Annotated in this window: 50 protein-coding genes (1 of these 50 running past the window's edge); 21 read left to right on the forward strand and 29 right to left on the reverse strand. The window is 34.3% G+C overall.

Annotated elements, in window-relative coordinates:
- Window positions 1–900 precede the first annotated feature (900 nt).
- Complete coding sequence (locus DG508_RS14360) at window positions 901–1,869, forward strand: hypothetical protein (protein ID WP_108868813.1); 969 nt, start codon at window positions 901–903, stop codon at window positions 1,867–1,869.
- A 121-nt stretch (window positions 1,870–1,990) separates the two neighbouring features.
- Here DG508_RS14360 and DG508_RS14365 read toward each other — a convergent pair whose 3' ends face one another.
- The 19 genes from DG508_RS14365 to DG508_RS14455 all read right to left on the reverse strand — a co-directional run bounded on the left by DG508_RS14365 (window position 1,991) and on the right by DG508_RS14455 (window position 23,467).
- Entirely contained in the window at window positions 1,991–4,555 is a 2,565-nt protein-coding gene (locus DG508_RS14365) for a leucine-rich repeat domain-containing protein (RefSeq protein ID WP_159090846.1), read from the reverse strand.
- A gap of 408 nt (window positions 4,556–4,963) precedes the next feature.
- A complete protein-coding gene (locus tag DG508_RS14370; protein ID WP_108868815.1) occupies window positions 4,964–5,464 on the reverse strand; it encodes a CAP domain-containing protein in 501 nt (166 codons plus the stop codon).
- A gap of 364 nt (window positions 5,465–5,828) precedes the next feature.
- The gene (locus DG508_RS14375; protein WP_108868816.1) at window positions 5,829–7,892 is read right to left on the reverse strand and encodes an alpha-ketoacid dehydrogenase subunit alpha/beta; all 2,064 of its coding nucleotides are present in this window, start codon (window positions 7,890–7,892) and stop codon (window positions 5,829–5,831) included.
- Between the two features lie 68 nt (window positions 7,893–7,960).
- Complete coding sequence (locus DG508_RS14380) at window positions 7,961–9,034, reverse strand: branched-chain amino acid aminotransferase (RefSeq protein ID WP_103863489.1); 1,074 nt, start codon at window positions 9,032–9,034, stop codon at window positions 7,961–7,963.
- Window positions 9,035–9,147: 113 nt separating this feature from the next.
- Entirely contained in the window at window positions 9,148–10,464 is a 1,317-nt protein-coding gene (locus DG508_RS14385) for a dihydrolipoamide acetyltransferase family protein (protein ID WP_108868817.1), read from the reverse strand.
- A gap of 75 nt (window positions 10,465–10,539) precedes the next feature.
- Entirely contained in the window at window positions 10,540–11,136 is a 597-nt protein-coding gene (locus DG508_RS14390) for an acyltransferase (RefSeq protein ID WP_108868818.1), read from the reverse strand.
- 87 nt (window positions 11,137–11,223) lie between these two features.
- Window positions 11,224–11,976, reverse strand: a complete 753-nt coding sequence (locus DG508_RS14395) for an enoyl-CoA hydratase/isomerase family protein (RefSeq protein WP_108868925.1) — start codon at window positions 11,974–11,976, stop codon at window positions 11,224–11,226.
- 61 nt (window positions 11,977–12,037) lie between these two features.
- Entirely contained in the window at window positions 12,038–12,331 is a 294-nt protein-coding gene (locus tag DG508_RS14400) for a GIY-YIG nuclease family protein (protein ID WP_108868819.1), read from the reverse strand.
- A 57-nt stretch (window positions 12,332–12,388) separates the two neighbouring features.
- A complete protein-coding gene (gene paaZ / locus DG508_RS14405) occupies window positions 12,389–14,896 on the reverse strand; it encodes a phenylacetic acid degradation bifunctional protein PaaZ (RefSeq protein ID WP_108868820.1) in 2,508 nt (835 codons plus the stop codon).
- 114 nt (window positions 14,897–15,010) lie between these two features.
- Window positions 15,011–16,222 carry a 3-oxoadipyl-CoA thiolase gene (locus DG508_RS14410; RefSeq protein WP_108868821.1) on the reverse strand — a complete coding sequence of 404 codons (1,212 nt, stop codon included), beginning with the start codon at window positions 16,220–16,222 and terminating at the stop codon, window positions 15,011–15,013.
- A 91-nt stretch (window positions 16,223–16,313) separates the two neighbouring features.
- Window positions 16,314–16,739: a PaaI family thioesterase gene (locus DG508_RS14415; protein ID WP_103863483.1), complete on the reverse strand. Its 426-nt coding sequence runs from the start codon at window positions 16,737–16,739 to the stop codon at window positions 16,314–16,316.
- Window positions 16,740–16,788: 49 nt separating this feature from the next.
- On the reverse strand, window positions 16,789–17,958 hold the full coding sequence (locus DG508_RS14420; RefSeq protein ID WP_108868822.1) for a 3-hydroxyacyl-CoA dehydrogenase NAD-binding domain-containing protein: 1,170 nt from the start codon (window positions 17,956–17,958) through the stop codon (window positions 16,789–16,791).
- A 117-nt stretch (window positions 17,959–18,075) separates the two neighbouring features.
- Window positions 18,076–18,855 carry an enoyl-CoA hydratase-related protein gene (locus DG508_RS14425; RefSeq protein ID WP_103863481.1) on the reverse strand — a complete coding sequence of 260 codons (780 nt, stop codon included), beginning with the start codon at window positions 18,853–18,855 and terminating at the stop codon, window positions 18,076–18,078.
- A gap of 79 nt (window positions 18,856–18,934) precedes the next feature.
- A complete protein-coding gene (paaD, locus tag DG508_RS14430) occupies window positions 18,935–19,438 on the reverse strand; it encodes a 1,2-phenylacetyl-CoA epoxidase subunit PaaD (protein WP_108868823.1) in 504 nt (167 codons plus the stop codon).
- A gap of 89 nt (window positions 19,439–19,527) precedes the next feature.
- On the reverse strand, window positions 19,528–20,283 hold the full coding sequence (paaC, locus tag DG508_RS14435) for a 1,2-phenylacetyl-CoA epoxidase subunit PaaC (protein WP_103863478.1): 756 nt from the start codon (window positions 20,281–20,283) through the stop codon (window positions 19,528–19,530).
- Window positions 20,284–20,381: 98 nt separating this feature from the next.
- Window positions 20,382–20,666: a 1,2-phenylacetyl-CoA epoxidase subunit PaaB gene (gene paaB / locus DG508_RS14440; RefSeq protein ID WP_103863477.1), complete on the reverse strand. Its 285-nt coding sequence runs from the start codon at window positions 20,664–20,666 to the stop codon at window positions 20,382–20,384.
- Window positions 20,667–20,699: 33 nt separating this feature from the next.
- Window positions 20,700–21,656 (reverse strand): 1,2-phenylacetyl-CoA epoxidase subunit PaaA, encoded by a 957-nt coding sequence (gene paaA / locus DG508_RS14445; protein WP_108868824.1) that lies wholly within the window; start codon window positions 21,654–21,656, stop codon window positions 20,700–20,702.
- 59 nt (window positions 21,657–21,715) lie between these two features.
- A complete protein-coding gene (gene paaE, locus DG508_RS14450) occupies window positions 21,716–22,789 on the reverse strand; it encodes a 1,2-phenylacetyl-CoA epoxidase subunit PaaE (RefSeq protein ID WP_108868825.1) in 1,074 nt (357 codons plus the stop codon).
- A 108-nt stretch (window positions 22,790–22,897) separates the two neighbouring features.
- Window positions 22,898–23,467, reverse strand: coding sequence for a TetR/AcrR family transcriptional regulator (locus tag DG508_RS14455; RefSeq protein ID WP_108868826.1), 570 nt, complete (start codon window positions 23,465–23,467; stop codon window positions 22,898–22,900).
- Between the two features lie 254 nt (window positions 23,468–23,721).
- On the opposite strand from DG508_RS14455, the gene DG508_RS14460 reads away from it, so the two are divergent.
- Window positions 23,722–24,159 carry an META domain-containing protein gene (locus DG508_RS14460; RefSeq protein WP_108868827.1) on the forward strand — a complete coding sequence of 146 codons (438 nt, stop codon included), beginning with the start codon at window positions 23,722–23,724 and terminating at the stop codon, window positions 24,157–24,159.
- 4 nt (window positions 24,160–24,163) lie between these two features.
- Here the strand turns inward: DG508_RS14460 and DG508_RS14465 are convergent, their stop codons facing one another.
- Window positions 24,164–25,816, reverse strand: a complete 1,653-nt coding sequence (locus tag DG508_RS14465) for a T9SS type A sorting domain-containing protein (RefSeq protein WP_159090847.1) — start codon at window positions 25,814–25,816, stop codon at window positions 24,164–24,166.
- A gap of 115 nt (window positions 25,817–25,931) precedes the next feature.
- On the opposite strand from DG508_RS14465, the gene DG508_RS14470 reads away from it, so the two are divergent.
- From DG508_RS14470 to DG508_RS14480, 3 genes are all read left to right on the forward strand, one after another.
- Complete coding sequence (locus DG508_RS14470; RefSeq protein WP_108868829.1) at window positions 25,932–27,683, forward strand: aromatic amino acid hydroxylase; 1,752 nt, start codon at window positions 25,932–25,934, stop codon at window positions 27,681–27,683.
- Window positions 27,684–27,817: 134 nt separating this feature from the next.
- Window positions 27,818–28,267 carry a hypothetical protein gene (locus DG508_RS14475; RefSeq protein WP_108868830.1) on the forward strand — a complete coding sequence of 150 codons (450 nt, stop codon included), beginning with the start codon at window positions 27,818–27,820 and terminating at the stop codon, window positions 28,265–28,267.
- A 6-nt stretch (window positions 28,268–28,273) separates the two neighbouring features.
- On the forward strand, window positions 28,274–29,158 hold the full coding sequence (locus tag DG508_RS14480) for a hypothetical protein (protein ID WP_108868831.1): 885 nt from the start codon (window positions 28,274–28,276) through the stop codon (window positions 29,156–29,158).
- Window positions 29,159–29,347: 189 nt separating this feature from the next.
- On the opposite strand, the gene DG508_RS14485 is transcribed toward DG508_RS14480, so the two are convergent.
- Together DG508_RS14485 and alaS are read right to left on the reverse strand one after the other, a co-directional pair.
- On the reverse strand, window positions 29,348–30,295 hold the full coding sequence (locus DG508_RS14485; RefSeq protein WP_108868832.1) for a GSCFA domain-containing protein: 948 nt from the start codon (window positions 30,293–30,295) through the stop codon (window positions 29,348–29,350).
- A 55-nt stretch (window positions 30,296–30,350) separates the two neighbouring features.
- A complete protein-coding gene (alaS, locus tag DG508_RS14490) occupies window positions 30,351–32,984 on the reverse strand; it encodes an alanine--tRNA ligase (protein ID WP_108868833.1) in 2,634 nt (877 codons plus the stop codon).
- Between the two features lie 206 nt (window positions 32,985–33,190).
- Between alaS and DG508_RS14495 the strand changes: the two genes are divergently transcribed.
- From DG508_RS14495 to DG508_RS14525, 7 genes are read left to right on the forward strand one after another with little or no spacing between them, the layout of a single operon-like run.
- A complete protein-coding gene (locus DG508_RS14495; RefSeq protein WP_108868834.1) occupies window positions 33,191–34,168 on the forward strand; it encodes a M23 family metallopeptidase in 978 nt (325 codons plus the stop codon).
- Between the two features lie 6 nt (window positions 34,169–34,174).
- A complete protein-coding gene (locus DG508_RS14500; RefSeq protein WP_108868835.1) occupies window positions 34,175–35,281 on the forward strand; it encodes a CapA family protein in 1,107 nt (368 codons plus the stop codon).
- Between the two features lie 2 nt (window positions 35,282–35,283).
- Complete coding sequence (locus DG508_RS14505; protein ID WP_108868836.1) at window positions 35,284–35,613, forward strand: MerR family transcriptional regulator; 330 nt, start codon at window positions 35,284–35,286, stop codon at window positions 35,611–35,613.
- Between the two features lie 22 nt (window positions 35,614–35,635).
- Complete coding sequence (locus tag DG508_RS14510; RefSeq protein WP_108868837.1) at window positions 35,636–36,259, forward strand: LemA family protein; 624 nt, start codon at window positions 35,636–35,638, stop codon at window positions 36,257–36,259.
- The gene (locus DG508_RS14515) at window positions 36,259–36,696 is read left to right on the forward strand and encodes a TPM domain-containing protein (protein WP_108868838.1); all 438 of its coding nucleotides are present in this window, start codon (window positions 36,259–36,261) and stop codon (window positions 36,694–36,696) included. Before DG508_RS14510 ends, DG508_RS14515 begins: the two co-directional genes overlap by 1 nt.
- The gene (locus tag DG508_RS14520; RefSeq protein ID WP_108868839.1) at window positions 36,697–37,500 is read left to right on the forward strand and encodes a TPM domain-containing protein; all 804 of its coding nucleotides are present in this window, start codon (window positions 36,697–36,699) and stop codon (window positions 37,498–37,500) included.
- 39 nt (window positions 37,501–37,539) lie between these two features.
- The gene (locus DG508_RS14525; RefSeq protein ID WP_108868840.1) at window positions 37,540–37,806 is read left to right on the forward strand and encodes a hypothetical protein; all 267 of its coding nucleotides are present in this window, start codon (window positions 37,540–37,542) and stop codon (window positions 37,804–37,806) included.
- Window positions 37,807–37,819: 13 nt separating this feature from the next.
- Here the strand turns inward: DG508_RS14525 and DG508_RS14530 are convergent, their stop codons facing one another.
- The 4 genes from DG508_RS14530 to era all read right to left on the reverse strand — a co-directional run bounded on the left by DG508_RS14530 (window position 37,820) and on the right by era (window position 44,527).
- Window positions 37,820–39,880 carry a T9SS type B sorting domain-containing protein gene (locus DG508_RS14530; protein WP_159090848.1) on the reverse strand — a complete coding sequence of 687 codons (2,061 nt, stop codon included), beginning with the start codon at window positions 39,878–39,880 and terminating at the stop codon, window positions 37,820–37,822.
- A 132-nt stretch (window positions 39,881–40,012) separates the two neighbouring features.
- Entirely contained in the window at window positions 40,013–41,320 is a 1,308-nt protein-coding gene (gene der, locus DG508_RS14535; protein WP_108868842.1) for a ribosome biogenesis GTPase Der, read from the reverse strand.
- A gap of 351 nt (window positions 41,321–41,671) precedes the next feature.
- Entirely contained in the window at window positions 41,672–43,204 is a 1,533-nt protein-coding gene (locus DG508_RS14540; RefSeq protein WP_108868843.1) for a choice-of-anchor I family protein, read from the reverse strand.
- Window positions 43,205–43,645: 441 nt separating this feature from the next.
- Window positions 43,646–44,527 carry a GTPase Era gene (gene era, locus DG508_RS14545; protein ID WP_103863460.1) on the reverse strand — a complete coding sequence of 294 codons (882 nt, stop codon included), beginning with the start codon at window positions 44,525–44,527 and terminating at the stop codon, window positions 43,646–43,648.
- A gap of 223 nt (window positions 44,528–44,750) precedes the next feature.
- Between era and DG508_RS14550 the strand changes: the two genes are divergently transcribed.
- Window positions 44,751–46,763 (forward strand): OmpA family protein, encoded by a 2,013-nt coding sequence (locus DG508_RS14550; RefSeq protein WP_234418238.1) that lies wholly within the window; start codon window positions 44,751–44,753, stop codon window positions 46,761–46,763.
- Window positions 46,764–46,798: 35 nt separating this feature from the next.
- On the opposite strand, the gene DG508_RS14555 is transcribed toward DG508_RS14550, so the two are convergent.
- Together DG508_RS14555 and DG508_RS14560 are read right to left on the reverse strand one after the other, a co-directional pair.
- Window positions 46,799–48,151 (reverse strand): alanine/glycine:cation symporter family protein, encoded by a 1,353-nt coding sequence (locus tag DG508_RS14555; protein ID WP_108868845.1) that lies wholly within the window; start codon window positions 48,149–48,151, stop codon window positions 46,799–46,801.
- 60 nt (window positions 48,152–48,211) lie between these two features.
- Entirely contained in the window at window positions 48,212–48,673 is a 462-nt protein-coding gene (locus DG508_RS14560; RefSeq protein WP_108868846.1) for an RNA methyltransferase, read from the reverse strand.
- A 262-nt stretch (window positions 48,674–48,935) separates the two neighbouring features.
- On the opposite strand from DG508_RS14560, the gene DG508_RS14565 reads away from it, so the two are divergent.
- The 6 genes from DG508_RS14565 (at window position 48,936) to DG508_RS14590 (ending at window position 54,600) form a co-directional block, all read left to right on the forward strand.
- Window positions 48,936–49,916, forward strand: coding sequence for a hypothetical protein (locus tag DG508_RS14565; protein WP_108868847.1), 981 nt, complete (start codon window positions 48,936–48,938; stop codon window positions 49,914–49,916).
- Window positions 49,906–50,889, forward strand: a complete 984-nt coding sequence (locus DG508_RS14570) for a toxin-antitoxin system YwqK family antitoxin (protein WP_159090849.1) — start codon at window positions 49,906–49,908, stop codon at window positions 50,887–50,889. The genes DG508_RS14565 and DG508_RS14570 overlap by 11 nt, the downstream gene beginning before the upstream one ends.
- Before the next feature lie 86 nt (window positions 50,890–50,975).
- A complete protein-coding gene (locus DG508_RS14575) occupies window positions 50,976–51,677 on the forward strand; it encodes a hypothetical protein (RefSeq protein ID WP_108868849.1) in 702 nt (233 codons plus the stop codon).
- Entirely contained in the window at window positions 51,664–52,410 is a 747-nt protein-coding gene (locus tag DG508_RS14580; protein WP_108868850.1) for a hypothetical protein, read from the forward strand. Before DG508_RS14575 ends, DG508_RS14580 begins: the two co-directional genes overlap by 14 nt.
- Window positions 52,411–52,422: 12 nt before the next feature.
- Entirely contained in the window at window positions 52,423–53,802 is a 1,380-nt protein-coding gene (locus DG508_RS14585; RefSeq protein ID WP_108868851.1) for a hypothetical protein, read from the forward strand.
- Window positions 53,803–54,093: 291 nt separating this feature from the next.
- Entirely contained in the window at window positions 54,094–54,600 is a 507-nt protein-coding gene (locus DG508_RS14590; RefSeq protein ID WP_108868852.1) for a hypothetical protein, read from the forward strand.
- A gap of 82 nt (window positions 54,601–54,682) precedes the next feature.
- Here the strand turns inward: DG508_RS14590 and DG508_RS14595 are convergent, their stop codons facing one another.
- Window positions 54,683–55,525, reverse strand: coding sequence for an N-acetylmuramidase domain-containing protein (locus DG508_RS14595; RefSeq protein WP_108868853.1), 843 nt, complete (start codon window positions 55,523–55,525; stop codon window positions 54,683–54,685).
- Between the two features lie 408 nt (window positions 55,526–55,933).
- Here DG508_RS14595 and DG508_RS14600 point away from each other — a divergent pair, with 408 nt between their 5' ends.
- Window positions 55,934–56,518 carry a hypothetical protein gene (locus DG508_RS14600; protein WP_108868854.1) on the forward strand — a complete coding sequence of 195 codons (585 nt, stop codon included), beginning with the start codon at window positions 55,934–55,936 and terminating at the stop codon, window positions 56,516–56,518.
- Between the two features lie 263 nt (window positions 56,519–56,781).
- Window positions 56,782–57,671, forward strand: partial view of a sensor histidine kinase gene (locus tag DG508_RS14605; RefSeq protein ID WP_159090850.1) — the 5' end (the start) only. 2,170 nt of this gene lie beyond the right edge of the window; 890 of the gene's 3,060 nt are visible here — the first part of the coding sequence; it begins with the start codon at window positions 56,782–56,784; its stop codon lies off the right edge, out of view.

The raw sequence follows: 57,671 nt of genomic DNA on the forward strand, positions 1-57,671 counted from the left end.
AACTAACCATAGCTATAGCTATGCTAACTTTTTCTTCTTTGCATAAACAAAAAAATAGCTGATTTTCTTTTTACAGTAAATTCAAAGTATAACTGGTATAACAAATACATTTTAGCTAAAAGTTTGATATCTCATCCACTCTAAAATGTATATAAGCTTCGATAAAGGGTGAAACACCATCCTTTTACGAAGCCTATATAGCCGTCATCACTCGGGTATTTTAATACTATTAACAAAATCAATAGAGTTTTTCAACTCTGTTACTTTTATTCTTTACATATACTTTATAAGTAAAAAATTCACTATTCTCTTGGTTCAAGTATATATTTTAAATTCAGGCAAAAGCATAGATTAATCTTTCTAAAAAAAACAGCCTAATTATTTTTATTTTGCATTACATATTTGTGTTCGTTTCACCTTTGTTATTTATTTTCAAAGGTAAATTCTATATTAAAGGTAGCATTTGATTTAAATCAAATTCGTGTTTGTAATTTTAACATTGTTTTAGTAGCAACTCTGTTTGTTAACCTTTCATAATCGTGATACTCATCTGATAACACTGAATATCGATCTTTTTTATTCTTAGCATTTCTAATAAAAACTACCATTCGCTTACGAATAACCAATATCAAATGTTGAATAGTAAATAATCCTCGGGGCAAGCCCACGAAGTACTCGTTTGAAACGAACCTTTAATTTTGAAGCAAACTTCGGAGGATTAAAACCTCACTTAATAAGTAAAAAGTATGACCAAAACTACTCTATCTTAGCTATATAATTATTGTAAATCTCTCTCTTAAAAAAAGTTTATCTTACGGTTTTTTAAAAGAAGGGGTTCCTTACTTTTATACTTTTAGTAAGTGCAAATTGCTTATTCGTCAAGATTAAAACAGTACCTAAATGAACTACAAGTCAAAAACCTTAATTACTTGCTTACTTCTTTTTATCTCAACACTTGGAATTGCTCAGGTAAGAGTTGGCGATTTTTCATATTCAAGTGATAAATTCAAGAAGTTAAAAGACAAAGACCTAAAAAGATTTACAAATATCGAAACAGTATTTGTGTTACCAACTGTTTTCCCTAAATCACTATATGAGCATATTCTGGGTCAAGTTTGGGATATAACACCTTATAAAGTAGTTTATAAAGATGACTTTACAGCAAATGACTTAAAAGTTGATGATGCTTTGGCTAGATTTGAATTTATAGAAATTGAAGAAACTACACAGTTAGGGATGGAGAAATCATATTCTTTTATCTTTTTAGATTTTAGTATTATTGATAAAGTAAAAAAGAAAAAGAAAGAAAACGTCTGGTGGTCATCAAGAGTAGGGGCGATCTATTTTACACCAGATATTAAAATGAGACAACAAGTAGTAGTGCCCTCTACTGAAGAAGAAGTTATTGTTGGAAATTTAATCAATTTCAAATTAGGATATTTAAAGAACTACCTACAACTAGTCAATAAAAGCCTAAAAAACAAAAAGTCTATTGATATTTATTATGACTATGTTTTTCCTGAGCTAAAAAACTTAAAAGATCATACTTTATATATAGATTCCAACCTATTATATGGATATAATGCCCTTTTTGGATTGGAAAAAAAGAATCCTGAATTGGAAAAATTAATGAAAGACTATCCTTTTAAGTATGAAATACTTGAATACAGTACCCTCGAAGAAAAAATCCTTAACCAAAAAGAAGATTTCTATTACCTAATGTGGAATCAGGTAAACTATAATAAAATAATAAACATTGTAAATGGCAAAAGTGGAAATGTAATTTATCAAGAACATACCAAGATGTCATTTAATATAAAACCAAAAGATTTTAAAAAAATTAGTTCTAAAATAAATAAATTGAATTAATCCCCTTAAGAAACATTAGGACTCAACACTATATAAATATAAAACCGAAAAATAGTAACTACTGATTACTCAATTCTAACTATTAAATCCCCAACCTCTTGTTTATCATTTACAAATAATACTATTTACAACCCCCAGAATCTAAACCATTCATATGAATGTTATTTATAAATTTGCATAAAGAGGGAGATAAAGCTTCAAATTGATTGCCTTCTAAAGATACACCTGAAAGCTGGGAAAGATTGATAAAACTGTCTGGTAAGTTTTTTAATTGATTATAACCTACATCTAAATACCCAAGCGAAGAAAGATTACCAAAACTGTCTGGTAAGCTAGATAATTGATTTATTGACAAACCTAAATTTGTAAGCGAAGATAGATTGCTAAAACTATCGGGCAAACTCTTTAATTTATTCCTTTCTAAATTCAACTTTTTAAGCGAAGAAAGCTTACCAAAACTATTTGGTAAATTTGTTAATTGGTTATCTTTCAAATAAAAAGTCTCAAGTGCAGAAAGGTTACCTATGCTTTCGGGTAAACTCTTTAACTTATTTACCATTATATTAAAATAAGTAAGAGAACTAAGATTTCCTATACTGTTTGGCAAACTGCTTAATGGGTTTAGTTCTACACGAAAAGAAGCAAGCGAAGAAAGATTGCCAAAACTGCTAGGTAAACTGCTTAATTGGTTTGACGCTAAATCTAATTTTTTGAGTGTAGAAAGATCTCCAAAACTATCTGGCAAGCCCTTTAATTGATTACCTCTCAACACTAAATGAGTAAGTGCAGAAAGATTGCCAAAACTAGCTAAAAGATTAGTTAGTTTATTGTCTCGTAAATTTAATTCTTGAAGTGTAGAAAGGTTACCAAAACTGTCTGGTAGACTAATAATATCATTCTTTCCTATACTTAAACCTGTAAGTGAAGAAAGATTGCCAAAACTATCTGGGAGATTTGTTAATTGATTATTATATAAATTGAGCTCTATAAGCTTAGAAAGGTGACCAAAATTCTCTGGTAAATTTACTATTGAATTATCTTCTAGGTTTAAAGAAATAAGCAAAGAAAGGTGACCAAAATTCTCTGGCATCCCTTCTAACCTATTATCTTTTAAGTCCAAATAAGTAAGTGAAGAAAGATTGCCAAAATTTTCTGGTAAACTCGTTAATTGATTATGCTTTAAATACAATTCTTCAAGAGATAAAAGATTACCAAAACTATCTGGCAAACTACTTAATTGATTGCTTGGATTACTTTTTAACATAGTACCCTCTATAAACAAAACCTTAAGTGAAGAAAGATTACCAAAACTATCAGGTAAATCTGTTAATTGATTTTTGTTCATATCCAATCTCGTAAGAGCAGAAAGGTGACCAAAACTATCTGGCAAAGTCCTTAGTTTATTGCTATACAATTCTAAAGCCTCAAGTGTTGTAAGGTTGCCAAAATTACTTGGTAAACTCGTCAACTGATTCTCATACAAATGCAAAATCCTAAGTGCAGAAAGATTGCCAAAACTACTTGGCAAATTCTTTAATTGGTTTTCTCGCAATGTCAAATCACTAAGCTTCTTTAAGTTTCCAAAACTGTCTGGCAAATCCGTTAATTGATTTTCTCCTAAAAATAAAGCTGAAAGTGAAGAAAGATTGCCAAAATTTTCTGGTAAACTCGTTAATTGATTCTTTCCTAAACTCAACCATTCGAGTACCCCTAGACTTCCAAAACTGGCTGGTAAACTAGTTAATTGATTACTATTTAAATCCAAAGCTGTAAGTGACGAAAGATTACCAAAACTATCAGAAAGACTTGTTAATTGATTATTTTTCAAACGTAAAGTTGTAAGTGCAGAAAGATGATCAAAACTGTCTGGCAAACTCTTTAATTTGTTATTTTCTAAACTCAAATCAACAAGCTTAGAAAGTTTACCAAAACTATCTGGTAAACTCCTTAATTCATTACGCTGTAAATCCAAAGCTGTAAGCGAAGAAAGTTTACCAAAACTGTCTGGTAAATTAATTATTTTATTATATTCTAAGTCCAACCACTCAAGTAATAGTAAGTTACCAAAATTTTCAGACAAACTTACTAACCTATTACCGTTTATATACAACTTTGTAAGAGCCGAAAGATCACCAAAATTTTCTGGTAAACTCTTTAATTCATTACTACTTAACTCTAAAGTTTCAAGCGAAGAAAGATGACCAAAATTGTTTGGTAACCCCTTTAATCTATTTTTTGTTAATTCCAAACTTGTAAGCGCAGAAAGATTGCCAAAACTGCTGGGTAAACTGCTTAATTGATTTGACACTAAATCTAACTTTTTAAGTGCAGAGAGATCACCAAAACTATCAGGTAAACTCTTTAATTCATTACCTCTCAACACTAAACTGGTAAGCGAAGAAAGATTGCCAAAACTAGCTGGAAGTCTTGTTAATAGATTATTATATAAATTCAGCTTTATAAGTGCAGAAAGGTTGCCAAAACTATCAGGTAAACTCGTTATTTTTTCACTTCTTATTTCTAAATTTGTTACTCTTCCATTCTCTATACGTACACCTTTCCAATCTTCTATATTTTTTGTAGAAATATCCCAATCCAGTGTATTGTTTGGATTAGACTTATACAGATCAATTAATACTGATCGATCATCTTGCGCTGTGCCAGTATTATAAAAAAATAATAGCATCACAAATAGCATCATGGATGTAAAATATACGTTACTCATCGTATTAAATTATATTTATTTTTCAGTATAAGGATTGCCAAGATGGTATAGAAATACCTGAAGTTTGTGTGTGTGTGTACTGCAAAACTAAGCCTTTTTTGATAAGGTTCAAATTATTTATCCCTAAGTTATATATTGGGGTTTATCAATTCAAAATAACCTTTTCATAATCAAATTCTTACTCCTCACACAACTGTTTTTTTCTACAAAAAAATAAAAGGTGAGTATAGAACAAATCCGTAATGAAAAAACATTCAAAATATCGAATAACCAATATTGAATATTGAATAAGAGGTTTTCTCAATACTTATTCTTCATAAAAAAAGCCCCGATAATAATTAATCGGGGCAATAAAAATAGATTATAATTTTATTGAACAAAAAACAGCTGAACCGTATTGAGTGAACCATCTGGACACTGAACAATAGAAATCCCCGTAGCGTTCACATTAGATTGTAACATAATACTTCTGTGAGTTGAACTATTTACAAAGGCTTGAAAAATGCGTTGAGCATTTGATTGCCCATCTGCAACATTTTCTGAAACACTTTTACTTCCAGTTTGTCTTTTTAGTTCTGTAAACCTTTGTGAAGCACCTGTATGTAATGGACTATTACATCTATCTGTGTTATCTGGAAATATTGCTGCTACATTATCTGCAACACTTACACGTCTAAGAGTTTGTACTCCATTTTCTATTCTAAAATTATTTACAAGTCTTAATAGTTCAGATTCCTGAGATGAGTTTTTTGAATGAACCTCTGTAAACTTCTCTAGAGACTCTACTTCATTAATCTCCTTGTCGTCATTACTACAAGACATAAAAGTTACGATACATACAATAGCTAAAAATAAATTTAAATTTTTCATGAATGAATTAATTTTAAGAGTTAATAAATATTTGTTTTATTCTTTCATATAAGGTATTTATTAATACTACTTGTCATTTTTTTTTTAACTACGTTTAATTTTTTTTAAGTATTTAATTAATTAGAGTTCTTAATTATTCACAAGAAAAAGTTAAAAGAAAAACGACACCTGATTTATCTTTCTACCTACAAAATAGATTCTAGGTCAAGTTTGGAACGACATAACAAACAGAATATCGAATAACCTAATATTTAATATAGAATAAGGAGCCCTTCTCAATACTCATTACCCAATTCTAATTCATCATAAAAAAAGCCCCGATAATACTAATCAGGGCTATATAAATGCGGTGTACTTTAGTACACTAATACTTCAGTAGTTCTTCTATTTTTTGCTTTACTTTTTCTGTAGAAGGAATCATGGTTTGCTCCAACGTACTGTTTAAAGGAATGGCTGGCATGTTCTCAGAACCTATCGTCATTACAGGAGCATCTAGTGATCTAAAACATTCTTCCTGAATTTTACCCGATAATGCTCTTGCAAAAGAATTATTAGTAGGCTCTTCTGTAACGACAAGGCACTTTTTGGTTTTCTTTACCGATTCCATGATCGTTTCCTCATCTAGAGGGTACAATGTTCTTAAATCAATAATCTCTACCGTTTCTTTTATATCCTTTGTCGCATTAAGCGCCCAATGAACTCCCATACCATAGGTTACTATAGTCATAGTTTCTTTTTCATCTTGTGGCCAGATGCGTTGCACTACATTCGCTTTACCAAAAGGCAATACATAATCCTCTGATGGCTCTATGGTTCTGGCAGCATCTGTTCCTTTTACTTTGGACCAATACAAACCTTTATGCTCTAAAATCACTACAGGATTTGGGTCGTGATATGCCGCTTTCATTAATCCTTTTAGGTCTGCTCCATTACTTGGATATGCAATCTTGATTCCACGAATATTGGTAACTACAGATTCTACAGATGATGAGTGATACGGCCCACCACTACCATACGCTCCAATAGGAACTCTCAGTATCATCGATACAGGCCATTTTCCATTAGATAAATAACACGATCTACTTACCTCAGTAAATAACTGGTTAAGTCCTGGCCAGATATAATCCGCAAACTGCACCTCTACAATAGGTTTTAACCCTACGGCAGACATTCCTACTGTTGATCCTACAATAAAAGCTTCTTGAATAGGAGTATTAAATACACGCTCATCTCCAAATTTCTGAGCCAATGTAGCGGCTTCTCTAAATACGCCACCTAGTCTTCCTCCTACATCCTGACCGTATAACAAGCACTCTTTGTTTTCTTTCATCAATTCTTCTACCGCAAACAGGGCGCAATCTACCATCACCACTTCTTCTTTATCAGCGGGAGATCGCTCTCCTTTTTCTTCTATAATTGGAGTAGGTGCAAAATCATGAGTAAACAAATCTTCTGGTGTTGGATCTTCAGCTTTCATAGCCTCTTCCAAATCTTTGGCTACAACCGCTTTTGTTTCAGCTTCAATAGCTTGTATCTCTTTTTCTGTAAAACCATTCTCCAGCAATTGCTTTTTCAATACTGGGTATGGGTCACGAGAGCGAGCCTCTTCAAGATCATCACGATACCACTCCATTCTCACACCAGAGGTATGATGGTTTAGTAAAGGTACTTTGGCATGTACCAGCATTGGGCGTCTTTCTTCTCTAATAGTTTTTATAACTTCTTGCAATGCCAGATAACTTTCTGTAAAGTTTGCACCATCTATAGAGATCGCATCCAACCCATTAAACCCTTGTGCATACTCATATGCATTTTGCGCTCTGGTTTCTGCTGCATTTGCAGAGATATCCCATCCGTTATCCTGTACCAGATATAAAATAGGTAACTGCTTTAATGCTGCCATCTGGAAAGCTTCTGCAATCTCACCTTCTGTAACAGAAGCATCTCCTAGTGAACATACTACCAGAGGCTTGTCCTGCAATGTTTTATCATCCAGATCAACCAATTCTTTGTACTGTATTCCCATAGCAACACCCGTAGAAGGTATAGCCTGCATTCCTGTTGCAGAGGATTGATGTGGAATTTTTGGTTTATCATCATCTCTCAAACTTGGATGCGAATAATAGGTTCTTCCACCAGAAAAAGGATCCTCCTTTTTTGCTAGTAACTGCAACATCAAATCATACGGACGCATACCAATTCCTAATAACATCGCATCGTCACGATAATAAGGAAAAGCATAATCCTGAGGCAATAAATGCATTGCTGTAGCAATCTGAATGGCTTCATGCCCTCTAGATGTAGCATGCACATATTTTGAAACTATTTTAAAGTTCTCTTCATACAATTCTGCCATCGATTTGGCAGTACAAAGCGTTGTAAATGCTTTTTGTAATACTTCTTTTGCTATCGTCTTTTCAGCTACCATTTTTACTGTAGTTTTTGATATATGAATTCAAGTGTATTCCAGAATGACTATACTAGATCTTGATTCGTTTATTTTACTTTTTCTTCAACAGCCACTGGTACAATCCACCCGTGTGTATCTTCTCTTTTCTGTGCCTTGATTTCGTCTAGTGTATTTTTCATATCCAGACTTACAGGGTTTGCTTCTGGCAATGTGACTACCTCATCATTATACCCAATCGCTTCTACCATAGCAATGGCAACAGCCGTACCAGTACCAAAAGCTTCTTCAAGCTTTCCTTCTTTTGAGTATTGTATTACTTCATCTATCGTTATAGGGCGTTCTTCAACTTCAAACCCTTTATCTTTTAATAAGGTAATAGCACTGTCTCTAGTAATTCCTTTTAAGATAGAGCCACTTGTATTGGGAGTAATAAACTTACCATCAATCTTAAAAAAGATATTCATCGTTCCTACCTCCTGAATATACTTATGCTCGTTGGCATCTAACCATAATACTTGATCATATCCTTTGGCTTTGGCTTTTTCTGTTGGCAAGATCGCTGCTGCATAGTTTCCTGCTGCTTTTGCTTCTCCAGTACCTCCATCTGCCGCTCTTATATATTCAGTCTCAGCATATAGACGTATCTTTTTGGTAAAGAAAGGTCCTGCAGGAGAACAGATTACAATAAATTTATAGCTTGTGGCTGCTCGCATACCAATAAAAGGTTCGTCTGCATACATAAATGGACGCAGGTATAAAGCACTTCCTTCTTGCGGGGGTATCCATCCTTTTTCTACTCCTACAATTTGTTTTACAGCTTCTACAAAAAGATCTTCAGGTACAGCTGGCATTCCCATTCTGGCAGCACTGTGATTAAGTCGTTTTGCATTTTCTTCTGGTCTAAATAATAATGGAGTATTATTCTCTCCTACGGTTGCCTTCATTCCTTCAAAAATTGCCTGTCCATAATGCAATGCCATCGCAGCAGGGTGGGTAGGGATTAATTCCAAAGGTTCTATTCTTGGATTTAGCCATACACCATCTTCATATTCACAGATAAACATGTGATCGGTAAAAGTTTTTCCTAAAGGGATATTATCAAAATCAATATCCGCTAATTTTGAATGTGAAGTCTTTGTAATTTTAATGTGTTGCTCCATTAGTACTGTTTTGGGCGCATCCCATTGGGATCGGGCTATTCGCTATATCTTTTGCATTAGGTATCCCTAACACAAAAGGATGCCGCTACTATCCCTTGCGCAATTGTTTGTAATTATATTTCTCTACTGCTATCAAAAGCTTCTAGTTCATCTCCTACTTTGCGTAAAAATGACCCTCCTAAAAATCCATCTACTACCCTGTGATCAAAAGAAAGCGATAAGTACATCATACTTCGTATCGCAATCTCATCTCCTTTTTCTGTAGTAATCACCTCTGGTCTTTTCTTAATTATACCGAGTGCCAAAATCGCTACTTCGGGTTGATTAATGATGGGTGTGCCCATCAAGCTACCAAAAGTTCCTACATTAGAAATAGTAAAGGTGCTTCCTTGTATTTCATCGGGTTTCAGTTTATTATTTCTTGCACTATTTGCCAGATGATTTACACGTTTTGCTAATCCCAATAAGTTTTTCTCATTGGCATTTTTTACTACAGGAACAATTAAGTTTCCGCTAGGTAGTGCGGTTGCCATACCTACATTAATATCATCATGTACTATAATCTTTTTGCCATCTACAGATACATTGATCATAGGATACTCCTGAATTGCCTTGGCTACTGCCTCTACAAAAATTGGAGTATAGGTAAGTTTCTCTCCATACTTTTCCTGAAATGCTACTTTTACCTCATTCCTCCAATTCACAATATTGGTTACATCTACTTCTATATAACTGGTTACATGAGGAGATGTATGCTTAGAATACACCATATGATCTGCAATCATTTTGCGCATACGATCCATCTCTACAATACGATCTTTTCCTTCTACAAATGAGATAGGAGGAGCGTTGTATGTTGACTTGGGTGCTTGTGCCTGTGATTGTGGTCTGCTTGGCAAAGGATGTTTTCTGTTTTTTAGATACTGTACCACATCACTTTTACGAATACGCCCTTCTGCTCCTGTACCTACAATACTTTGTAGTTCTTCTACACTCAGGTTCTCTTTTTGGGCAATACTAATGACCAAAGGAGATAAAAACCCATCGTTTACTTCTGAATTTGAAAGTTGCAGGTTGGGAACATTATTTTTTGCTGATGTTACAACAGCAGGCTTCTCTATTTTTGATGAACCTTCTACTGGTTCACTTTTAGTCTCTTGTTGTTTTTGATCAGATGATACTGCACTTGCACCTGCATTGATTATTGCAATTACCTGTCCTATCTCTACTACTTCATTAGGTTGATATCGTATTTCTGCAATTACACCATTACAAGGAGAAGGCACTTCTGAATCTACTTTGTCTGTAGCTACTTCCAAAATCGTTTCATCCTCTTCTACAGTGTCGCCAACATTCTTCAACCAGTTAAGAATGGTAGCTTCTGATATACTTTCGCCCATTTTGGGCATTTTTAATTCTACTGTTGCCATTTTGGTTAACTAATGTTTGTTAGTTTAAATATACTTCTTTTTTATTTTACCTCTTTTGTACACCATCTCGTGAATTTACTTTTGTTTAAATTCTTCTAGTGTTTTATAAAATGCTTCTTGTGTTTCTCTGTTTTCAGGAACTTCTCTTAGCGGTTCTACTTCTTTTAATGATTCATAGCAATCTGTGGGTAGTTGCTGGTATAGTTTTGTTCCTTTAGTTTTCCATGCGATCATTTCATCACTTACCGCTTTGATTACTTTTGCAGGGTTGCCTACAATCAGACTTCGTTTTTCAAATACCGTTTTTGCTTTTACAAATGACATTGCTCCTACGATACATTCGTCTCCGATTTCTGCATCATCCATAATAACTGTATTCATACCAATCAGGCAATTACGTCCAAGATTAGCTCCGTGGATTACAGCACCATGTCCCACATGTGCACTTTCTTTAAGTACAATTGATTTACCTGGAAACATATGTACGGTACAGTTTTCCTGCACATTCACTCCATCTTCCAAAATAATTCCTCCCCAGTCTCCACGTATGGCAGCACCAGGTCCTATGTAACAATTTTTGCCAATAATCACATTGCCAGTTACTGCGGCTAATGGATGCACAAAACTGCTTTGGTGTACTACGGGTATATATCCTTTGAAAGAGTAAATCATTGTTAAATATTAAATTATAAATGTAAAACACTAAAGTAGTATTCGTCTTCTTTCTTATTTATCATTTTTCGGTTTTTAATTTCTTAGTTACTTAAACCTCTTCAATGTTTCTTTGGTGAAATCACTTAGTACCAATCTACCACTGATTACAGCTCTATCTGCCAATAGGGTATCCCAATCTTCTGTTCCTTTCCAAAAGGCTTCTTTCATCTCTTTCATTGCTTCAGGATTATACGTACATAAGTGTTCTGCAAAAGCTTTTACCTCGGCATCTAATGTCTCTATATCTTCAAAAACTTTGGTAAACAACCCTTTATCTCTTGCCCATTCTGCGTCATAAAACGAATTGGCATCAATAGCTATCTGTGTCATTGCAGATAATCCTATTTTACGCTCTACGGCAGGTCCTACTACAAATGGCCCTATCCCTACGTTAAGTTCACTTAGTTTTATCGATGCATACTTTGTAGCCATACAGTAATCTGTTGCAGAAGCTAATCCTACGCCTCCTCCAACAGTTTTACCTTGTACTCGCCCAATAATAAACTTCGGACATTTACGCATTGCATTGATCACATTGGCAAAGCCAGAGAAAAACACTTTTCCTGTTTCTGCATCATTGATATTGATCAGTTCTTTAAAACTTGCTCCTGCACAAAAAGTTCTGTCTCGTCCACTTTTTAATACAATTACCTTGATAGCATCATTGGTACCAGCATCAGTAATTGTTTGTGCTAATTTTGCCAAAATATCTCCTGGCAAGGAATTATGAGCAGGATGAAAAAACTCAATGGTTCCTACCTGATTTTCTACTGTTATATTTACGTATGGTTGTGTCATTACTTGCATTCCCGCATAGGCGGAAATCTTATTATTTTAATTCTACATTATTTTTAAATAGCTATTCTCTCAAATTATTACTTAAATCAATCCAATTTAAGTTTCCTTTTTTGATCACTTTTATTTTCCATTCCCGATTCCATTTTTTCATTCTCTTTTCTCGGGTATATGCTTCATCTTTTGTTTCATAATTCTCAAAATACACCAGTTTATTGAGATTATATCTTGCTGAAAATGTTGTTGGATGCGCTTTATTTTTATGTTGTTGTATCCTTCTTTTCAAATTTTTAGTTACTCCAATATAAAGAACCCCATTAGGTTTATTTGTTATTATATAGACGCTCCAAACTATCATTTAATTATAAAACTCTCATTCTTTCATAGTTTAGATTCCCGTCTCCACGGGAATTTTTCACAGTTTGGGTAATATCCCAAACTGTGAAAAATGATGATTTAAATGTTTTCTTTCTAGTAAATACCATTCATATTTATTCAATTCTCCAAAAACAATATTATTTAGTTTTGCTTCGGGATTTTCTTTGAAATATGTTTTGTATTCTTCTCTTGCTTCGTTCAGTTTTGTGATAGCCGTTTCCAGATCAGCGTGTTTTAATTCTTCTAGCACTCCTTTTTTGAGCAGTGGAAAATCTGTATTCTTAGGAAATGGCTCATAATTATATAAGCTGTTATGTACTTTATCCAGAATTTTTTCTGGAGTAGCAATTTCAAAATCCTGATGTTCTCCTGATGCTATTTTATAAGTATACTCCAAATGCTCAATCATATGCTGCGCTGTCATGATACCCCATTCTGGTTTGGTTTCTGCTGTTAACTTATACAAACATTCTTCGATTTTTGCTTCAGTCATTTCTACCAGTGTGGTTTGTTTTTTCTGTACCATTGTTAGAATCGTGGCAATTGCTACCAACTCATCTTCTGCATCAAAAACCTCAACAAACCATTTTACAATTCCGCTAGGGTGTTCTGCACTTGCTACATCACGATCTACTTTTTGCTTACAGGTCAATCGTACATATACTGTATCATTATGATAGATTGGTCGTAAGAATCTACATTCTTCCAGTCCATAATTTGCTGCTACTGGCCCTTTATTAGGGTATACGAATAATCCTGCTGCGGCAGCCAAGATAAAGTACCCGTGTGCTGTACGCTTCTCAAAAATGCTTCCTTCTAGTGATGTAATATCAGTATGGGCATAGAAATGATCCCAAGTAAGGTTTGCAAAACTGATAATATCTGTATCGGTTACTGTACGTTTATGTGTTTTGATAGACATTCCAGGCTCGATATCCTCCCAATGATATGAGAATGGATGGTTTTCTGATTCTTTATATGCTGCGTTTGCCTGATAAATTCCTGTTACCTCTGTAAGTGTGGTTGGAGTTCCTTGTATCGCACAACGTTGCATATAGTGTTTTATTCCTCGCATTCCTCCCATTTCTTCACCTCCACCAGCACGCCCTGGTCCTCCGTGGGTCAATAATGGCAATGGCGAGCCATGACCTGTACTTTGTTTTGCGTTTTCTCTATTTCCTACCAAAATACGACCATGGTGAGATGCTGCTCCCACAATATAATCTCTGGCAATAGTATCATCATAGGTAAAGATTGAGGATACCAATGATCCTTTACCCATTTGAGATAATGTAATGGCATCGTCTAGGGTATCGTATGGCATTATTGTAGATACTGGGCCAAATGCTTCGATCTCATGAACACCATTATTCTTAAAGGGCTGATCTTCTCTAAGCAATACTGGGCTTACAAAAGCACCTTTCTGTGCGTCTGCCCCAATGGTTTCTATTGTATCTAAATCTCCATAAACTATTTGTGCAGTTTTGGCAATTTGAGTTACATTATTTCTAAAGCTTTCTACTTGTTGCTTACTTGCCAGAGCTCCCATCCGTACTTCTTTGAGCCTTGGGTCTCCTATAGTTACTTTGTCTAATTGTTGCCCTAATGCTATCTGTACATCTTCTACCAATTCTGATGGTACAATTATTCTACGTATCGCAGTACATTTTTGACCAGATTTTACGGTCATTTCTTTTCGTACTTCTTTGATAAACAAATTAAACTCTGGTGTGCCTGGTATTGCATCTTTTGCAAGAATAGAAGCATTTAATGAATCTGCTTCCATTGTAAAAGGTACAGATTCTTCTATCAGCCTTGGGTGTGATTTTAATAATCTTCCTGTGTGAGCTGACCCTGTAAAGGTAACTACATCCTGAGATTCTACTGTATCTAGAATCGTTTTGGTCATACCACTAAGCAACTGTAATGACCCTTCTGGTAATATTCCAGAATCTATAATAACACGTACTACCGCTTCTGTAAGATATGCTGTTTGTGGTGCTGGTAATACTACCGCAGGCATTCCTGCCATCCAGTTAACTGCACATTTCTCTAACATCCCCCAGATAGGAAAATTGAAGGCATTGATATGTACTGCTACTCCTGTTTTGGGTACCAAAATGTGATGTGCCATAAATCTACCTCCACGAGATAGATCTATTGGATCACCTTCTACATGGTAGGACTGATTAGGAAACAATTTACGCAAGGATGCATTGGCAAAAAGATTCCCAAATCCTCCTTCTATATCAATCCAGCTATCTACTCTGGTAGCTCCCGAGCGATAACTCAATTCATAAAATTCTTCTTTGCGTTTGGTAAGATATAATGCTAGTTTTTTGAGCATATTACCTCGTTGCTGAAAGGTCATCTTTCTAATTATCTCTCCACCTTTGGTTCTACCGTATTGTAATACTTCTGGTATATCCAATCCTTTAGTCGTAGATTCTCCAATAACTTCTCCTGTTACGGCATCATGCATGATAATACCATCTCCAGAACCCGAAGTCCATTTTCCGTTTATGTAGCTTTCTAGTTTTTTCATACTCTAACCCCTTGATCCTCTATAGAGGAGTGTACTTGGGTATTTTATATTATACTTTCTATTATAACCTCTAGTCGATACTAGAGTAACAAACAATAGTTCTAAAATTACTTACTATATATTCACATTTTCAATTACTGCTGCATATCCTTGCCCTACACCAACACACATCGTGATCAATGCATATCGCTTGTTTTGTTCTTGTAATTCTAAAGCAGCAGAATATGCAATTCTAGCTCCTGTAACTCCCAGTGGGTGTCCTATAGCGATAGATCCCCCGTTAGGGTTTATTCTTGGGTCATTATCTGCCAATCCCCATTCTCTAATACATGCTAATGCTTGTGATGCAAAGGCTTCATTAAGTTCTATCACATCAACATCATCCATTGTAATCCCTGCTTTTTCTAATGCTTTATTAGATGCCTGAACTGGTCCAATCCCCATAATTCTAGGTTCTACTCCTACTACAGCAGAGCTTACTATTCTGGCTAATGGTTTTAGGTTGTATTTTTTAACTGCATCTTCTGAGGCTACAATGGTAGCAGCTGCTCCATCATTTAACCCTGAAGAGTTTCCTGCAGTTACACTCCCATCTTTTTTGAACGCAGGGCGTAATTTTGCTAATATTTCTTTGGTGGTGGTTGGTTTTACAAACTCATCATTAGAGAAAAGGATGGGATCTTTTTTACGCTGTGGAATCTCTACAGTCGTTATTTCTTTTGCTAGTCTCCCTGATTTTTGGGCATTGGTCGCTTTCATTTGACTCCAATGAGCAAAAGCATCCTGATCTTCTCTAGAGATATTGTATTTCTCTACCAGATTTTCTGCAGTATTCCCCATACCGTCTGTACCGTATAGTTCATCCATTTTTTTGTTTACAAATCTCCATCCAAAACTAGAATCATACATCTTTGAATCATTACCGAAGGCTGATGATGGTTTTGCTATTACATATGGACCCCGCGTCATATTCTCTACTCCTCCAGAGATAAACAAATCTCCGTCTCCTGCTTTGATGGCTCTATTGGCATGGATTATTGCTGATAATCCTGAGCTGCATAAACGATTCACAGTTTCTCCTGGAACTGTATAAGGTAATCCTGCTAATAATGCCGACATTCTTGCTACATTACGATTATCTTCACCTGCTTGATTAGCACACCCCATAATGACATCATCATAGGCTTCTTTTGGAATATCAGGATTATTTTCTATTAATTTTTCTATTACCAAAGCTCCTAAATCATCAGTACGTACTGCTGATAATGTTCCTTTATAGCTCCCTATTGGAGTACGAACTCCGTCTATGATGTATGCGTCTTTCAAAATTTTAAATTTTAGAATGTAAAATCTATAACTCAAAAGCAGTATCTATCCACTTTTTTATTTATCATTTTACATTTAGCGGTTTTACATTTTATTTCTCCCAGTCTTTGCTGGTTCTATACACTACTCCTTTAAAGAGTGCTACTATATCATCTCCTCTTTTTACTTCTACAATATTAAATCCTACTCTGGTTTTAATAATATCTGTAACAGCTTCTGCGGTAATATAATCTCCTTCTTCTAACGCTTCGATATGATTGATCGAAGTTTCTATAGATACTGCATACTTACCGTGTGTATTGGCAGAAAAACCAAAGGCTGTATCTGCCAGGCTGTACGAAATCCCTCCATGTGCTTTGCTCATACTATTGAGCATTTCTTTTCTTATGGTCATTCCTACTTTACATCTTCCCTTTTCTACATCAAGAATTTCAACACCTAGCCATTGACTAAACGGGTCTTGACTGAGCATTTGTTCAGGAATGAGTTTTGAAGGAACAGGTTTGAGGTCTTTCATTTATTTATTTTTATTCTATATTTATTTTTTAATCCTTATTCATCTCCCTTTAAACCAGAGAGAAGAATGTTGAATTTTCTCTTACCATTTTTCTTAATAACGGGCTACATCTATATCGATCTTCTCGATATTCATTATAAAGATTGTCTAATGCATTCACACACCATTCAATTCCTTTTTCGTCTGCCCAGCTCAATAGTCCTTTAGGATAATTTACTCCTTTGGTCATGGCATTATCAATATCTTCTGCAGAGGCTATATTCCAGAACAAGGCATCTGCTGCCTCATTAATCAACATCACCAATACTCTATCAAAAATTGATTGTGCCAATATTTCGTCTTTTACGGGTGCTGGTTTGACTGCATTCTCTCTATACTCATAATACCCTTTCCCTGTTTTTCTTCCTAGATATCCAGCTTCAGACAATCTTTTTTGTGTAAAAGATGGTTTATATCGGGGATCGTAATAAAATGCATTGAATACAGTTTCTGTTACTGTGTAATTAATATCATTTCCTATAAAATCCATCAACTCAAAAGGCCCCATTCTAAATCCTCCAAGAGTTTTGAGACTCCAATCTATTGTCGCTATATCTGCCAACCCCTCTTCATAAATCCGTAAGGATTCTCCATAAAAGGGACGTGCTACACGGTTTACTATAAATCCTGGAGTGTCTTTTGCCAAGGCTACTACTTTTTTCCAGTCTTTGATTACATCTACTATTTTCTCTGTTACTTCTGTAGAAGTTTGTACTGCTGGAATTACTTCTACCAGTTTCATTAAAGGAGCTGGGTTAAAGAAATGAATTCCTATACATCGCTCTGGTTTTTGTAAAGAAGAGGCTATAGAGGCTATAGATAAAGAGGAGGTGTTTGATGCTATAATAGCATCTTCAGAAACATATGTTTCTAGTTCTGAAAATACCTTCTTCTTAATTTCGAGGTTTTCAATAATAGCTTCAATAGTAAGATCTGCATCACTAAGTCCTTTTAGAGTATCTACATACGATATATTACCTTGAATACGCGTTTTCTCTGCTTGATCTATTCTTCCTTTTTCTATTAATCGAGAAAGCACTTTTTCTAAAGCTTGCTTACTTTTATCCAAAGCTACTTGCTTGGTGTCATATACTTTTACTTTACACCCTGCTGTGGCAGCAACTTGTGCAATACCACTACCCATGGTTCCTGATCCTATTACTCCAACTTTATAAATCATAAATTTTAAATGTAAAATACAAAATGTCAAAGTTTTTAAAAGAGATTTTATTTAGTCACTTTTACATTTAATATTTTTCGGTTTTATATTTTAAATTTTAAAATGTAATATTTGGTCTTACTTCCCTTTAAATACTGGTTTTCGTTTTTCTATAAATGCATTTACGCCTTCTGCATAATCTTCGCTTTCTGCCGATTCTATTTGTAAATCAGATTCTATTGCTAATTGTTCTTCTAGGGTATTGACCATTGATTGGTTTAACAATCTTTTGGTTAGCCCTAATGCTTTGGTGGGCATTTGCGCCATTTTTAAAGCCAGTTTGGAAACTTCTTCTTCAAAAGTTGCTCCTTCAAACACTTTATACAACATACCTAATTGCTCTGCTTCTTTGGCGCTTACTTTATCTCCTAACATCATTAGGGCAGATGCTTTTTGAAAACCTATTAATCTAGGTAGAAAAAAGGTTCCTGCACTATCTGGTACCAATCCAATCTTACTAAACGCCTGTATAAAGCTTGCTACTTCTGAAGCTACCACAATATCACATGCCAGCGCAATATTAGCTCCTGCTCCTGCAGCAACACCATTTACTGCGGCAATGACAGGTTTTTCGATACTTCTTATTCTTTCTATAATTGGATTATAATGTTCTTCAAGTATTTTTCTGAAACCTGGATTCAATTCTGGTGAAGTGACTTCTTTAAGATCCTGACCTGCACAAAAAGCTTTTCCGTTTCCTGTAAGTATAATGGCTCTTACCTCATCATTTGTCTTACATTCATCTAATGTTTTTTGTAACAACAATGCCATCTCCCGATTAAAGCTATTAAAAGCTTCAGGCCTGTTTAATGTTATTCTTGCTACTCCATTTTCAATTTGCAATTCGATTGAAGGCATATTTATTTTTTGTTTTGAATTCTGGGTTATAAATAATTCCTATACTATTGTTCAACCGATAATTTCACGAATATTACCTTTACTTAAGGCATTTGAAATAATCAAAAGGTTCTAAGCAATCATTACATTGAAATAGGGCTTTACATGCTGTAGAGCCAAATTGACTTATCATCTTTGTATTAGTCGAACCACATTGAGGACATTTCACTATTTTTTTTCCTCCTAATAATGCTTCTTTATCTGCCTCTTCATCTAATGGTGCTGCGATACCATATTTTTCTAGCGCTTTTCTACCTCTTGGGGTAATCCAATCTGTAGTCCATGCTGGCGATAAGACCAGTGATACCTTGGCTTCGATATTTTCTTTTGCAAAGGCATTAATAATATCTTCTCCAAGCACATCCATTGCTGGGCAACCACTATAGGTTGGTGTTATTGTAACTTGTACTACATTTTCTAATATTCTGGCAGAACGAACGACTCCCATATCCATAATAGATAATACTGGAATTTCTGGATCATGAACCTCTTCTAAAATAGGAATCAGTGCTGGATCAATATGTCGCTCTAGTTCTATTGTCATAATTCATATCGAATATCGAACATTTAATACCTAAGACTGAAGTTTATCTCTTCATCATTAAATATTCTAAATTCAGTATTCTGCATTTTTTACCATTTCATATTAGGATAGGTACGTTGCATATATTGTAAGTCTGCTAGCAAATACCCCATATGCTCACTATGAATCCCTTGTTTTCCTCCTTTTTGAAACCATTTGGTCTCTGGTACAACAAGTGAAGCTTCTTCTAACACTTCTTTGATTCTATTATTATATTTTTCTTTCAAAGTAGCAGTATCTACTCCTACTCCATTTTCTAACGCTATAGCATCATCTTCTGTCATATGAAACAACTCATCTGTATATTGCCATAAATCATCTACAGCCTCCTGTATTTTATTATGACTCTCTGCTGTTCCGTCACCTAATCTCTTTATCCAATCAGACGAAAACCGCTGATGGTAGCTTACTTCTTTTATTCCTTTTTTTGCTATTGCTGATAATGTTTCATCTTTACTATTTTGTAGTTCTTCTAATAATAGCAAATGAAACACATCATAAAAGAATTGTCTTGTTATTATATATCCAAAATGTTTATTTGGTTGTTCTACTAAGAGTACATTCCTATACTGTTTTTCTAGTCTTAAAAAAGCAACATCATCTTCTGTTTTTTCTTCACCAGATAGTTGTGCGGCATACTGATAATAACTTCGGGTTTGCCCTAATAAATCCAATGCCATATTGGTCATTGCAATATCAACTTCTAGAATAGGTCCATGACCACATAATTCTGACAATCGCTGACCAAGAATTAAAGCGTTATCAGCAATTCCATAGATATATTGTATTATATTTTCGTTTTTCATCATACTGCCCGTAAAACGGATATATTATATAAATAGTTTTATTTTTTAAATAGCAACCCCGTATTCTTAGGATGTTATAATACTTGTACTAACAAGAACTACATGTGTTTTACCTCATCAGGCAACGAATAAAACGTTGGGTGCCTATATATTTTATCTTGAGCGGGTTCGAATAATTCTCCGCTATTTTCAGGATTTGTTGCTGTAATATTCTTTGATTCTACTACCCAAATACTTACTCCTTCGTTTCTACGTGTATACACATCTCTTGCATTTTCTAGCGCCATCTCTGCATCAGCAGCATGTACGCTTCCAAAATGACGATGTTCTAATCCGTTTTTACTTCTTACAAACACTTCCCAAAGTGGCCAATTATTTTTCATAATTATGAATTTTGAATTCTGAATTCAGAATTATTATATTGCTTTTTTTAGCTTTTTATCTTCTTGTTTTTTGGCGTAGGCCATTGCTGCATCGCGTACCCACTCTCCTTCTTCCCAGGCATCAACTCTGGCAGACAAACGTTGTTTATTACAAGGGCCATGACCTTTTACTACTTGCCAGAATTCATCCCAATCAATTTCTCCAAAATCATAACGCTTGGTTTCTTCATTCCATTTTAGGTCTGGATCTGGAATTGTTAATCCTATCAAGTCTGCTTGTGGCACAGTTTGATCAATAAACTGTTGTCGTAATTCATCATTGGTTTTACGTTTCAGTTTCCATTTCATAGACTGAGCTGTGTGTACAGATTCTGCATCTGTTGGCCCTAACATCATCAATGATGGCCACCACCATCTATTTAATGCATCTTGTGCCATTTCTTTTTGTTCTGGAGTACCATTTGCCAATGATATCATAATCTCATACCCTTGACGCTGGTGAAAACTTTCTTCTTTACATACACGTATCATGGCCCTGGCATATGGTCCATAAGAGGTACTACATAGTGGCACTTGATTTATTATAGCAGCACCATCTACTAACCATCCTATTGCTCCCATATCTGCCCAAGTCAATGTAGGGTAGTTGAAAATACTAGAATATTTTGCTTTTCCTGTATGCAATTGCTCATACAGTTCTTCTCTGGATATCCCTAATGTCTCACAAGCACTATAGAGGTATAACCCATGCCCTGCTTCATCCTGAACTTTGGCTAACAATGCTACTTTACGTCTTAGGGATGGAGCACGAGTAATCCAGTTTCCTTCTGGTAGCATTCCTATAATCTCGGAATGTGCATGTTGAGAGATTTGCCTGATATGCGTTTTGCGATATTTTTCAGGCATCCAATCTTTAGGTTCGATCTTTTCATCCCGAGCAATTCTTTGCTCAAAGATTTCTTCCAAATTTTTTATTTCTTTTTCACTCATCACCTTTGATTTTTTATTATGAAAAGGGTTTCGGCATCTACCGAAATAACAAAGATTTCTTATACATCAAAATCTACTACCACTTTTTCTGTGGTTGGCACTGCCTGACAGGATAGTACTAATCCTTTGGCTACTTCATCTTCTTCTAAGGCGTAGTTTATTTTCATTTCTACGCTACCTTCTACTACTTTACATTTGCAAGTACTACACACTCCTCCTTTACAGGCAAAGGGTAGATCTGCCCCAGAAGCCAATGCTCCATCTAATATATTATCACAATCATCTTCCATAACGAAATGAAATTCTTTTCCTCCATCGATGATTGTAACTTCTGTTCCATCAAACTTATGATCTACAACTTCTGCTGCTTTTTTCTTGTCTTCTTCACTCAATCCTGAGAAGAACAATTCATAATGAATCTTATCTATAGACAATCCTGCTTCTACCAATTCATCTCTTATCAGAAATATCATTTCTTCTGGTCCGCAGATAAAACATTCATCTACTCCTGATACATCGATTACCTTACTGGTAAGCTCTTGCATCTTCTCTGTAGTAAATCGCCCATTGAGTAATGGAATATCTCTTTGCTCTTTTGTTAGAAAGTAAAAAATTTCCAGCCTACCAAAGTATATATTCTTCAGTGCCTCAATCTCTTCCTTAAAGATAATTGATTTAACGTTTCGATTCAAGTAAAAGAGCTTGAAAGTACTATTGGGCTCCGATGCTAAATGAGTTTTTAGTATTGATAAAATAGGAGTAATCCCACTTCCTGCCGCAAAAACAATATAATTTTTAGCTTTTGAAGGATCTACATCTACATAAAAATTCCCCATAGGAGGCATTGCCTCTAACACATCTCCTACTTTAAGGTCATTATTAGCATAAGTAGAAAACACTCCTTGAGTGATCTGCTTGACAGCTACTTGCCATTTGTTTTCTACAGGACTCGAACATAGAGAGTACGATCGCCTTACCTCGTTACCATCTATATCTGCTTTTAGCGTAAGATACTGCCCTTGCTTATATAAGAATGTATCTTTTAACTCCTCTGGCACATCAAAGGTAATAGATGCGCAATCGTTGGTTTCTTTTTTAAGTTCAGAAACTCGTATGGGATAAAAATCTGTCATACTCTAATTTAACTATATCGTTATAGTTAAACAAAACTAACGATTGTTAGTTTGATAGACAAATAATCGCCTTATTCATATTGATTCTAAATAATATAGCATGTTAAATTAAATCACCCCTTTAAGCAACACAGAGATCATATCTTTTTTCAAAATATTTGCATCTATATTCTGTTGTTTAGGATACCATAAATACAGGGTTCTTAAAGTAGACAAAGTAGAAAACACCATAATTTCAATATTATATGATTTTATTTCTCCGTTAGCAACTCCTTTTCTTACAATTTCCCTAAAGTTATCTTCATATTCAAGACGCATCTTCTCAAAATACTGCAAATTCTCTTCTTCCAGATGCATCCAATCACTATTTAGTGAAGCCAAACCGTCTGCATTACGTAAAGTAACATCTATATGTAAATCTATAATATTCTCTAACTTCTGTACAGTTGTATGATCTGAAACCACAATTTTATCCATCCCAGTAATGAACTCTTCTGCTAACTCTATTATAATGGTGGATAATATCTCTTGTTTTGACTGAATATGATTATACAAGCTTGCTGCTTTTATCCCCATGGTTTTTGCCAAATCTCTCATAGTTACTGCACTATACCCTTTTTCTTTAAAAAGAACAGATGCTGCATTTATAATTTCTTGCTTTCTACTTTCGGATTTCATTGATATAGGCTTCTATGTTTTGCTATCAAAAATAAATTTAAATCTCATAAAATACCATTTCTTACATAAAATAACTCAATAAAACCACTTACTCCCTTCTTTACTACTAATTATAGTCATCTTATAGAGGTTTCTTTATTTTTAATATAACAATCCCACAAAAGAATTTGTATCATTTTACATTCTTAAATTCAAATTATCATTAATTTGCATACCATCACTTAATCTCTTATTTACACACAAAAAACAAACTCATGAAATACTTAATTTTCTTCTTAGTTTTCACAATATCTTCTACCAATACCTGTAATAACAAAAACAACAAATCTACTACTGCCTCTGAGAAAAAAGAGCAACATCAATCACAAGAAAAAAAGTTCTTTATCATTTCTCTTTACGGAAAAGATATCTCTGACAAGAAATTACATATTGCTTTTAACGAAGAAGACAACCGTTCTTTTGGGTTTTCAGGGTGCAATACGTTTTCATGCAAATACACCATAAAAGACAAAGAAATCTCTTTTGGGTTTCCTATGAGCACAAAAATATATTGCGAAAAAGAAGCTGCTTTAGAAGATGAATTCTTTAAGGCATTTGGTGCCATCAAAACAATAAATTTAGAACAAGATTCTTTATTCCTGAAAGACAGCACCAATACAACTATAGTATCTGGTATATATGCTAAGGATTAGCGCTCTAAAGCTCATTTATAATTATTTTTTTTGTAAAAGAAGTTCCATCTGATGTGTTTTCTACATACACAAAATACATTCCAGATCTCACACCACTCATATCAATTTGTTCTTTTTCTCTAGATGTCATTCCTGAGTTTACCACTCTTCCTGCAATATCATATACAAAATATTTCAAATCCTCTCTTACGGGATTGGTTATATTCACCTTTGCTTCGGTTGTATTAAAATAAAGAGACACTACTTTATCTTCTGGTGGTACTGGCGGATTACCTCCTGACTCTTCTACAGAAAGCATCTCCAATGTACTTCGTCTGGTATTAGTAGGATCTAACCAATCAACAAGCCTTGTTGCATCTGTACTCCCAAAATCCCAAGAAATACTAAATCTACCATAAAAATCTGATTGATTATTATCTACCGTTCCTGAGCAAGCTGCTCCTCCACCAGCTAACTGTCCTATAATTCTACCATTAGGATCAAACAGTGCCGAACCAGAAGATCCTTTTTCTGTTACTCCAATGTCCCAATCATTTACTATCCATACTCCTAGAGGATCTGGGAAATCAGGAGGAAAACTCTCTTTTACTTTATTCAGTTGTTGATTTTCTCTACACACCTTCATAATATCTCCATTAGGGTGATGAATTCCTACAGAATAAGAAGGAGACACATCAGTTCTATCCCATCCTGCCCACTCCAGATCCCAAGATTCATCAAGTCCCCCTTGCAAGCTTAACAACTTAAAATCAGACTCAGGATTAGACGCTACTCGTCGTGCCCCACTTGTTGTCTGATTCACTGTAGCATCAGGACTATTTAATTCTGTAGCACAAGAAGGATCTGGACTGATCCAATTAAAACGAAATGCCCAAGTTGCTTCATTTCCTGCATTACAATGATTTGCTGTCAAAAAATAAGGCGCTTTGTCATTACTCGTATTATTAATTAGAGTTCCTGTACAAACAGAACCATTCATTATAACAAAGCCCACTGCATGTTTCAACCGCTCCTTTAATCCATCAAAATCGTCTCCCACAGGGCAATCTACATCTTGATTACAATCACCAGAATCTCCTAAGCTTTTTTGACTGATACGTTTATCTGCTATCAATCGATATCCGTGTATTACCTTACCAATATTCAACTTTCCTTTTCCAGCAACAGATGCGGGCTCAAAATATTCGACCCAAACATTCTCTCCTTGCACTATCCAAGTACCCAACATTTGATCTGGTCTATTAAATATATTAGTATATGCTCCTAAAACATCTGATTTATCATTATTATACACATAAATAGTAGCTCCTCTAGGTATTTTATAAGTATCAAAAATAAAATTTAAGCTTTTTGCTCCTCTAGATATAATATTAATTCGCCATATCCTATCTCCATTTGGCAACTCATCCCATACTCCAGAATTTCCTAATCCCAAATTAACATTGAATTCATATCCAAATCTCCACGGGATCGATTTATCTTCATCATTTTTTGCGTCTTCAGCCTTAATTTTATTCAAATCAAACCCCTTCATAAGTACTGGGGTAATACTTTTTTTACTTTGAATACTAAAACTCATTGGCAATCCTTCATTTGTTACCTGAGCGCTAAGTCCCATCACACAAATCATACTTAACAACAATAACTTACATCTCACAATCAATTCTTTTTTAGTGACAAACAAATTTAACTATTTAAAAATACTCTAATATCAAAATAAAACTATTATTTTCCCCATTAAATTGTCTTGACAAAAAAAATATTTTTCTCACATGTCTCTAAACATTGCATCAAATCCACTAATTGATAAACTACCTCCTCATTTAAAACAGTTTATTAAGCCTCAAAATTATGAGGAATATACTCCAGTGGATCATGCTGTATGGAGGTATGTGATGCGCAAAAACATCACTTCGTTGAGCAAAGTTGCTCATGATTCTTATTTAAATGGTTTGAAAAAAACAGGAATTTCTGTAAATGATATTCCAAGTATGTACGGCATGAACAGAATCCTTAAAGAGATTGGTTGGGCTGCTGTGGCTGTAGATGGTTTTATTCCTCCTAATGCTTTTATGGAGTTTCAAGCATATAACATTCTTGTTATCGCGTCAGACATTAGGCAACTCGAAAATATAGAATATACTCCTGCTCCCGATATCATTCACGAAGCCGCAGGGCATGCTCCAATTATCGCTAATCCAGATTATGCAGAATACTTACGTCGTTTTGGAAAAATTGGATGCAAAGCTATTTCTTCTAAAAGAGATTATGACATGTATGAGGCTGTACGCAGTCTTTCTATCCTAAAAGAAGCATATGATAGTAACCCTAAAGATATTGAAGAAGCTGAGCAACGTATCTTGACTTTACAAAACCAAAAAGAAGATCCTTCTGAAATGGCTTTGATACGCAACTTACACTGGTGGACTGTTGAATACGGTCTAATCGGATCGGTTGAAAATCCTAAAATATACGGAGCTGGCTTACTCTCTTCTATCGGAGAGAGCGAATGGTGTATGACAGACCACGTACAAAAACTCCCTTACTCTCCCAAGGCTGCTTTTCAAGATTTTGATATTACCAAACCTCAACCTCAATTATTTGTAACTCCAGATTTTGCATATCTATGTCAAGTACTTGAAGAGTTTGCTGATACTATGGCCCTAAGAAAAGGAGGGCATCGCGGTCTTGCTAAACTCATAGAGTCTGAGAATTTAGGTACTATAGAATTGAGCACAGGATTACAAATATCAGGGGTATTTACCAGAATGATAAAAAATGAAGATAATGAAGTTATTTATTTTGAAACGAAGGGGCCAACTGCACTATCATTTAGAGAAAAAGAGCTTATAGGGCATGGAATAGAGGCTCACCCTGACGGAATGAGATCTCCTCTTGGAAAATTAAAAGGAATTAATCTTGCTATAGAAAACATGTCTCCCAGAGACCTAAAAGCTTATAATTTTTATGATGGAGAATATATCGAATTTGAATTTGAAAGCGGGATCACCATTGCAGGAACTAATATTACGGGTATCAGAAACATCAAGGGAGAACTTATCTTGATTCAATTTAGTGAGTGTACAATCATGTATAATGATGAATATCTTTTTAAACCAGAATGGGGAACTTTTGATCTTGCTGTAGGAAAAGAAATTGTTTCGGCTTTTTCTGGCCCAGCAGATGACCTTTCTTTTAACCTTGTTACCCACAATCCTTCTTCTACAACTGCAAAACGCACGTATTCTGATAAGGAAGAGGAATTACATTCTTTATATCAATCTGTAAAAAACATTAGAGAGGGCAAAAACACTATGTTTTCTCTTGAAGCAGTCTTTGATATCCTTAAAAAAGATCACTCATCAGATTGGTTATTACCTCTGGAAATCTATGAACTCACTTATAACAGGGATAAAAATTTCACTATACAAATCGCGCAACATCTTGAAGAAATACAATCTAAAAAACCTAAAATCAAGCACCTTATTAATAGTGGACTGGAAATTACACATAAAAATTCTTAGATAGTAAAAAGGTTTTCATCCCTTTTATAGTTTCTCAAAAACAGTTAATCCCCCTATGAAATAAGGGATTTTAACCTCTTTTCTTACACCACTCCTTCTTTTACATTTATTACTTAATCTTAAAGTTAGTAAAGATGAGTAATAAAAAAGAACAATTACAACAACTAAAACGGCATGTCAGTAGGCTAAAAAAAGCAGAAAAGAAAGAACCTCTTTCTCAAAAAGAATGGAGTGATTTATTTATCAACACAACCAAAGCTGGGGCTGCAAAAGTTACCAACGAGGTAAAAAAAGATATTTCTCTTTTTGCAAAAAAACAAAAAGCAAGTGTTTATCAACCTCGTAACACTAAGAAGGTCCCCAAATGGGTATATATGCTTATCGAAAGTGGCAAATCAGAAGAAGAGGTGTTTTCTTATGTTTTGAAACGAGTTCAGCGATCTCCAAACCGATATTCTTTAGAACTGCTTCAAGAAATCGTGAATGATACCAGTAGAAAAGGAAATTCTCCAGAGTTTGTCAAAAAAATGATACCTCAGGAATTAGTCAACAGTTTTATCAAACTCACAAATCCTAAAAAATAAACAGTCATGTCATTATCATTTATAACTTCGATACACGATTTTAATAATCAGGGAGGAACAGCACAGGTGCTAGGACTGAGCAAAAGTGCCCGATATAATAAAAGAAGAGCTACTGATTTATCTAATGCCAACTTATTGAATGACATCAGCTCTGCAAGGGTTTATAATTCATCTACTGTTGATGCTACAATGATCTTATTTAAACCTCCATTTTCTTTTTTACCATCATATCCTGATTTTCAAGGTGATTTTTTACAAATAACCAATAAAGAAGGTTCCAGTTCTGACTTTGATGTTGATCAACTTTCTGCCTATAATTTTAACAACAAAACTCAAAGTATCCTTCTTGTAGGGCCTAATAAAGATGGCTTTGAATTTAGATTAAGCTTTAGGGATTTATTTTTTGAAAAATGGAAAACTACACTTGATAGTGCTCTAAGTGGCTCTAGGGCCAGTAGAAAAGGCAACCCTACACTTACCTGGGAAATGTGGCCTCTGAATATCAGCCACCTGAATTCTGACAGAATGTACCTAAAGATTCATCAAAAACTCAATATAAACATTCCGTTTTGGCCTGACTACGATGCTAGTCTTACATATCATATATATCTGTACCTAAATGGTTCTGGCAGAATACGAGGGCATGTGGCTCGTTGGGCGTACTGGGTAGAAAGTGGTGTCAAATCGGGTAGTATTGCCGATCAGCTTGAACCTAAGGTTATTGAAGGAATGAATACCTTGAATGACAAACTCAATGAGGAGTTAGCTCCTTATGCTTCTATCACCTTCAAAGATCTTTATTACCTGCCTGGTGACCAAACTTCAAGCATCAATACTGGTATCATGCAAGGCTCTACTACTGATGATGTTACTATCGTCTTGAATCTTTAATGTTATACCATTTACACTTTGAATTTACCTCAATAAAACTCAAAGTGTAAATGGTATTATATCTGGATGCTAGAATATCCTATTGGTTATAGCTATTTAGATGAAAACCGAAAGCACTTCACATAGCACACAGATACCAATTCTAATGTAATAACACCTACTTAAAATATCTTTTTTTTGGCCTATACTTCAAAACTCCATAAACGGATACTCTTGTTGAAGCACGTGTTTTTTTTGTTCTACCTTTTTTAAAAATTGTTGGTATTGCTCACTTTGTGGATTAAAAGGTCTATGCGCCATTCCTTTTTTAACCTCTTCTACTCTTTTCATTATCATAGAAGTATTTTCTGAAACCCAGGTTTTCATAAAGTATTCCCATATATATTGTACTGCCAATGTACTGGGATGAATCATATCTGTATCATAAAAACGGTAATCTCTCAGCTCATCCATCATAATTTCATAAGAAGGAAAATAGCCTGTATTTTTATTTTTATCAATTACTTGATGCACAGCTGTGATTAGGTGAGATTTACTTCTATTGTTTTCTACAAACCCATCTTTGCTATGACGTACTGGTGAGACTGTAAATATAATTTCTGCTGTTGGATTAAGTCCTCTAATCAAATGAGCACTATTCTGCAAGCATTGCGTTATCTCATCAACAGATAAGAGTTCTTTATCAAATTCTCTTTGCGGAATTTTATGACAATTCGCCACCACCATATCCAATGCTTTAAGACGATATACCCATGCTGTACCCAGCGTAATAACAATATGAGAAGCTGATTGTATCTGGCTCTGGGTAAACAACAAAGCATCATTAAGATCAGAAAGTAACTGATCTTGATTTGCATTGCTTAATGAGGAATGTGCATCAAAACAATGCCATTGCTCATTTGCATAAAACAAATCCGTTTTGGTATATTGCTCCCCTTGGGTAGCCATCCACAAAAATGTTTCTATTGCCTTAGGATGAAACAATATACCAAATGGATTGATGGTATTTCTAAACTTAAAATACTCAAACCGATCTCCAATATTCTCTGCAAAACACGAACCTATCAGTATAAGCTCTGATTTATAATCAATTTTTGGTTGCCGAGATTGTATTGGTATATTGGTTTGCAGATTCATATATCTTGCTACCCTATCTCTTTAATTCACAAAGAGTGGGAGTTTATTTTATGGTTTATTTCAAATACTGTCTTGCATTATCTAGTGCCTCTTGTACCCCTGCTGGATTTTTACCTCCTGCAGTAGCAAAAAATGGTTGTCCGCCGCCGCCGCCTTGAATATATTTACCTAATTCACGAACGACCTGACCTGCATTTAATTGCTTTTCTTCTACCAGGTTTTTAGATATATAACACGACAATAATGCTTTTCCGTTTTGATCTGAGCCAAACAACATAACTACATTTTCAAGCTCTCCACCGATTTCAAATGACAAATCTTTGATTCCTGCCGCATCCAAATCTATCTTTTTTGCCAAAAAGTTAATTCCGTTTACTTCTTCAAATTCTTTTTTCAGGCCTCCCTTTAAGTTTTTAGCTTTATCTTTAAGTAATGCTTCAATTTGCTTTTTTAACACTACATTCTCTTCTTGTAACCCCTTTATCGTTTTTACAGGATCTTTAGGGTTTTTCAACACATCTTTTATCTCATAAAAGGTTCTGTTATTCTCAAAATAAAATTCTTTTGTAGCATCCCCAGTAATTGCTTCTATACGTCTGATTCCTGATGCAATTGCTCCTTCAGATTTAATTTTAAAATGCCAAATATCACCTGTGTTTTGCACATGAGTACCCCCACACAATTCTATTGATTCCCCAAATCTAACGGTACGTACTGTATCGCCATATTTCTCACCAAATAGTGCCATTGCTCCTTGCTCTTGAGCTACTTCTATCGATACACCTCGTTGTTCTACAAATGGCAACTTACCTTCTATACGAGAATTCACAAAACTCTCTACGTCTCTTAGTTCTTCTACTGTCAATTTATTATAATGACTAAAATCAAATCGCAAATATTTAGAATGCACTGCAGATCCTTTTTGCTCTACATGTGTTCCCAGTATTGTTCGCAATGCCTGATGCAACAAATGCGTTGCTGTATGATTACATGCTGTTCTAAAACGCTGTCTCTCATCAACTGCCGCTTTAAAAGTTCCTGTAACATCTTTTGGTAATTCTTTTGTAATATGAAGTAGTAAGTTATTTTCTTTCTTGGTATCTACTACATACACTACTTCTCCATTGGAAGCTTCTAGGTATCCCTTATCTCCTACTTGCCCTCCTCCTTCTGCATAAAAAGGAGTAAGATTAAAGACTATTTGATACTGTACTCCTTCTTTTTTGGTTTCTACCTTTCTATAGCGAACAATCTTAACTCTAGATTCTAAACTATCATATCCTACAAACTCTGTCTCTTTATCATCATCTAAAACAACCCAATCTCCAGTAGCTATAGATGTAGCAGCACGCCCTCCTTCTTTTTGTTTTTGCATTTCTACATCAAAAGCTTCTTCTTCATAGGTTAACCCTTTTTCAAAAAGGATCAGTCCTGTCAAATCTTTTGGAAAACCGTAGGTGTCATATAGTTTAAAAACTTTCTTACCAGAAACAACTTTTCCTGTAGTTTCTGCTATGATAGAGTCCAGCAATACTAGCCCTTGATCCAATGTTCTTAAAAATGAATACTCTTCTTCTTTAATCACATTTTGGATGAGTTGTTTTTGATCCTTAAGCTCAGGAAATGCATCTCCCATTTTTTTGACTAGCACACTTACCAATCTATAAATAAAAGGCTCTTTGGTATCAAGAAATGTAAATCCGTATCTGATTGCTCTTCTCAAAATTCTACGAATCACATATCCTGCTCCTGTATTACTAGGCAATTGCCCATCTGCAATAGAAAAAGATACAGCCCTAACATGATCTGCAATTACTCTAATTGCCACACTCACTTTTCCATCTTCGTCTGATGGCAAACTGTTCTTATCGTATTTAGACTTAGTAATTGTCTCTATCTCTCTAATTAATGGTGTAAAAACATCTGTATCATAATTTGATTTTTCGCCTTGCAATACCATACATAATCGCTCAAATCCCATTCCTGTATCTACATGTTGTGCAGGTAGTTTTTCTAGAGATCCGTTTGCTTTACGATTATATTGCATAAAAACTAGGTTCCATATCTCTACAACATGTGGGTGATCTGCATTCACAAGATCACGCCCAGGAGTCTTAGCTTTTTCTTCATCAGAACGTATATCCACATGAATCTCAGAACAAGGTCCGCAAGGGCCTTGATCTCCCATCTCCCAAAAATTATCTTTTTTATTACCCATGATGATACGGTCTTCTGGCACAATTGCAGACCAAAGATCATATGCTTCTTGATCCATACCCAACTCATCATCTTTTGAGCCTTCAAAAACAGAAACATACAATATATCTTTATCAACACCATATACTTCTGTCAATAACTCCCATGCCCACTGGATTGCTTCTTTTTTAAAATAATTACCAAAACTCCAGTTACCTAGCATTTCAAACATCGTATGATGATAGGTATCCATCCCTACTTCTTCTAGATCATTATGTTTACCACTTACTCGCAAACATTTTTGAGTATCGGTAATCCGATTGTTTTTTGGAACACCATTGCCCAAAAAATATTCCTTGAACTGGTTCATCCCAGCATTAGTAAACATCAATGTAGGATCATCTTTGATAACCATCGGTGCAGAAGATACTATATCGTGCTTTTTGGATTTAAAAAATTCTAAAAATTGATTTCTAATTTCTTGGGATTTCATGGATTCTATATATTATATTTTTTCAAACAAAACTGCTAACAACACAACATTCATTTATTTATTATGTTATAACACATGGTTTTAATTCGATATTTGTCAGTTTTTTCTTGACTTTGTAACAATTTGTTATATTTGTTGCGATGTCTTGGTTCTTATTCAGAACCTCTTATTGGTTGATATCCTGCAAAAATAGCATATTTTAGATTATGTCAAAGGTTAAATATTACTATGATAGTGACACTCTTTCTTATCGAAGAATAGAGCAAAAAAAAGGTCGTAAATTTGGTATCGCAGCATTGGGAGTTGTTGGTTCTTTTTTGGCTGGATTTGTCTTACTACTCATTTACTTAAACATACCCCAATTAGAGACTCCAAAAGAAAAAACGTACCGTAGAGAGCTAGAAAACATGCAACTACAATACGATTTGATGAATCAACGATTGAAGCGTAATGAAAATATATTGGAAGAAATTGCTGATCGTGACAATAACATTTATCGCCTGTATTTTGGAGCAAATCCTATTCCAGATGAATTACGTAATGCAGGATTTGGAGGTGTAAATAGATACAAAAGTCTTGAAGGTTTTAATAATTCTGAAATTATTATAGAGAGTAGTAAGCGAATTGATAAGCTAACAAAACAGATTGTTGTACAATCAAAATCTCTTGATGAAATTGCTTCTCTAGCAGAAAAAAAAGAAGAATTATTAGCTACGATCCCAGCTATACAACCTATAAAAAATTCTGATTTAAAACGAATGGCTTCTGGGTACGGATGGAGGAGTGATCCATTTACCAAGGCAAGAAAATTTCATCACGGTATGGATTTTTCTGCCAATACAGGAACGCCTGTATATGCCTCTGGTAATGGTGTTGTGACTCGTGCCGATGCCAACTCATCTGGATATGGAAATCATGTGCGTATTGACCATGGTTTTAACTATGTAAGCCTCTATGCACACCTGAGTAGGTATAATGTAGAAAAAGGACAAAAGGTAAAACGAGGTGATGTAATCGGCTACGTTGGAAGCACCGGAAGGTCTGTTGCCCCTCACCTACATTATGAAATTTTTAAAGACGGTGAACGTATCAATCCTCGTAATTTCTACTATGGAAGTTTAACTCCAAAAGAATTTGCAGAAATGATTAAAGCCTCTAATCTTATTAACGAAACTTTAGATTAACTATCAATGCGTAAACTTCTTCTTCTTGTATTTATTTTTGGATTCTGTTCATCAATACAAGCTCAAAAATATTCAAAAGAAGTGTTAGACTCGATGTATGTCATCGCTCAAAACACCCAATTAGCATTAGCTAAACCAAAATATATTAAAGTCATGGCCGTTGGTGATATCATGATGGGAACAGATTTTCCCAATGATAGTTACTTACCTCCAAAAGGCAAAGGCCCTTTTGATAATGTAAATTCTATATTAACACAAGCGGATATCCTTTTTGGTAATCTTGAAGGTACACTTACCGATGAAGGAGAAAATGCAAAAAGGTGTTCTGACCCATCCAAGTGTTACTCTTTTAGGTCTCCTGAGTATTTTGGAAAATACCTTGAAGAAACTGGCTTTGATGTGATGAGTATTGCCAACAATCATATTGGTGATTTTGGAACTATAGGTATTAAAAACACCTCCAAAACACTTGAAAAACACAATATCGCTTATGCTGGAGTGTTTGCTCAGCCTTCTACAATTTTTGAGAAAAATGGAATTACGTATGGATTTTGTGCTTTTGCCCCAAACAAGGATTGCATAAAAATTCATAACTTAACCAATGCAAAAAAAATTGTAGCAGAACTTAAACAAAAAGTTGACATTGTAATTGTTTCTTTTCATGGAGGCGCTGAAGGTTTAAAACATACTCATGTTCCCAGAAAAACAGAACGTTTTTATGGTGAGGATAGAGGAAATGTATATCGCTTTGCTCATACTATGATCGATGCTGGTGCAGATATTATATTAGGGCATGGCCCTCATGTATCTAGAGCTTTTGAAATATATAATAATAAATTTATAGCCTACAGTCTTGGTAATTTTTGCACCTATTCTAGATTTAGCTTAGGTGGAATTAAAGGATATGCTCCTATTGCAGAAATTGAGATTGACACTGATGGAAATTTCATCAAAGGAAAACTTCATTCTGCAAAACAGATAGATGAAATATATCCTTTTATAGATGAAAAAAAAGGAGCCTTAAAGGCTATCAAATTACTAACGGAAGAAGATTTTCCTGAAAGTAAACTTATTTTTGAAGACGACGGAAGTTTTGCACAGCAAAAAGAGTAATTATGTATGTAAACTTACCCAAAAAAATGTATTATGGCATTGGCGAAGTAGCTGAAGCTTTTGATGTAAACACTTCTTTAATTCGCTTTTGGGAAAAAGAATTCGACATCATAAAACCCAAAAAAAATGCCAAGGGTAATAGAAAGTTTACTCCAGAAGACATCAAAAATCTAGAATTAATTTATCATCTGGTAAAAGAACGTGGTTTTACGCTAGAAGGTGCCAAAATTCACCTCAAAGAACAAAAAAGAGAAGCCCTAGATAGTTTTGATATTATAAGAAAACTAGAATCTATCAAAGGACAACTCCTTAAAATTAAGGAGCAGTTATAACATTACATAATATATTTGAATTATGAAAAAAGGACTTTTTGCGGGATTAGGATGTCTCGGAATAACACTAATTGGCTTACTAGCAATTGTCTTAATTGGTGGATTTATAGCTTATGGTTTCAACAACAAAGCTGTTGTAATGCAAGAAGATGCAAAAACTGCTTGGTCTAATGTAGAAAGTGCCTACCAAAGACGTAGCGACCTTATAGGAAACCTAGTTAAAACTGTGCAGGGAGCGGCAGATTTTGAACGCACCACACTAAAAGAAGTAATAGAGGCTAGGGCAAAAGCCACTTCAGTCACTATTGACCCATCTAATATTACACCAGATCAAATTGCTCAATTTCAAAAAGCACAAGGTGGATTAACCTCTGCCTTATCAAAATTATTGGTTACTGTAGAACGCTACCCTGACCTGAAATCAAATCAAAACTTTCTAAACCTACAAACACAATTAGAAGGTACAGAAAATAGAGTCAATGTAGAACGTAACCGATACAATGAACAAGTTGGTGTTTACAATAAACATATTAAAATTTTCCCAAATTCTTTTTTTGCAGGAATGTTAGGTTTTGATGAAATGGTCAGATTTGAGGCTGATGAAGGAACAGAAAAAGCACCTGATGTTGATTTTAATTTTAAATAATGTCTAAAGTAGAAGATTTTCTTACTGCAGCACAGGAACAACAAATAGTTGCTGCCATACGACGTGCAGAAAAAACAACTTCTGGAGAAATTAGGGTTCATCTAGAAAAACAAAGTGAATCTAATGTTCTAGAAAGAGCTTCAGAAGTTTTCCACTGGTTAAAGATGGATAACACTGCTCAACGCAATGGGGTCTTGATTTATGTAGCTGTCGAGGATCGTAAATTTGCTATCATAGGAGATCAAGGAATTAACGAAATAGTTAAAGACGATTTCTGGAACGACACCAAAAACACGATTCAGCAACAATTCAAAAAAGGAAATTTCACACAAGGGTTAATCGACGGCATTCTCCTTGCTGGTGAACAATTACAAAAATATTTTCCTTGGGATCATACTGATATTAACGAAATCCCAGATGAAATCTCAAAAGGATAAATGAAAAGCACACTACAAAAAATAACATATACATTTCTTCTATTAGGGATTTTTGCTACATCTTTACATAGTGCTTATTGCCAAAGAGAAATTCCTTCTAAGCCAAAATTACAATCGGCAGTCTATGATGAGGCTACTTTGCTTTCTGCTTCTCAAGCAAAACAGCTTGAAGAAAAATTAATCAGATACGCTGATACAACCTCTACTCAAATAGTAATAGCAACCATACAGTCACTACAAGGTGAAGATATAGCGTTGTATGCAACAGAATGGGCACACCAATGGGGAATCGGGCAAGGCAAAGAAGATAATGGGGTTTTTATTCTAGTAGCCAAGAATGATAGAAAAATATGGATTGCTACTGGCTATGGGGTAGAAGAAAAACTTACAGACTTCACATCAAAAACCATTATTGATCAAATCATAACACCCGAGTTTAAGAAAGGTAATTTCTACAAAGGTTTTGACAGAGGGACTACAGCTATTTTTGAAGTGCTAAATGGTACATTTAAAGGAACTCGAAAAGAAAAAAAAGACACTCCGATTATAGAGTTTATTATACTCTTAATTTTCTTTATCATCATTATCAAAGCTTTTTCCAAAAATAACCGTGGTAATAACGGAAAAGGAAATGGCGGCAACCGATCAAGAGGTAGTAGCCTTCTAGATATAATTATCCTTAGCAATATGGGTAGAGGTGGTTTTGGCGGTGGTGGATTTGGTGGCGGTAGCTCTAGTGGTGGATTTGGCGGCGGATTTGGTGGCGGCGGATTTGGCGGTGGTGGTGCTGGTGGCAGTTGGTAACACACCTTTTAAAATAAATTTTCTTTATTTTTCACTATTATGATACAACAAAAAATACTACCTGTTCTAGTCATACTACTGCAAATCATTAGTTTTTTATGGTATCTATACCCAACAAACACTAAAAACACAGTACATGTTCCTGTAGCTTTTATAGAATTTATACTATTTGGAGTTTTTAACCTAATTGTAATTGGTCTGTATCTTATTCTGTTTTTGTTTCAAAAACAAAAAACACTACTACAGAAAATTCCTTTTATACTATTTGGGTTATCTATTATTTTAGCTCTTTATAACATGCAATAGGGATAGTTTTTCACTACCGAATCAAAGAGAAACTTCCTGTTATTCTTTTTGTTCTACTCTCTAAAACATATTCTATACTGTACCAATACTCTGTAGAAGGCATATTTTTATTTAAATACACACCATTCCATATTGGTCTTCTGGGGTCTAGTTGTTTTAGTAATTTCCCAAAACGATTAAATACATAGACTCTTGAATCTACTCTTAGAACTCTTTTTGGATCTTTTATCTCCCACTGATCATGAAAACCATCTCCATTTGGCGTAAAGTATTCTGGGATAACCAATCCTGTTTCCTGATTAGCATCGGGATTTACTACTACACTCGCAACACATCCGCTAGGCGTCTTCACATAAACCACATGAGGCTCTATAGCTACATTTACAAAACGCCCCGTATTTTGGTAAGGCCCCTGAACAGTATCTATTGCATATTCATAATCACTATCTCCATTTACCACAGTAACTACAATATCATTTCCTACAAATTCTGCTTGAACATCTAGGTCTACAGAATCTGGTCCAAAATTAATCGTTTCAGAAAGCACTGATGTTTCTCCCTCAACAGTAATAGTAGCTTCAATAACATAATCTCCTTCTGTTGTAAAAGAATAACGATCCTCTATCTCAGAGGATGTATAAAAGACATCGTCTGATGCATTTGTTATTTCCCAATTTACACTAGCTACATCTTGGGATATTCTAAAAACAGTTTCACTATCTAAACATGCCTGCTCTATCTCTATTACTGGCACGTCTATACAACATCCTCCTACATCAGAAAAGGTATTAATTCTCAAAGACGCATCCCCCACATTGGGTTGATCAAAAATAGCTTGATTAGAAAAATGTTGTTTTACGGTTCTCAATAAAGCTAACCAATCATATCTAAAACTTATGGTATTTGATGTAGACGAGGGGGCTTTTCCTTTTAGAAGATCAAAAGCTTCTCTTAGCGTATTCATAACTTCTTGCCGAGTCCCTTGATTATCTACCTCAAAATGTTGTAGCACCCCACCATGTCCTTGCTGACTTATAGTGCCTCCTTCTCCCAAAAAAAATCGTTCGATCACAGACCATTCAATCTGGTAATCCCACAGAGCAATAGATACATCTGTATTGGCTGCTACAGATCGATTTACTACCGCTTCAATAACCTCTGTAATATGTCTTCTGTAAAAACTATTTCCCTCTGGCAATAAATCTCTTGCGTTTGCATTTGTAACAGTTGCTTGATACGTATCTTTATTCATGGTATCTGCCACAGGATTTGCAGAAAACATCCCTAGATTATAGGTTACTGCCATAGCGCCTAATCCATAATATGGATCTGCTGGCATGTCTATAACCTTATGCCAACATAAGTCCTTTGCATAGCTATACCAATTATATATTGCAAAAAAATTAGTGATCGATAACATATACGCCCCAACCACTCCAGATTCATTAAGCAATGTAGGGTCAGCCCCTATATAATGATTCATAAATTGGGTTGGATCAATTCCTGATGTGTTGATATCTAACGCATTTTCTAGCTGTGTTTGATACTCTGGATAAAAAGAGGGGTAAGAAATTGCTCTATCCAATCCTGTAAACAATTCTACTTCGAATGGGCCATAGGCTCCTTCTGCATTGGTATTAAAAGGAGGTCCAGCATGTGGGGTGCCACTAAAAGTTTCTTTGGCTCCAAAGCCAATCATCCATTGCATGTCTACATTCATATATTCCTGTCCCATAGCCAATGTCATCCAATATAACGCATTGGTATTGTTTGCAATAATCTGAGTATCGGTTTGATTTACTCGTATTGGCAATCCATCATAAGGAAACAATATTTGCGTTTCTCCTAGCCAGGTATCTAAAAAACCTGCCGAATACCTTCCTCCTTTTCCTCCTAACTCGTCTATATACCTATAATTGGCATTATAAAACTCAGGAGTATTTATCAAATTAGAAAGTGCTGTTATCGTAATAGGTTGTTCGTCTTCAGGTTTTTGTGAATCTTTACATGCTTCTAGTTGAGAAAATGTAAGCGCATGCACAAATAGGGTGATCAGAAAAAAAATAGATTTCATTATAGTTATGTAGCGTCTGTGTTGAGTCATTCTTAAACGAAAAACCAGTGTAGATAGTATAGCCACTGTCTACGGTTTTTGTTTACTGTGTTTTTGTTTTTTTGTAAGAAACCTATGTATTAGTACTGCAGTCTACTTTTTTCTAAAATAGACAGAAACAGGTACTCCATTAAAATCAAATTCTTTACGCAATTGATTTTCTATAAAACGTCTGTACGGATCTCTTATATATTGAGGCAGGTTACAAAAAAATGCAAATTGCGGTTGTGGTGTAGGTAATTGTGTTATGTATTTTATTTTTACATACTTACCCTTATATGCTGGCGGAGGGTTATTTTCTATAATAGGCAATAACACATCATTAAGCTCACTGGTTTTGATCTTTTTGGATCTGTTTTTATAGACTTCTACCGCAGTTTCTATTGCCTTAAATATACGTTGCTTGGTTAATGCCGAAATAAATACGATAGGTACATCTGTAAAAGGCTCTATTTGTTTACGTATGTATTTCTCAAAGTCTTTCAGGGTATTACTTTCTTTATTTTCTATAAGATCCCATTTATTTACCAAGATCACCACCCCTTTGCGGTTACGCTCGGCCAGCCAAAATATGTTTTGCACTTGCCCGTCAAAACCTCTATCGGCATCAAAAAGTAATAAACAAACATCACTATGCTCAATAGCACGCACAGATCGCATTACAGAATAAAATTCTAAATCTTCTTTTACTTTTGATTTACGTCGTATTCCTGCGGTATCTACCAAGTTAAATTCAAATCCAAAACGTTTGTATTTGGTATCAATCGCATCTCTTGTAGTTCCTGCAATATCGGTAACAATATATCGATCCTCTCCTATAAGTGCATTGATAAAAGAAGATTTACCTGCATTGGGTCTTCCTACTACTGCAAATCGTGGTAAATCGTCGTCGTCGTTTTCTTCTTTTTCTGGCAATACTTTTACCAATTCATCCAGTAGCTCACCTGTACCACTACCATTTATACTGGCAAGAGTATAATATTCTCCTAGTCCTAAACTATAAAATTCGACTGCATTTGCAGCTCTCTGGCCATTATCTACCTTATTTACTACCAAAAAAACAGGCTTATCTACTTTACGCAGTAAATTTGCTACATCTTCGTCCATTCCTGTCACCCCTGACTCTACATCTACCATAAATATAATAGCATCTGCCTCTTCAATAGCTAGTTCTACCTGTTTATCTATTTCAGATTCAAATACATCATCACTACCTACAACATATCCTCCTGTATCGATCAATGAAAACTCTACTCCATTCCAATCACTTTTTCCGTAGTGTCGATCACGGGTTACTCCGCTTACAGCATCTACAATAGCTTCTCTCCTTTGTATTAATCGATTAAAGAAGGTTGATTTTCCTACATTAGGTCTTCCTACAATTGCTACTATACCACTCATTGATGTTTATTCTAAAATTTTGTGCAAAATTAGACTTTTTATTTAAGCAATACTAAAATGTTTTGATTTGATTACTATAACAGAAAGGTAATAAAAACAAAAAGCCCAGAGGCCAGTGTTTCAGGCCTTTGAACTTTTCATAATTGATAGTCAGTCAGTGAAATAATTACTTACACAAATATAGCACCTATTGTAGTTAAGTTGGTTACTGTAAAACATCAAACTTTTTATGGAAGTTGGTTCATTTTGTTTCAAACTTAATATTCATAGGTGTTTCAATACATTGGTAGCGTATTTTTAGAATTCAAATTCATCATAAATAACATAGATAGTAGCAACGAAAAAAAAATATTATTCTTCATTACTTATTTCATAAATAGCAACAGTATTAGACACCTCATTAGTTACTACAAGTAAATCTTTGCCTGTAGGACTATCTTCTGCCTTAACTACTATTAATCCTTCTGGAGAAATATCAACCTCATCTCGAATCCATTTTAAAAACCTAGGGCTATAGGGATTAGAAATATCATAGATCATCACACCTCCTGTGCGTTCTAAACCTACAAATAATAATGTAATCGCACCTATTTTCAATGTTTCTACAGCTTCAGGCTCTGCTCCTTTATCATCAGATCTTTTATCGGCTCCACTTCCTTCATTGCTATTAAAGGCACTTGGATCTATATCAAACACCATTTTTGCTACCTGATCTCCACTATCGTATATCTTTGTTCCTGTAGTAGACCATATAGTAAATGATCTCCCTCCATATGTATAAATCTCATCATAATCTCCATCTCCATCTATATCACCATTGGCAATAGTTGTTTTTAGTCTTCCTAAATTTTCATCTTTTTGTAATGTTGCTGCATCTGGGAACACTCTAGAATCAAGAACAAGATCTTTTACACGAGTTTCTTCTGAAAACCCCTTATAATCCCTTGCATCTCCTTCATTGGCTGTGATAAGATATTCTCTGCCTCTTATTCTGGCATAGGCAATAGCGTCTGGCTGATACAATCCAAATACTGGCCAATTTTGAAAATTACCAACCATATTATCTTTATCACTGGCATCTATTTGATTATTGGGTAGTCTATAGTCTTTTACTCCTAATCCTATTATATCTGTAACTGTTTTGGTTTCCAGATTTACAATTGCTAATCCATTATTTTCTTGTAGGGTAACATATGCCTTTTTAGAATCATGAGATATCGCTACATACTCAGGCTCTACATCTTGGGCTAGTGAAGCTTCTGGCCCAAAGATTCTAAAATAATTTGCTATCGTTTGACCGTTAAAAGCTGTAAAGCTTACATTTGAAGATTGCCCTGTTACCACTTCAATTATAGTAATTGACCCTTCTGGATCATCTGAATATAAATCATTTGGCTCTCCTTCATTTGCAGATACTATATATTTTCCATCTGGACTAAAAGTTACCATATCTGGCAATGCTCCAGTTGGATAAGTACTTACTAATGCTTGTGAGTCTGAATCATATAATGCAATAGTTCCGTTAGCTTGTTTATTTGATGAATTTTCTAAAGCAACCGCTACAGTTCCACTATGTACTGCTACACTATTAGGTGAGCCTGCTACAGAAATATTTGTACCACGAATAGGAGTTACGGGATTAGATAAATCCCAAACTGAAAGTTCTGAATCATTTGGATTTACTACAAAGAGTTTTTGAGTTTCAGGATCAAAGGCTGAGATCTCGGCAAACCCTTCATCTCCAATCCTGTTTGTAAATCCTCCATTTTTTTTAAATGTTAATTCATTACTTCCGCCACCACCGTGATAATCATCAAGGTCACATGCACTAAATACACTTAATATTGTTGCAGAAAAAAGAATAGTTTTGTTGAAAATTTTCATTATTGATGTTGTTTTGTGTGATTACAACTTCAAATGTTAACAACAAATGTATCTTTAAGGTTATCTCTTCAATAAATTATAAATATCAATTCAGTTTGGTATATATATTTATTTAGCTTTAATCCTAACTTCTAAAAACAACTAATTACTATTTTATCTTGATTCATAAATACTACACTCATACCAAAAGTATTTTCTCATATCGAACTCTAACTTGCTCTATCGTTAGGTCTCTAGGGATTAGCAAATCCATTAGAATAACAATATGAGCTATTCTCATAAAAATCTGCTAATAACAGTGCATGAAATTTTTAGCTATTTCTAGGGGAGTAATTCAAAATGAGAAGTAGGCAATATCATACTCAATGGCATTCAATAGCATTTCTGATAGCTTTATGATATCAGAAGGTATTTAAAACAGATTAACAAATAATTTTTAAGTTATTTATTATACCCAAAACGTTTTAATTGTCTACCACTACTACGCCAATTTTTATTGACTTTTACATAGAGTTCTATATGTATCTTCTTGCCAAAGAATTTTTCAAGTTCTTTACGTGCTTCTGTACCTACTCTTTTTAGAGCTGATCCTTTATGCCCAATAATTATTCCTTTTTGAGAATCTCGCTCTACCATAATTACCGAGCGAATTCTAATAATATCATCGTCTTCTATAAATTCCTCTGTTTCTATTTCTACAGCATAGGGAATCTCTTTTTTATAATGTACTAGGATTTTTTCGCGAATTGCTTCATTTACAAAAAAACGTTCAGGCTTATCTGTCAATTGATCTTTAGGATAAAAAGCAGGAGAGTCTGGTAGTAACTCAACTATTCTATGAAAAACCTCTCTGACATTAAATTTTTCTAGTGCAGATATAGGGTACAATTCTGCATTTGGTACTTTTTGAGCCCAAAACTGTACTTGCTCTTCTAGTTTTTCCTGATTAGATTGATCTATCTTATTCAATAGAAGAAGTACAGGGATTTTGGCATTGGTAATTTTATTAAAAAACGCTTCGTCTTTTAAGTCTCTCTCACCAATCTCTACCATATAAATCAGTACATCGGCATCTTCAAAAGCAGATTTCACAAAATCCATCATTGATTCCTGCAATTCATATGCAGGCTTTATAATCCCAGGGGTGTCTGATAAAATTACTTGAAAGTCATCTCCATTTACAATTCCCAAAATTCGATGCCTTGTTGTTTGCGCCTTAGAGGTAATAATAGATAGTTTCTCTCCAATAAAAGCATTCATCAAGGTAGATTTCCCTACATTTGGGTTACCTATAATATTTACAAAACCAGCTTTGTGAGCCATATAATTGATTTTTGGACAAAGGTAGATGAATATTAAAAAAGAAAAGAACGGATGACAAGATTATTGCAATATCTCCTGTTTTATTAACATTTTCCTACAAAAAGCGGTTATTAAAAATAAAAAACGAATGCCAATTTTAATTCATTTTTTCTTAAATTTAATTCTAAGATACTTTCAAAACCTATTGATAACAAGTTTATTATCTCTAAAAACCAAAACCATTTTGAAAAAACACTCATTATCGTATACGCAAATCTACTCAAGAAGAACTTTCTTTTCTTTATGTTTTGCCCTTCTTGTATCATCAGGGCTTTTCTCTCAAGATCAAAACAAACTTCTAGAGAAAGCTGATCAAAGCTTTAATTCTTTTGCTTATATCGATGCCAGAGCTATCTATCTAGATGTTGCCCAAAAAGGATATTCTTCTGCCGATTTATATGCAAGATTAGCAGATTCGTATTACTTTACTGGGGATCTCGAAGATTCTGTAACATGGTATGAGCGATTGATCAATACATATCCACAAGACCTCAACCCTGAGTACTTGTTCAGATATGCACAAAGTTTGAAAAGCGTAGAAAGTTATAGCGAGGCAGACAAAGTAATGGATCAATTTTATGAAATTACAGGAAATGATAAACGTGCAAAATCTTTTATAGAAAAAAGAAATTATCTAGATTTTATAGAACTGCAATCTGGTAAGTTTGACATTTTTCCTTTAAACATCAATTCAAAAAATTCTGAATACGCACCTAGCTTTAATAACAACAATCAGATTGTTTTTGCCTCTTCTAGAAGTAAAAACACCAATGAATCAAAATTGCATAAATGGACTCAAATGCCATTTCTTGATATATTCTCTTCAGAAATAGAAGCCGATCAAATAACTCTCAAAAAACCTGTTAAACTAAAAGGTAAAATAAATACAAAATTCCATGAGTCCTCAACAACTTTTAGCAAAGATGGAAAAACAATGTATTTTTCTAGAAACAATTACACCAACAAAAAGTTAGGAACTAATAAAAAGGGAGTGGTTTTATTAAAGCTCTACAAAGCTACACTCAAAGATGGCATCTGGTCTAATATCACTGAGCTACCATTTTCTAGCAATGAATATTCTGTTTCTCACCCCTCGCTAAGTGCTGATGGCACCAAACTTTATTTTGCAAGTGATATGCCTGGTAGCTTGGGGCAATCTGATCTCTTTGTTGTTGATGTTTTAAGAAACGGAAAATATGGTGAACCCAAAAACCTAGGTAATAAGATTAATACCGAAGGTAGAGAAACTTTCCCTTATATAAGTGATGGCGGAAGTCTCTACTTTTCTAGTGATGGCCATGTGGGATTAGGTGGATTAGACATTTTTGTAGCAGTTCCAGAAGATTTTGGTTTTTCTAGCGCTTTTAATGTAGGAAAACCTATAAATAGCTCAAAAGATGATTTTACTTTTATACTTAACGAAGATACTAATGTAGGGTATTTTGCCAGTAACAGAAGAGGTGGCAAAGGCAATGATGATATCTACAGTTTTAAACAAACCCAGGAGCTAATTACTTCATGCATGCAATATGTAGAAGGCATTATACTAGATAGTGCTACCAATGAGCCTATTTTTAGGGCAGATGTTACGGTCAAAGATATGGCAGGAAACACCATTTATGAAGCTGTTTCTGATATCAAAGGAGCCTATAAAATCCAAGTACCCTGCAACTCTGAATACACAATTCGAGCTACATCAGACACCTATAATCCTAGAGAGATCCCTCTAGAGACTACCGATACTTTTGAGTATGTATATGAACTCCCCATTTCATTGATAAAAGAAGAGGACTTATTATCTACTACTGTAGAAATTAATGTAGGAGACGATCTATCAAAAGTATTGCAACTAAAACCTATTTATTTTAGTCTAGATACTTCTGAAATTACTCCTAGTGCAGAGGTAGAATTACAAAAAATAATTTCTACCATGCGCAAATACCCAGATATGAAAATCGAGGTTCGCTCACACACCGATAGCCGATCCAGCTATTGGTATAACAAAAGGTTGAGTGTAAAAAGAATGAGAGCTACCGTAAAGTATATTGTAGAAGAAGGGGATATCTATTGGAGACGTATTCGCGGTAAAGCTTATGGCGAAAGAAGACTGATCAATAAATGCAAAAATGATGTGCCTTGTACAGAAGAAGAACATCAGGAAAACAGAAGAAGTGAGTTTATTGTAAAGAAAAAATAAGATCTTTTACACTTTGAATATACCGCAATAAAATTCTATTTTTTACTATTCTTAAACCGATCAAAATACACTCTTGCCTTGGCATTGACCTGTGGAGCCAATACCAAAGCAGAAATCACTGTAGGTATTGCCATTATTGCAAAGGCACTATCAATAAGGTTGATGGCAAATTCTATTTTTACCACTGCCGCAACTACTATAGCTGCAATATATATGTAGTTATAATACTTGCCATATTTGGGTTTGGTCAAAAAGCCCAAACATGTTTTACCATAATACGAATACGAGAACAAGGTAGAAAATCCAAATACCAATACCATTATCACCACCACAATATCTCCCGTACGATAGGGTAGCACCTCATTAAAAGCACATAATGTCAAGGATATTGCATTGTCATCTGTAGTTTGCCATACTCCTGTAGATAGTATTGCCAAGGCAGTCAATGTACATACCAATAAGGTATCGATTGCAGGCCCCATCATAGCTACCAGCCCTTCTCGTATAGGCTCATTGGTTTTTGCGGCACCATGCATCATTGGTGCGGTTCCTATACCTGCCTCATTAGAAAAAGCAGCTCTTTTTACTCCCGTTTTTACCAAATACCCCAATGCTCCTCCTGCCACAGCTTTACCAGAAAATGCGTCTGTAAAAATCAAAACAAACATATCTGGCACTTTATCTATTTGTAAAATAAGTATTGTAACTACTGTTATAAAATATAATAGCACCATAAAAGGCACCAACTTACTGGCTACTGCTCCAATCCTTTTGATTCCCCCCATAACCACCAACGAGGCTATGGCGGCAAGAGCAATACCGATATACCATTTATCACTTTCTTGCCAATGCATCACATCGACCAATGTTTGTGTAAGTTGGTTTGCGGTAAAAGCAGGTAATGTACCCACCAATCCAGCCAGTGCAAACAGTATTGCCAGCGGTTTCCATTGTTTACCCATCCCATGTATGATGACATACATAGGGCCACTAAGCAAGGCTCCTTTATCATCTTCTGATCGATACATGACAGAGAGCGAACAGGTATAAAACTTGGTTGCCATACCAATAAGGGCACTTACCCACATCCAGAAAACAGCCCCTGGGCCTCCTGTAGCAATTGTTACTGCTACCCCACTTATATTACCCATTCCTACTGTTGCAGCAATCGCAGAAGACAATGCCTGAAAATGACTGAGCTGCCCTGGTGCATGCCCCGTATCATATTTACCACTGAGTACACCAATTGCATGCCCAAAATATAAAAAAGGCGTAAATTTTGAATAAATTAGAAAAAACAAACCACCACCAATAAGCAATACCAATAATGGCCAATCCCAAACCCAGGAACTAAAAAAAGCAATCGATTTTTCTACAATTTCAAACATATCTAAAAATAGCTATAATTAGCGTATATAAATTTTTATCCCACTTTATACAGTAGACACTTATATAAATCTGGGCTTATCAACTCCTCGATCATACAAAACAATACTTCCTGCCACCGCAACATTAAGACTGAGTTCTGATTTAAATTTAACTAGAAACTGTGATTTTTCTATTGCCATTTTGGACAATCCATGATCCTCTGCCCCCAACAAATACACACATCGTTTGGGGTGTTTAAATGTTTCTAACGATTCTGCCCCCTCTGTAAGCTCTACTCCTACCAACATGGCTCCTTTGGGCAAATGGTTATAAAAATCATCAAACGTATCATAGTGATAATATGGCATTGATTTTACGGCATTATGGGTATCACATGCTTGCTTTGCATACCGATTGCCTATGGTAAAAATAAAACTAGCCCCCATATTTTGAGCAGATCGCCATAGGACTCCTAAATTTTCTGGGGTTTTACCATTTTGGATTCCGATCCCAAAAAACTCGTTTTCAAAATTATTAATCATAACGTAAAAGTATAAAAACCTTTTTATGAAGTTGTTTCTTTTTTTCTATCCGTCATAAAATCCTCTTTTCTGTTAGAATCAAAAAATCTAAATCGGTACTATAATACGCATTCGTAAATCATAAAATTTTGTTAAAAACAAACGATTCTACGCTACATGCGATAAAAAATCAGCGCAATCTGCCTGCTTTTTTTGCAGACTATACTCTTTTTACTATTTTTAATGCTATCAAACTCCATCACACAATATAACACCAACGGATATGACTGATATAGAGGTTTATTTGGGGCATCTAGGATTTGAAGGTATGGCCAAAGAGTTTTCTAGCGAAATCCAGAAAACAATAGCCAAAACCCTTAAAGAAGAAGCTATGTACCCTAGTGCAGACCCTGCACGCGCATTACATATGAACATCAAGGCAAAAGCAACAAAACTTGCACAAGACCCTATGTTCAAAAGAGATTCCCCCAATGATGACTATGAGATCAAAGAGATTGAGTATGTAGATAAAGTAGTTGATGGTACGTTACAAGGAACTATGATTATTACTTGTGGCCATAAGCACAACCCTTATCAATATGGTAAACCTGGTTTTCCTGGAGAGGTTGATGGGCAATTATTGCAAGATGAGTTTTGCACGGTTTATAAGTGGCATGAACAGTCAAGGCGTTGGTATTTGCTAAAAGATCATCCTAATCATTATTGTGAAGAACCAGAAAAAGAAAAAAGCTGGACAGATCGCCTCATGGGTAATGCTGCTTTTGAACCTCTATATGGTAATGGGTATAGAGGTGGTACTGGTGATTCGTTTAATACTGGTAGAAGAGGACAACCCGATGGTGGAATCTTGGGTGACCCTGGTATAACTCCTGGCGGTGGCGGAGGTCTCGATTGGAAAAAAAGGGGAATGAAACTGTTGTTTGGTGCAACTGTACACCTAGTTGGCATTCTAGATAAAGCGAAATCAATATACGATACATATGATAAAACGTCTGGAAACAAGGAAAATACGAACCTTTCATCTCTGCCTGAAGAAATAAAAAAGAAAAGAGGTTTAGACACTATAACCTATAATGCAAAGTTAGGTAAAGTAGATAACGCTTTTCCTTATGATACCATTGCTAAAATATCCAAAGACATCAAAGGCTATCAAAATGCCTTAAAATATCAAAACTATCATGTAAACATGGATACACGAGGATTTCACTGGCATGTAGAAATAACGCCTAAATATGAAGAGTAATATTGTTTGGCTACTTAGTAGTATAGCCCTACTACTAATGAGTTGTAAAACAGAACTTACGAAAATCACAGAAAAATTTGAAGACGGCACAACAAAAGGCTATTATTACATCGATAAAGATTCATTAAAACAAGGAGCGCGTGTTATATACTATAAAAATGGAAAAATATTTTCTACGACTTCATATAAAAATAATGTAAGAAATGATTCTATCTATTTTTATTATGATAATAAAGATAATAGTATTGAAATTATTGAGTTTTGGTATGATGATAAATCTTTATACTATAAGGATTTTTATGAAAATAAAAATGTAAGACAAAAAGGGATATACAACAAAGAAGACAAGCGCATAGGTATATGGAATAATTATAATGAAGATGGCACCCCTAGTTTTATCAAAGAATATAAAATCATCAACGCAAAATCCTATACTAATCAGTTATGGCAACTATTACCTAGTGGAGACACCCTAAATACTGGTACTAACATAAAACACAAAGTACACCCTAAAAAAGTAAAATTGGGAGATTCTATAAGGTTCTTTTTTCAGTCGGATGTTGCGCAATATCCAAAAAAATCAGATTTTTTAGTCACTATACCTAAAGATTATACTCAAAAGAATTTCAATGCCGATTTTTCTAATACAGAAGAAAAATACTATAAACCTTATAAGTATTCCCAAAAGATTTATAGCCTAAAGTATAACAACACCTATCCTGCTGAAAAAGCAAAAATAGATACTGCAGATCATTATAAAACTGTACTATTTTATCTTACTCCTAAACGAGTAGGTAAAGATACTATACGAGGATATTTTGATGAGATGTATTCTATGTCAAAAGGATTACCCAACCTATGGTGGCGATATACCAAAAAAGAACTTGAAGCTATGGGGGTGGAAAAAGACAGCACAAAAGATACCGATATTAGAACCATCTATTTTGACATCCCTATAGAAGTGTATGAATAATTAGTTATTGACAACCATAAAAAAAATTTAACATTTATATGATTTTTTCACTAATATGGTTTATGATTTATCAATAGGAACAACACATGAATAAAAATTTACTTGCATTCCTATTGATAGCCATCTACTTCTCTCCTATACTATATCAATTAGGAATTGTTATAAAAGAGAGAAAAAAAGGAAACAAACTTCCTCTTAAAAAACTAATTACTTTTTCAAAATATAGTCTTCTCATACTTGTCATAATTTCAATTGGAATTGGAATCCTAAGCCATACTAACTATCTCAATTATGAGAAACCTTTAGCCTATGACCAAATTGATAAAATTACATTTGAAAACTTTAGAGGAATTGAGTTTTTTCAAAACGACTTATATGGCAACAAACAATTTGCTTATGTTACAACATCAATAGAAACAAAAACAGATGATAATTATATCACTGTACAAACCTTATTTCACCCCTCTCGCTCATTTGTTTATGATCAGCATTCTAACAACAAAGACCTGCTAACTCACGAAAAATATCATATTAAAATCACTGAATTATATTCAAGAAAAATAAAAAAGAGGCTTTCTGAACTTAATTATTCATCTAACGATGAAATAAAAAAAATTATAGAGCAAACAAAACAGGAAGAAAGAACTTTTCAAAAAAAATATGATTATGACACATTTCATAGTTATGTATATAGTGAACAAAAAAAGTACGAAAAAGAGATAGATAGCTTACTACATTCATTAATCAACTTTGCCAAACCAAAAATTAGAATTCATGAAAAAAATTAAAATCAATATACTCCTGATAATTACATGCTTTATAGCAACCAACTGTGGATCAACAAACGATGAAATCCCTATAGATAAAAGATATTGGGACACAAACGATTATGCTAATGTTATTCGTGAATTAAAATACAATTTCCTACCCGATAAAAAACTACCAACTTTTGATGATCCAGAAACCAGAATTATAATTGAGAAACTAACAGATACACAAAATTACGCTGTTGTTCTCGACGATAAAGAATTAGGACTGAATCACAAAAACAAAGTAGCAGAACCTTTTTTTATGCGTTGGAAAGATATGATATACTTATACCAAACTACAGATCGCAATGACAAATTTGTATATGAAAAAGAATTTATAACTATTTACAAATTTGGATTAGGGTTGCAATTAAAATATTTCAAATTAGGAAATGATCAAGCTAAAGAATTTGCTGATGATCCAAATTCTGCTGAAGCAAAAAAGCATGTTACTTCAAACACAAACACTTTGATCAAAAACTTTTTGACATATCTGGATCTTATCGATAGAGAAAAAATATTATCTGATCAAGGAAAACAAATGTATGCACAGGGAATCAGTCAATATTTCACCGAATTGATTAAACAACACCCTAATGCGAGCTACAGTACAATGGAAAGAAAAATTGACCTTTTATCAAAAAAAAGTAGTTCTGATGATATAAAATTATCTCTATCCAAAATCAAAGAACTCATCGAGTCAAAAAAATAAGGTAAATAAAACATGCTCAAAAAGTTATTACTTATACTAGGCATTTGCCTTTTAATACTAGGGGGTACTCTTTTTTATATCTATAAAACGAATTCTTTTGGTGTTCAAGATTATTATCACACCATAAATTATACGTTTTGGGATAGTCAAGATAGTATAACCTATGACGATTTTTTCTATAGAATTCCTCCTCAAAAAAGAGATAACATCAATTACTATCATGGATTTATCCTCCTAGGAAAATATGATCTCAAAGACATTTATATAAAAGCTTTTTTTGACAGACAACAAGCCGCGATAAAAGACACATCTTCTTTTGATTTTGCATCAGCACTCAAAAAACAACGATTAGCTTTTGATCTAACAGAGGTATATGCTAGAAAATTTAATCGAGAAATAGACAAAATTAGATTCAATCCACATACACGATCAGAACATTATACAAGAATCGGAGATAGCTTATATAACGAATACAGAAAACTTCTCTTTAAAACACAAAACAATAATCAATCTAAAAACATATCTCAAGAATTAAAATCTTTGAGAGTACATGTCGATAAGGAACTAGCAAAATATTCGTCAGATAACACTTCTTATACCAGAATTATAAACAAAAAAAATAATACTATGCAAATAGTAGAATACTATGAGGGTTCAAAAAATAAAATCCACAAAACCATACACAGAAAAAGTAAGTATGATAGTATTGTATATAAACACAAAAATGGTAAGATTTCTCTAACAGGAAAAGCTACCTTCAATAATAAGAAGTATGGTATTTGGAAATTCCAAGATCAACAAGGCAATAAAGAAAAGGTTGCTGAATACAAAATCATACAAGGCAAACAATACACCAACCAATTATGGTATTTATTACCTAGTGGTGATACTTTAAACCAAGGTACTAACATGAAATACAAGATAGCTCCCAGAAAAGTAAAACTAGGAGATTCTATACGTTTTTTCTTTCAATCTGATGTGGCAGAACATCCTAATGAATCAGATTTTGTTATTGTAATACCCAAGGATTACACTCAAAAGAATTTTAATACTGACTTTTCTAATATCAAGGAGAAGTTTTATAAACCTGGTAAGGATATCAAAAAAATCTATAGTTTAAAATACACTAATAAGCATCCTAAAGAGAAAACTAAAATAGACACTGCAGATCATTATAAAACCGTACTATTTTATCTTACTCCTAAACGAATAGGCAAAGATACCATACGAGGATATTTTGATGAAATATATTCTGTTACCAAAGGATTACCTAATTTATGGTGGAAGTATACTGATAAAGAGCTTGAAGCTATGAAAATACATAAAGATAGTGCTAAATATACAGAAACACGTACTATTTATTTTGATATCCCAATAGAAGTGTATGAATAATAGCCTTGCAACTATTTTATTGGTGTTTTGATATCTTCTGGATTTAAAAAAACACTGCTCACAATAAGAGGTATTTCATCATTATCACTAAGCAAACAAACAAATAACTCTTCTATATTTTTATGATTCAATGCTTGCACAAAAGAAAAGACTAGCAACACCAATCTACAGAAAAATCGAAAAGCAAGGTAACATTTTGCCTTGTTACGACACATATATTAAGTAATACCTCATTAAAAGCAATACACTGAAAAAGTAACATAGAAGTATCGTTATATTGATTCCTATATCATGAAAAAAATAATTTACTCATCAAATTTTACAATACACCAAAAACTTATCCTTATCCTAATTTTTATAGTTACCTTTTTTCTTGGAAGCCTATTTTTATTCGGAATAATCATATGGAGTATAGGCGTTCCTGATTTTCAAGAATATTCATTGATTGATTTTTCTTTAGCAATCCTCTTTCCTATATCTATAATCATTCTGATTATGTTATGTTGTAAAAAAGGGATCATGATCAAAAACAAAAAACTATACAGATCTCAATTTTTATTTGGTAATGTTATTTTGAAAAAAGAAATTCCTTTACAGGATAGTACCGATATAAGCATTCTTATCTATCAAGGAACTCAAAAATTTTCTTGGTCATCTATGGCGCGACCCGATCAAGGATATACCGTAAACAGCAATAAATTATATGTATTAAATACTAAACATACTATAAAAAAAGCTTGTAATCGATACCCCAAAAGAAGCATTAGCAAATCAATCTGTTCAACTTATAGTCGATGAATTAGGATTAGAGTTCTCTACTTACAATCCACGGTTTACTAATTGATTCTTTACAATACACAAGAATCAATTAAGTTAATCATTAAGAGGTACTGTATTTTTTATATGCCTTTTCTAGTTTAACATCATAGTTATTCTTTTTATAACCTGGCCCATTATACCCCTCTGCAAATCGTGTCCAATTCTTTATTTTGACCCAATCTATCAATGGCTTTCCTTTAAAAACAGTGGTTGTAATAAACGCACCAAAAGCAGTAAGGTGTTCTCGCTCATGCTCATACATTTTTGCTACAAATTGATCAATAGATACATACCCCAGATTCTTATAATGAAACCCCATAATCTGAAAAGATCCCCAAGACGCAGCACTATAAGCAGACTCATGAAAAGCAGGCTTATCTGATATCCCTGCGGATTTTTCTAAACGATCATACTCGCCTGATCCTCCTCTATAATATTTTTTGGTCCATTTTTTATACAAAACATCTTTTGTTTTTTCAGACACATAATCCATCGGGCGTATCCCTCGAGCCTCTAATTCTCTCCAAAAAACATGTCCTTCAAATAATATTCTTGGCCTACCGCAAATCAAAAATCCTTTGCCATTACTTTCTATTTCATTTACAGCCTTTACCATCGCCAATTCCAAATTGTGATGTGTCGCAAAGTCTTCAATATCTTTTTCAGACAACAACTTGTCATTAAATGTTATTATATCCTTTTGAGCCTCAATAAGCTTAGACCAAGTTTTTGGCCCCACAATACCATCTACAACAAGTAGTTGTTTTTGCTGAAAATCTTTTACCGCTCTCTCTGTATCTCTTCCAAAAAATTCTGATATATATACTTTATATCCCAGTTTTACCAATACTTCTTCCAGAAAAAAAACATCTTGCCCTTTTGATCGATATCGCATTGTTTTCATCTTTTTATTGTTTTAAAAAATTGAAAAAAAACATATACTATTATAACGACAATTAGACCTGATCCGTATATAATAACTCATCGAAATGGTTTAAACTTTTTTCAATTCGCTGTAAAAATGCTCTATTTTAACATGTTACCCCACTACACAAGTAATATCTCTAGTAATAAGCATATAAACAGCTACAATCAAAATGCAAAAAAAACAAACACAACAAACTTGCATAAATACTTATAAAACAGGCTTTTACCAACCACCTATTTGTAATAAAAACACTAAAAGAATTAGAAAACACCCCCTAAAAACGAATTCTAACTAAACCAGTACGAATACTAAAATCGCATCAATTATAATAAATATAGAAAGTACTTTTACACTGGATGGCTAACCTTATAAAAAGAAATTGCTATGAAAAACATTGCTATAATTATTATTTTGTTTCAAAGTTTTCAAAGTACTATTGCTCAACATGTATTTACCCAAACCGAGGAGTTTGAAGTATCTACTAAGGTTATGAAAAAAGAAAACACCCCTCCATCTTATCGTATTAATTTGGTGCATTCTGACAAAAAAGACACTGATAACATTGCGACATTTACTATTGAGGACACCGATTTGTTTGAAGATGTTTTTGTGACGTCACTAAACAACCCAGGATTAGAAGGGGTTTCTAAAGTAATTAAAATGGAGATAGAATATCTTGCATGTTGCGCACATGTAGAGGCTTATTATTATCTGGTAAAAGAAGATAATACTACCGTACTCTTACCTGAGCTAAAAAATGTGTATTGTGAAAATTCTGACACAGATCTTCAATACATATTCCCTAATCAGAAATACGGTATAGAGGGTAATATTCTAAAAACAGAGACTATATATCAAGAAACAGAAACAACAACCGATATCAAATACGTAAATCTAAAACAAAGCTATGCCTGGAACGATGGTGATGTCATTAAAAAATCAAAGACAACAGCAATCACTGGGTATTAATCATAGTAATCTCAATCTGATAAACAAAAAGGGGGAAACTTTTGTTTATTATGCCGACACACCCTAACCGGTAGTGTCGGTTTTTTTTATAATTAATTCCTTGGGAGCAAGTGTATACTATTTTAACTCAGAAAAAACACTAATAAATTTAGTTTTAAGATAAACCTTAGAGAATTACACTCCACAATATGGATTAAAAATGAATTTCATCTCAAATCAAAAGCCAGTTTAACTATATTTGTTACTAACCAGATATGTCTTTTGTGAACTCAACACGCTTCATTACTTTTTTTCTTCTTATACTGATCTCTAATTGCATCAGTCATATATCTGCTCAAAATAATCAGCTCAGAGCATACACCCTAGAAGATGGATTACCACAATCACAAGTATATGATATTATACAAGATCAAGTAGGCTACTTATGGCTAGGAACACAAGGAGGAGGCCTCTGTCGTTTTAATGGTAATGATTTTGAAATCTGGAATGAAAACGATGGACTACAATCCAACTACATTCATTCTCTTGCTTTTGTAAATGACAGCCTTTTTATTGGCACAAAAAATGGGTTGAGTATCAAAACAAAAAACAAATTTACCAACCTAGAAAGCCCTAGAATTAATAAAATATGTCAAATTGCAAATAAAATCTATCTGGCAACAAATATCGGAATCTATGAATATCGTAAAAAGCAAGGGTTAACAAAAATCAATCTCAACGCAAAAATCAATACCAGCATTATTAATGATATTGTTTTTGATGGACGATTATACTGGTTGGCTACCAATAAAGGGCTATGGAAACTTAATAACCTACAGCAAAAAGCAAGTATCCTAGAACGACATAGTGCGTATGAATATACTGCTGCCATTTTTCATAGAAATAAGGTCTATGCTGCCGCCTTCAACAGGGGAATCTTGGTTCTTAATACAAATGCAAAAACATATGGAAATCAATGGATACGAAAACCAGTACGAGTAACCAACATCTCCCTGCATAATGATAATGAGTTATGGTTTGCTACTGATAATGATGGAGTCACTATTATAGATGCTATAGAGCATACTGTAAAGAAAAAAATCAATCGTAAAAATGGTCTGGCTGTATCGCATACAAGAAAAAGTATTCTAGATAGACAATCAAATATCTGGAT

It is taken from the genome of Aquimarina aquimarini (genome assembly GCF_900299535.1).
Classification (GTDB): Bacteria; Bacteroidota; Bacteroidia; order Flavobacteriales; family Flavobacteriaceae; genus Aquimarina; species Aquimarina aquimarini.

Excerpts from the sequence above, each read along its gene's own strand:
- DG508_RS14360 (WP_108868813.1), top strand. The coding sequence starts at position 901 with ATGAACTACAAGTCAAAAACCTTAATTACTTGCTTACTTCTTTTTATC.
- DG508_RS14365 (WP_159090846.1), bottom strand. The coding sequence starts at position 4,555 with ATGCTATTATTTTTTTATAATACTGGCACAGCGCAAGATGATCGATCA.
- DG508_RS14370 (WP_108868815.1), bottom strand. The coding sequence starts at position 5,464 with ATGAAAAATTTAAATTTATTTTTAGCTATTGTATGTATCGTAACTTTT.
- DG508_RS14375 (WP_108868816.1), bottom strand. The coding sequence starts at position 7,892 with ATGGTAGCTGAAAAGACGATAGCAAAAGAAGTATTACAAAAAGCATTT.
- DG508_RS14380 (WP_103863489.1), bottom strand. The coding sequence starts at position 9,034 with ATGGAGCAACACATTAAAATTACAAAGACTTCACATTCAAAATTAGCG.
- DG508_RS14385 (WP_108868817.1), bottom strand. The coding sequence starts at position 10,464 with ATGGCAACAGTAGAATTAAAAATGCCCAAAATGGGCGAAAGTATATCA.
- DG508_RS14390 (WP_108868818.1), bottom strand. The coding sequence starts at position 11,136 with ATGATTTACTCTTTCAAAGGATATATACCCGTAGTACACCAAAGCAGT.
- DG508_RS14395 (WP_108868925.1), bottom strand. The coding sequence starts at position 11,976 with ATGACACAACCATACGTAAATATAACAGTAGAAAATCAGGTAGGAACC.
- DG508_RS14400 (WP_108868819.1), bottom strand. The coding sequence starts at position 12,331 with ATGATAGTTTGGAGCGTCTATATAATAACAAATAAACCTAATGGGGTT.
- paaZ (WP_108868820.1), bottom strand. The coding sequence starts at position 14,896 with ATGAAAAAACTAGAAAGCTACATAAACGGAAAATGGACTTCGGGTTCT.
- DG508_RS14415 (WP_103863483.1), bottom strand. The coding sequence starts at position 16,739 with ATGAAAGACCTCAAACCTGTTCCTTCAAAACTCATTCCTGAACAAATG.
- DG508_RS14420 (WP_108868822.1), bottom strand. The coding sequence starts at position 17,958 with ATGATTTATAAAGTTGGAGTAATAGGATCAGGAACCATGGGTAGTGGT.
- DG508_RS14425 (WP_103863481.1), bottom strand. The coding sequence starts at position 18,855 with ATGCCTTCAATCGAATTGCAAATTGAAAATGGAGTAGCAAGAATAACA.
- paaD (WP_108868823.1), bottom strand. The coding sequence starts at position 19,438 with ATGACAATAGAACTAGAGCGACATATTGATCCAGCACTGATTCCTATT.
- paaC (WP_103863478.1), bottom strand. The coding sequence starts at position 20,283 with ATGAAAAACGAAAATATAATACAATATATCTATGGAATTGCTGATAAC.
- paaB (WP_103863477.1), bottom strand. The coding sequence starts at position 20,666 with ATGAAAAATAATTGGCCACTTTGGGAAGTGTTTGTAAGAAGTAAAAAC.
- paaA (WP_108868824.1), bottom strand. The coding sequence starts at position 21,656 with ATGAGTGAAAAAGAAATAAAAAATTTGGAAGAAATCTTTGAGCAAAGA.
- paaE (WP_108868825.1), bottom strand. The coding sequence starts at position 22,789 with ATGACAGATTTTTATCCCATACGAGTTTCTGAACTTAAAAAAGAAACC.
- DG508_RS14455 (WP_108868826.1), bottom strand. The coding sequence starts at position 23,467 with ATGAAATCCGAAAGTAGAAAGCAAGAAATTATAAATGCAGCATCTGTT.
- DG508_RS14460 (WP_108868827.1), top strand. The coding sequence starts at position 23,722 with ATGAAATACTTAATTTTCTTCTTAGTTTTCACAATATCTTCTACCAAT.
- DG508_RS14470 (WP_108868829.1), top strand. The coding sequence starts at position 25,932 with ATGTCTCTAAACATTGCATCAAATCCACTAATTGATAAACTACCTCCT.
- DG508_RS14475 (WP_108868830.1), top strand. The coding sequence starts at position 27,818 with ATGAGTAATAAAAAAGAACAATTACAACAACTAAAACGGCATGTCAGT.
- DG508_RS14480 (WP_108868831.1), top strand. The coding sequence starts at position 28,274 with ATGTCATTATCATTTATAACTTCGATACACGATTTTAATAATCAGGGA.
- DG508_RS14485 (WP_108868832.1), bottom strand. The coding sequence starts at position 30,295 with ATGAATCTGCAAACCAATATACCAATACAATCTCGGCAACCAAAAATT.
- alaS (WP_108868833.1), bottom strand. The coding sequence starts at position 32,984 with ATGAAATCCCAAGAAATTAGAAATCAATTTTTAGAATTTTTTAAATCC.
- DG508_RS14495 (WP_108868834.1), top strand. The coding sequence starts at position 33,191 with ATGTCAAAGGTTAAATATTACTATGATAGTGACACTCTTTCTTATCGA.
- DG508_RS14500 (WP_108868835.1), top strand. The coding sequence starts at position 34,175 with ATGCGTAAACTTCTTCTTCTTGTATTTATTTTTGGATTCTGTTCATCA.
- DG508_RS14505 (WP_108868836.1), top strand. The coding sequence starts at position 35,284 with ATGTATGTAAACTTACCCAAAAAAATGTATTATGGCATTGGCGAAGTA.
- DG508_RS14510 (WP_108868837.1), top strand. The coding sequence starts at position 35,636 with ATGAAAAAAGGACTTTTTGCGGGATTAGGATGTCTCGGAATAACACTA.
- DG508_RS14515 (WP_108868838.1), top strand. The coding sequence starts at position 36,259 with ATGTCTAAAGTAGAAGATTTTCTTACTGCAGCACAGGAACAACAAATA.
- DG508_RS14520 (WP_108868839.1), top strand. The coding sequence starts at position 36,697 with ATGAAAAGCACACTACAAAAAATAACATATACATTTCTTCTATTAGGG.
- DG508_RS14525 (WP_108868840.1), top strand. The coding sequence starts at position 37,540 with ATGATACAACAAAAAATACTACCTGTTCTAGTCATACTACTGCAAATC.
- DG508_RS14530 (WP_159090848.1), bottom strand. The coding sequence starts at position 39,880 with ATGAAATCTATTTTTTTTCTGATCACCCTATTTGTGCATGCGCTTACA.
- der (WP_108868842.1), bottom strand. The coding sequence starts at position 41,320 with ATGAGTGGTATAGTAGCAATTGTAGGAAGACCTAATGTAGGAAAATCA.
- DG508_RS14540 (WP_108868843.1), bottom strand. The coding sequence starts at position 43,204 with ATGAAAATTTTCAACAAAACTATTCTTTTTTCTGCAACAATATTAAGT.
- era (WP_103863460.1), bottom strand. The coding sequence starts at position 44,527 with ATGGCTCACAAAGCTGGTTTTGTAAATATTATAGGTAACCCAAATGTA.
- DG508_RS14555 (WP_108868845.1), bottom strand. The coding sequence starts at position 48,151 with ATGTTTGAAATTGTAGAAAAATCGATTGCTTTTTTTAGTTCCTGGGTT.
- DG508_RS14560 (WP_108868846.1), bottom strand. The coding sequence starts at position 48,673 with ATGATTAATAATTTTGAAAACGAGTTTTTTGGGATCGGAATCCAAAAT.
- DG508_RS14565 (WP_108868847.1), top strand. The coding sequence starts at position 48,936 with ATGACTGATATAGAGGTTTATTTGGGGCATCTAGGATTTGAAGGTATG.
- DG508_RS14570 (WP_159090849.1), top strand. The coding sequence starts at position 49,906 with ATGAAGAGTAATATTGTTTGGCTACTTAGTAGTATAGCCCTACTACTA.
- DG508_RS14575 (WP_108868849.1), top strand. The coding sequence starts at position 50,976 with ATGAATAAAAATTTACTTGCATTCCTATTGATAGCCATCTACTTCTCT.
- DG508_RS14580 (WP_108868850.1), top strand. The coding sequence starts at position 51,664 with ATGAAAAAAATTAAAATCAATATACTCCTGATAATTACATGCTTTATA.
- DG508_RS14585 (WP_108868851.1), top strand. The coding sequence starts at position 52,423 with ATGCTCAAAAAGTTATTACTTATACTAGGCATTTGCCTTTTAATACTA.
- DG508_RS14590 (WP_108868852.1), top strand. The coding sequence starts at position 54,094 with ATGAAAAAAATAATTTACTCATCAAATTTTACAATACACCAAAAACTT.
- DG508_RS14595 (WP_108868853.1), bottom strand. The coding sequence starts at position 55,525 with ATGAAAACAATGCGATATCGATCAAAAGGGCAAGATGTTTTTTTTCTG.
- DG508_RS14600 (WP_108868854.1), top strand. The coding sequence starts at position 55,934 with ATGAAAAACATTGCTATAATTATTATTTTGTTTCAAAGTTTTCAAAGT.